We start from the raw sequence: 52,727 nt of genomic DNA on the forward strand, positions 1-52,727 counted from the left end.
GCAAGGGGCGCGCGAACTGGAAATGGAACCGGACGTATGAGCAAGGACATCGCGCACGATCTTGACGGGCAGCTGATCGCGCTGGTGGGCGGCAGCGGGTTCATCGGCACGCACGTGGCGCAGGCGCTGCTGGCGCGCGGCGCGCGGCTTCGCGTCTGCAGCCGCCATCCCGAGCGCGGCTACCGGCTGAAGACCCTTGGCGGGCTGGGCAAGATCCAGCTTGTCGCGGTCGACGTGACCAAGCCGCACACGCTTGAAGTGGCGCTCACCGGCTGTGACGCGGTGGTGAACCTCGTCGGTGCCTTCACGGGAAAGCTCGATGCGGTGCAGGGTTCGGGTGCCGGGCAGCTGGCTGCCATCGCCCGCGCCAAGGGCGCCAAGGCGTTTGTTCATGTTTCCGCTATCGGTGCCGATGCGGGCTCCTCCGTAGCCTATGCCAGCACCAAGGCGGCGGGCGAGGCGGCGGTGCTCGCCGCGTTCCCCGAAGCGGTCGTGCTGCGTCCCTCGGTCGTCTTTGGCGAGGATGACGCGTTCATCAACTTGTTTGCCGGCCTCATCGCCAGCGCGCCGGTCATGCCGGTGTTCGCCGCCGATGCGCTGTTCCAGCCGGTCTTTGTAGACGATGTGGCGGACGCCATCGCCAATGTCGTTGCCGCGCCGGCGGCGTTTGCGTGCAAGACGTTCGAGCTTGGCGGGCCCGAGCAGATCACCATTGGCGATCTCAACCGCCGCATTGCCACGGCCGCAGGCCGCAAGCCACGGTTCCTCGAGCTTCCGGACAGCATCTCGGCCGCTTTCGCGACGCTGACCGGCTGGCTGCCCGGCGCACCGATGAGCCGTGACCAGTGGACCCTGCTGCGCCAGGGCAACGTGGTGAGCGGCACCCGGCCCGGCCTTGCCGACCTTGGCGTGCAGGCGCGGCCGCTGGGCCTGTTCCTCGATCGCTGGATGGTTCGCTTCCGCAAGGCTGGTCGGTTCGGCAGCCGGAGCAAGCCGGCCTGACAGACCGGCCCAATGCAGTAATTCGCGCGGTCTGCGTGTGCGAGCGATCTCACCACGGTGGACCGAAATCCCTTACCGCCGCCACGCAGGTGTGGCAGCTTCTCTACTGGATAGCCCGCGATTTGGCTGGCGATTTCAGGGGGATGGCGGTGGGGCGGATCAGGATGATCGCGGGGCTGGTGATGGCAGGCCTCTTCGCATGGGGCGCGCCGGCTGCAGGCAAGTGCTCGATCGGCATGGTCGCAAAGCTGCCGGTCACGATGGATGGATTGCGCGCCACCGTTCCGGTCGAGGTCAACGGCAAGTCGACGACGTTCTGGCTCGACAGCGGGGCGTTCTTCAGCCTGATGTCGAAAGCGCAGGCTGCCGCGCTGGGCCTCAGCAACACAAGCCTGCCCCCCGGCTTCTACATTACCGGCGTCGGCGGAAATGCGACGGCCGAACTCGCCACGATCAAATCGTTCAAGATCGTCGGGCAGGAGCTCAAGAACCTGCAGTTCCTGGTGGGCGGCAGCGATTTCGGTTCGGCCGTCATCGGCCAGAACATCCTTGCCATCTTCGATACCGAGTATGACCTCGCCAACGGCCATGTAATCCTGGTCAAGACCAAGGACTGCCGCGATGTGAACCTGGCCTATTGGGCGGAAAAGGGGGCCGCAGGCATGGCGGACCTGATCAAGCCCGAGAACGAACTGGCGAAGCACATCTATGCCAAGGGCACCATCAACGGCAAACCGGTCAAGCTGATGTTCGATACCGGTGCGCCAGCCACCACGCTGAGCAGTTCGGCGGCGCGGCGGCTCGGGATCGATCTTGCTGCCCCCGGCGTGGTCGAATCCGAGCGCACATCGGGCATCGGCACTAAGTTCCGGCGGACCTGGATCGTGACCCTCAAAAGCTTCGAGGTGGGCGGTGAGGAGATCCGCAACACGCCCATCCGCGTGCTGGAAGACAAGGGTGACGACCGCGAGGAAGACGTGCTGGTCGGGGCCGATTTCTTCCTCTCGCACCACCTGTTCGTTTCTCCGGCCACCGGGCACCTGTTCCTGACCTACAATGGCGGCCCGATCTTCTCGCTCACCACCGATGGCGAGATCGGCGCGCGTACCACCAGGACCGAGGGTGACTGGGCGACCCGCGCGACAGAAGCACCCAAGGATGCGGCAGGATTTGCCCGGCGCGCCAGCGGCTTTGCCGCGCGCCGCGACTGGAAGGCGGCGGTGGCCGATTATAACGAGGCGCTCAAGCTGGAGACCGGCAAGCCGGAGTACTGGCTCGGCCGGGCCGACGCGCGGCAGCGCAGCGGTGATGCGGCGGGGGCGCGCGCCGATTTCGACAAGGCGATCGCGCTGACGCCGAACAATCCCGATCTTGTCATCCGGCGCGGGTTCCTGCGCTTGCAGGAAGGCGACCAGAAGGGTGCGCTGGCCGATGCCGAAGCGGCGCTGGCCGGTTATCACGAAGGCTCGCTCGAGCGGCTCAGCGTGGTTGCGCTGTTTGACCGGCTCCGCCGCGCGGACCGGGTGCTGGCGCTGATCGACCCGATCATTGCGCTGCACAAGAACGACAACGAGCTTGGCAGCCTGCTCAACACGCGCTGCTTTTCGCGGGCGCTGGCCAACATCGAGCTCGTCAAGGCGCTGGCCGATTGCAACGGCGCGATCAAGCGGCTCGGGCCGATTGCCCCGGTGGTCGACAGCCGGGCTATGGTGAAGGTGCGGATGGGCGATCTTGCCGGCGCGCTCGCGGACTATGACGATGCGCTGGCCAAGGCGCCGAAGCAGGCCGCCTCGCTTTACATGCGCGGCTGGACCCGGCGCGCGATGGCCAAGAACGACGCAGCGCAATTGAAGCTGGCGGAGGCGGATTTTGCGGCGGCGAAGGCGGTGGACGCGGATGTTGCCGACAGATTCACGCCCTATGGATTTGCGCCCTGAGCGCAGATTTCCCTTTCAGCGTGCCGGGCAGGGGAAGCGCCTGCGGAACAAATCTCCCACTGCGTCCGAAACCCGGATGCGAGACCGCGCGGCAACGGGATAACCCTGCATGTGCGTGAGGAGTTCATCGCTGGTCAGCGCGGCGCGTTTGGGCGGGCAGGCGCTGGGCTTGCCGCTGGCGGCTTCTACCTTGAGTTGGCGGCGGAAAGCCTGGGCAGAGCCTGTGACTTCGGCCTTGAGCAGGCCTATATCGGACGAGAACGCCGCCAACATGCCCTTGGCCTTGAGCGCCTCCGCCTTGGCCAGGAAGGTTGCCACGCTCATCGATCCGGGCGGCACGGCCGTCTCTGCGCTGACCGTGGCGGGGAGCCCGGAGAGGGCGAGGGCGGCAAGGACAAGACCGATTGCAGGAAATTTCATGACAACGCGGCCTTTCGCGAGGGGGCAACAAGGGGCCTTCAAGTCAATCTGAAGACCTGAATCAGCCGGCCGTTGGCCTTGGGGCCGAAGTCGGGCACGGGAATTTCGGGCGGGACAGGGTAGACCAGTGTGGCGACGAAGGAGGATTCGCGCAGCCACGCGTATTTCTTGCCCGGCACATTGAAGGTCGGCAGCAAGCGGAATTTGTCGTCGGTGTAGCGCGGTCCCTTGTTGTGGATGATGATCTGCACGCCGTCGTCGGTCCTGAGGCGGTAGAGCGCGTCGATGATCTGGACGCCGTCCGGCCGCGTGACGGGAAAATCGCCGCCGCCGGGCACGACAGTGCCCTTGATGCCGCGGCCATAGAATGTGCCGCCGACGATCGGCCAGAGCACATCGCGGTCGCCATCGGCCGAGGTCTGGTCAGAGGGATCGCCCATCTTTTCCGGTTCGGTGCAAAAGGGCAGAATGTTCATCACCCATTCGAGGCCGACAGGATCATAGATCTTCGGTGCCGGCCCTGCGGATGCGGGTGGCAGAGTTTCGGCATCGGCGCGGGTGGCGGCGGCGAGCGGGAGTGCAGCTCCGATCAGGCCGATGGCGCTGCGGCGGGAAAGAGTCATGACGGCGGGCCTTTCCGGATGAGATTGCGCAGGCCGCGTTACGCGTTGACGTCCGCGTAGTGGGACGGCGGCTGGATCACGTCCATCCGTTCGGTAAGAAGGGGGCGAAAGCTGGGCCTGCTCTTGAACACGGAGTACCAGCTGGCAGCCTGTTCGTGGAGTGACCAGTCGATGCCGCCGAGGTAATCGGCGACCGATATCTGCGCAGCGGCGGTGAGATCGGCAAGGCTCATGGTGGAGCCGGCCAGCCAGGGGCGGTTATCGATCAGGTAATCGATGTAATAGAGGTGATCGTTGGCGAGGCGCATCGCATCGCGCAGCACGCGGCTGTCTGGGGACTGGCGATACACTAGGCGCTTCTTCATGCGTTCTTCCAGCAAGGGCTGGGTGACGGCGGCAAAGAAGTTCTCATCGAACATCGCGACAAGGCGGCGGATTTCGGCGCGGCCGGCGGCGGTCCCGTTTATCATCGGCGCCTTGTCGACCGTTTCCTCAAAGTATTCGCAGATCGCGCGGCTGTCGGCGAGGGTGATCTGCTTCTCGGGGTTGTGCAGCACGGGGGTGCGCCCGGCGTGGTTCAGCATCTGGAACGCCTCGCGGTGCTCCCACGGGTTCTCGCGGATGAGTTCGTAGGGCACACCCTTTTCAGCAAGGAGCAGGCGCACTTTGCGGCTGAACGGGCACAGCGGGAATTGATAGATCTGCCACATGGTCCACCTGCATGTACGCCGGGGCGAGGCGAAGTCCAGTACGGGCACACGCGCGGGGCCACAAAATTCGGAGGATTGTTGGCGGGTTCCGCATCGGGCCTGCGCCTGCTAGGGGCGCGCGCATGCTGACAATTCAGGGCCTCACCGTGCGGCTGGGCGGGCGCACCATTCTCGACCGCGCCAGTGCGACAATCCAGCCGGGCTCCAAGGTGGGGCTGATCGGCCGCAATGGCGCGGGCAAATCCACGCTGATGAAAGCGATCATCGGCGAACTCGAACCCGACGAGGGCGGGATCGAGATGCCGAAGCGCATGCGGCTTGGCTATATCGCGCAGTCAGCACCTGCCGGCTCGGCGACGCCATTCGAGACGGTGCTGGCCGCCGATACCGAGCGCGCGGCGCTGATGGCAGAAGCCGAGACCTGTGAGGACCCGGACCGGCTGGGGGCGCTCTATGACCGGCTGATCGCGATCGATGCCTATACGGCGGACGCGCGGGCGGCGCGTATCCTGATCGGGCTGGGCTTCGACGAGGCGATGCAGGCAATGCCGCTCGACAGCTTCTCGGGCGGGTGGAAGATGCGCGTGGCGCTTGCCTCGCTGCTGTTTTCGGCGCCCGACCTTCTGCTGCTCGACGAACCTTCGAACCACCTCGATCTGGAAGCGACGCTGTGGCTGGAGAGCTTTCTGCAGAGCTATCCCGGCACCATCGTGGTGATCAGCCACGAGCGCGATCTGCTCAACAACGTGGTCGACACAATCCTCCACCTGCAGGGCGGCAAGATCGCGCTCTATGCCGGCGGCTATGACGCATTCGAGCGGCAGCGGGCCGAGCGAGCGGCGCAGATTGCCGCGGCGAGGGCCGCGCAGGATGCGCAGCGCAAGAAGCTGGCGGACTATGTGGCGCGCAATTCGGCGCGCGCCTCCACAGCCAAGCAGGCGCAGTCGCGCGCCAAGATGCTGGCGAAGATGCAACCCGTCACGGCGATGCTCGAAGACCCGTCGCTCAGCTTCGACTTCCCCGATCCGGAGGAGCTGCGTCCGCCGCTGATCACGCTCGATCTCGCGGCAACGGGCTATGTGGCGGAGAAGCCGATCCTCAGGCGGCTCAACCTGCGCATCGATCCCGACGATCGGATCGCGATGCTGGGGCGCAACGGCAACGGCAAGACGACGCTGGCGCGGCTGCTGGCGGGGCAGCTGGCGGCGAGCGAGGGGGGGATGACCGCCTCGGGCAAGCTCAAGATCGGCTATTTCACGCAGTATCAGGTGGAGGAACTCCCGGCGGATTCGAGCCCGCTGGAGCTGATGACTCGTGCCATGCCGGGCAAGACCCCGGCAGCGGTGCGTGCACAGCTGGGGCGCTTCGGGTTTTCAGGACCGCGCGCCGAATCGCAGACAGCGACGCTTTCGGGCGGGGAAAGGGCGCGGCTGGCGTTGGCACTGGTGACGCGCGATGCGCCGCACCTCCTGATCCTCGACGAACCGACCAACCACTTGGATGTCGATGCGCGCGAGGCGCTGGTGCAGGCACTCAACGATTATGCCGGCGCGGTTATCCTGATCAGCCACGATCGGCATATGGTGGAACTGACAGCTGACCGGCTGGTGCTCGTCGATGGCGGGACGGCGAAGGACTATCCGGGGAGCATCGAGGACTACATCGACTTTGTGCTTGGGCGGAACCAGCCCAAGGGCGATGCGGGCAAGGGTGGCTCCGGCGGCTCAAAGCCGAAGGGCGGCGCGAAGAACCGCGAGGAGATGAAGGCGCTGCAGAAGGCGGTGAGCGAGGCCGAAAGCGCAGTGGGCAAGGCCGAGGCGCGGCTGGCGGCGATCGATGCGGCGCTGGCGGGTTCAGGCAAGCCGGCGGCGGATCTGGCGGGGCTGAACATGGCCGAACTCGGGCGCCAACGGCGCGAGGTGGCGGATCAGCTGGCGGTGGCGGAAGCGCGCTGGATCGAAGCAGGAGAGGCGCTCGACGCCTTCATGAACTGAGAGAGGCCTGCATCGCAAGCTTGGCCTCGATGCCGTCCCACAGGCGCTGGAGGCGGGCGTTGACGTCGGTTGAGGCGGCGAAGGTACCGATGGGCGCGCGGCGGGCGGCGGTCTGCTCGATCTGGCTGCTCATCGGGATTACTGGCCAGCCCGCAGCAAAGCCGGTGTGGACCTCGCGGTGCAACTTGCGGCGGGGATCATACATCGAGAGCACCGGCAGGATCGGCGGGTGGCGCGGATGGTGCGTCAGGATCTCGGCCTGGATCATCGGCAGTGCGCGTGCCGAAAGCGGCGAGGGCGGCAGCGGCACGATGAGAAGATCGGCGGCGGCAAAGACCTGCTCGCTGATCTCGTTCAGCACTGGCGGGCAATCGACAATGATCCGCGCGTAATCCTCCGAAAGCAGCGTGGCAGTGCGGGCCATGCGCTTGCGCTTGCCGATGCGGGCGAGCGTGGCCGGGAGGCTGCGCATGCTCTCGTCCGCTTGCAGCACGGCAAGGCCGGGATAGCGGCTGGGCACGATGAGCTCGGCGGGTTTGCTGTCCTTGCGAAAGACCCCGGCGGCATTGCTTTCGCTACGGTCGGGAAGGCCGAGCAGCCAGCCGGCACCGCCCTGCGGATCAAGGTCCCACAGCAGCGTCGAATGGCCGGACTTCATGGCCGAGCGCCAGGCCATGTCGACCGCAAGGGTGGTTTTGCCGACCCCGCCCTTCACGCTGTAAACTGCGATGACCGCCATTGGTGCTTGTCGCCTCGTGCTTGCCTGAAGATCGCACCCAGTTTCCGGGATCGGCAAGCGAATGGCAACCCGCGGTTTGCGCCGGGTCCCGCAGCGGGACGCCGGGCCCGGCTACCGCAGCAGGCGCATTCTTTCGCGCAGGATATCGAGACCGATGCGTTCGACTTCGGTCTCGAGGCAATCGGCGTGGAGCAGCTTGGCAAGGCTGCGCTGTTTCTGCGCGATCAGATCGATTGCTTGCAGGCTGTCCATGTGCCGCATGGCCACGTCCATGTCGCCACAGAGCGAGGCGCCGAGCGTCTCGACTTCCTGCGCAAGTTCCTCGAGCACCAGCGCGATCTGGCGATGCGAGGCGGTGTTGGCGGGGGCCATTGGCACGGGTTCCTTGAGCAGCGGCGCGAAGGGAGGAGGGGTGGTCTGCGCGGGTCAGGCGGCAGCGGCGAGGTGGGCCCCGTCGCTGAGCGCGAAGAGGTTGAGCACCATGACCATCTTGTCCTCGATTGCGGCAAGACCCTCGAGGAACGGCACCACGCTGTCGTTGCCGACGCCAGGCGGCGGGGCCTGCAGCGTCTGATCGGGCACGGTGACGATGTCGCTGACCGAATCGACGATCCAGCCGCCGACCTGCTGGCCCAGCTGCGTCACGATGATCGCATGGCGCGGGGTCGGCTCCGTTGCGCGCCAGCCGAGGCGGGCAGCGAGATCGACCACCGGCAGCACGGTGCCGCGCAGGTTGACGACGCCCGCGACATAATGCGGCACGCGCGGCAGGCGGGTCGTCGGCGTCCAGGCGCGGATTTCGCGGATCGACATGATGTCGAGTCCGAAAACCTGGCCCTCGACCTCGAAAGTGATGAGTTCGCGGATCATCGTTGGGGTTCCTTGGGGGCTGTGAAGGTCAGTGCACCACCCGGCGCACGCATTGGGATCAGTGCGCCACCCGGCGCACGGCGGCGACGAGCTTGGCGGCATCGAAGGGCTTGACGATCCAGCCGGTCGCCCCAGCTTCACGGGCGCGGGCCTTCTTCTCGTCGGAGCTTTCGGTTGTGAGCACGAGGATCGGGCGGTCGCGGTGGCGGGTGCCCTCGCGCAGACGCTCGATCAGGCCGAAGCCATCGAGGCGCGGCATGTTGATATCGGTGATGACGACATCGACCTCGTTGAGCGCGAGCCAATCGAGCGCGGCAAGGCCGTCTTCGGCTTGCGCCACCTCGAAACCTTGCGTCGAGAGGGCATGATTCAGGAGAGCCCGCATGCTCGGGCTGTCGTCTACAGTCAGGATTCGGGTGGCTTGGGTCATGCTGGGGCTCGCTTGTTGGAATCAGAACAGTTCGACATCGCCGGACGCGCGTTCCGGACGAGTGGTGGGATTGACCGGCGGGGCGAGGCGATCCTCGACCGTGCGGCAGCGGATCTGGCCCGAGGCCGGGCGGAAATCGACGCGGCGGGCATTGGTGCCGCCAAGGTCCTCACGCATCAGCACGATCCCTTCGCGGCGGAGGAAGCCCTGCGCGAATTCGGCATTTGCCGTGCCGATCCGCATCATGTTGCGGTTGACGTTGGCCCCGCCATAGAGATGCGCGCGCAGCCGCGATTTGCGTGCGCCCATGCCAAGCATCTGGTTGACGAGCAGTTCCATGAGATAGACGCCGTAGTGCTCGTCGACCGCGTTGGTGCCGGCAAGACCGGCGGGAGGTTCGGCAAGCAGGAAGTGGTTCATGCCGCCGACACGCGCCTCGGGATCATAAAGGCACGAGGCGACGCAGCTGCCAAGCACGGTCGAGAACTCGATCTGCGGATCGCTGCTCACGAGCGCTTGTCCCTGCATGACGGTCACGCGTTCGATCGGGCGTTCAAGGGATCCGAGGATTCGGCGTTCGAACATCGGATCAGGCTGCCTTGCTGAAAGCGTGGCGGGCAATCGTGCCGATCGGCGCGACGACACCGGCAGCGCCGAGCGCGATGGCGGCGCGCGGCATGCCGAAGACAGTGCAGGTCGCCTCGTCCTGTGCGATGGTGCGCGCGCCGGACTGGGCGAGCGCGAGCAGCCCTTCCGCGCCATCAGTGCCCATGCCGGTGAGGAGGATGCCGACCGCACCCGCGCCGACCACTTCGGCGGCCGAGTGGAACAGCACGTCGACGCTGGGCAGATGGCCGGAAACGGGCTCGCCGCGGCGCAGACGCTGATAGAGATGACCGCTGCGGCCGCCGACCGAGAGGTGGCGATCATCGCCGGGCGCGATGTAGACATGGCCGTCAAGCAGCGGGAGATCTGGCTCTGCGATCACGATCCTTGGCGGGCAGGATTGATCGAGCGTGCGCGCGACCGCAGGAGCGAAACGCGCCGAGATGTGCTGGACGACCACCGTGGGCGGACAATCGGTGGGGAATCCGCCGAGCAGAACCTGCAATGCTTCCACGCCGCCAGTGGAGGAGCCGACGGCGATGAGGCGAGGGCGCTCGATCAGCGCCGGGCTGCGGGGCGCAGTGGACGTGCGCGGCGGCGTGGGGGTCGGCGGGGCCGGGCGGGTGACGAAGCGGACCTTGGAGGCATCGCGGACAAGATCGGCGAGCCTGCCTTCATCATCGAACGAATAGCCGTTCGCCCCTTCACCCTTGGCGTAGCAGCCGACTGCGCCGATCGCGAGCGCGCGTGCGGTGGTCTCTGCGCCTTCGTGGGTCGAGCCCGAGACAACGATGACCGGCGTGGGGCGCAGCGCCATGATCTTCTCGAGGAAGTCGAGCCCGTTCATGCCCGGCATCTCGACATCAAGCGTGACGACATCGGGATCGAGCTCGCGGATCATCTGGCGGCCTTCCGCCGCATTGGCAGCGGCGCCGACGACGACGATATCGTCCTCGCGCTCGAAGCGGTTCTGCAGAATGGCGCGCATCGTCGGTGAATCCTCGACGATCACGACGCGGATGGGCTTGCTCGTTCGGCTCATGCCTCGCTCCGACGGTAGATGGTGGGACCCGCGGTGGCGAGCAGCTGTAGGGCGGGGCCGGTCACGCGTTCGCTGTGGCCGACATAGAGCCAGCCGCCGGGCACAAGCGCCTCGGCAAAGCGCGCGACGAGCCGCTCCTTGGTGGGGTTGTCGAAATAGATCATCACGTTGCGGCAGAAGATCACATCGAACTTGCCCTGCATCGGCCAGGGGCCGTGGAGGTTGAGCGTGCGGAAGCGGGCGAGCGCGCGCACGCTGGGTGCGATCTCGGTTTCCTCGCCCGCGGGCACCGTCCAGGCGCGGGTGAGTGCATCGGGCACGGCCTTCAATTCCTCGGTGCGGTAGCGCGCAGCCTCTGCCTTGCGCAGTGCGTGGGCGGCGATGTCGCTGCCAAGCAGGCGCACGTCGGCGCGCGCGATGCGCTCGCCGGCCACGCGATCGGGACCGAGCAGGGTCATCAGCAGCGACCAGGTCTCCTCGCCGCTCGAACTGCCGGCCGACCACAGCCGCACCTTGCCGCCGCGCGCGAGCGTATCGACGAGGCCGGGGCGGACGTGGCTGGCGAAATGCTCGAAGTGATGCGCCTCGCGGTAGAAGAAAGTGTGGTTGGTGGTAAGCGCCATGATCGCGCGATTGCGCTCGGCGGCATCCTCGCGGATGCGCAGAATGTAGGAGCCGAAGGTGGCGCAGCCCGAATCGCGCACCAGCGGTGCAAGGCGCGAGTAGACCAGCATGGCCTTGCCTTCTGCCAGCACGATCCCCGCCTCACGGTGCGCGATCTCGCTCACCGCAGCGAAGTCAGCCGCGCTGTAGACGCCGGGGCTGATCCCGGGCAGTGTTTCGACATGGGCGAGCGCAGCGCTCATGCAGCCTCGGCGATCATCGGGCCGGCCAGTGCGCTGGGGCCCTGGCCGGAAAGGCTGCGCGCGACAAGGCTGTCGACATCGACGATAAGCGCGACCATGCCATCGCCGAGGATGGTAGCGCCTGAGACGCCTTCGACCGAGCGGTAGTGGGTATCGAGGCTCTTGATCACGACCTGGCGCTGATCGCAGATCGCATCGACAAGCAGCGCGGCGCGGCCGGCGCCTTCGGTCTCGACCACGATGAGCACGCCTTCGTGCGCCTGTTCGATCGCGCCCTGCGCGCCGACTGCGGCGTGGAGCGGCAGGACCGGAATGAACTTGCCGCGCACGTTGATCATCGCACGGTGCGCGCCGAGGCCCTGCACTTCGGCCTTGGTCGGGCGCAGGCTTTCGACGACATTGGCTAGCGGCACGACGAGCGTCTGATCACCCACGTTGACGACCATGCCGTCCGAAATGGCGAGGGTGAGCGGCAGGGTCAGCGTGAAGGTGGTGCCGCTGCCGGGCTCGCTGTCGATGGTGATCCGTCCGCCGAGTTCTTTCACGTTCTGGCGCACGACATCCATGCCGACGCCGCGGCCCGAGATGTTCGAGACCTGCTGCGCGGTGGAGAAGCCGGGCGCGAAGATGAGGTGGTCGATCTCTTCCTTCGAGAGCTGGGCGTCGGGGGCGATGAGGCCCTTTTCGACCGCTTTCGCAAAGACGCGCTCGCGGTTGATGCCCGCGCCATCGTCGGCGATGCGGATGAGAATGCGGCCCGAGCGGTGCTCGGCGGAGAGGGTCAGCGTGCCTTCTGCGGGCTTGCCGGCGGCGATGCGCGCCTCGGCGCTTTCGATGCCGTGGTCCACCGCGTTGCGGATAAGGTGGGTGAGCGGCTCGCCGAGGCGCTCGATAACGGTCTTGTCGAGCTCGGTGCTTTCACCCGAGACTTCGAGGCGGACATGCTTGCCGGTGGTGGCGGTGAGTTCGCGCAGGATGCGCGGCACACGGCTGAACACCGAGCCGATCGGCTGGGCGCGGATCGACATCGCCGATTCCTGGATGTCGCGGGTGAGCCCTTCGAGGATGGTGAGCTCTTCCTTTACCGCGAGGCCATCGCCCGCAAGGCGCTGCGCCATCATCGCCTGAGCGATGACGAGTTCGCCGACCGCATCGATCAGCTTGTCGAGCTTGCCGAGTTCGATGCGGATCGACTGGCCGAGCGCGGGGGGCGCGGGCGGGGCGGCGGCAGGTGCAGGCGCGGCGCCAGGCTGCACGGCGGCAACGGCTGGGGCGGGTGCAGCAGGCGCGGCACTCGCGCTGGGGGGCGCCGGCGGCGGGGCATGGCGCACCGCCGGCATCGGCGAGTCGGTGCCCGTGGCGAGGCCGCAATCATCGCCGACGAATTCGAAGATTTCCCGCGCGGCGCTTTCGCTGACATCGGCATCGAGCGCGAAAGTCCAGCCGAGATAGCCGGTGCCGGGATCGAGCGTATCGAGCGGGGGGACGGCGCCGCAATCGCATTCGATGCAACGCGCGCCGAGCGCGGCAAGCTCACGCAGGAGGAGCAAGGGTTCACCGCCGTTGCGCATGGCTCCGGCGTGGGGGCGGACCTTGAGCAGCCAGGCAGGGGCGGGAGCCGGTGCAGGGGGGGCTGCGGGGGCTTCCATCGCGCCGGTGATGTCGTCGAGCATAGCGTCGAGATCGAAGGGATCTTCACGATCTTCACTCGTATCGACACTGGAAGAAGTGACGGATGGTGTTGAAATAAAAGAGGAAACTTCGGATACTGGCGCAGCGGCCGCATTGGCCGCCTGGGCGGCCGTCAGTTCGGCGAGGAGGCCAACGTCATCGGGCACATCGCAGAGGCCGCGCGCGGCGCCGACGTGGTCGCTCAGCGTATCGAGCGCACGCAGGAGCAAGTCGACGAGGGGTTCGGTAACCGGCACCGCGCCTTCGCGCACGTCGGAGAGCAGGGTCTCGAACGTGTGGGTAAAGGCCTGCAGCGCGACATAGCCGAAAGCACCCGCGCCCCCCTTGATCGAGTGGACCGCGCGGAACACCGCGTTGACGGTATCGCTGTCCTGTGTGCCGGCCTTGCAGGCGGCGAGGCCGCTTTCCGCCGCCGCCAGCGATTCCTCGCACTCGGCGAAGAAGATGGCCTGGATTTCCTCGGCGTTCATGCAGCGCCTCCGCCATGAACTGCACCGTCGAAGAGTTCCGCCTCGAGGCCAAGCTGGCGGGCGGTTTCGCGCAAGTGGTCGGACGGCTCGATAACGGCACCATCGCTGGTGCGGCGTGCGCTGACGAGGAGCTGGAGCATGGCCTGCCCGATCTGGGTGCAATCGCGCGCGTTGATATGGAGCGCGCCCGAACCGAGCCCGGCCACCATTTCAGGCAGCAGGGCCTCGGCTGCGGCGCGGTCGCACCGGGGGGGCAGGGTGATCGTCGGCATGGATGCGGCTTCCCTCGCTGGCCTCGCAGATGGAGGCACGCTTTCCCCGCTGGCTTAGGGGGGAAGCGGCAAAGGTCGCCTTGCCTCGGGCTTACGGTGAGATACTTAACGGCGTGAGGAGGAATTGCAGGGAGGCGGGCGCGTATCACGCGCTCTACAGCGCCCGACATGCGGCGCGCCAACAGGAAGGTAAGCCTCCCCATGCACGAAGCCCGGGTCCTCGTGGTCGATGATTCCGCCGCGATGCGCGCGCTGTTTTCCGATATTCTCGACGAGGCGAAGAACGTCCGCGTCGTCGGTGTTGCGGCCAATGCCGGCGCCGCGCGCGAACAGATCGCCGAATTGAAGCCCAACGTCATCACGCTCGACGTGGAGATGCCGGGCATGAGCGGGATCGAGTTCCTCGCCGAGATCATGGAAACCAATCCGCTGCCGGTGGTCATGCTCTCCAGCCTCACGCAGGCGGGGACCGAAACCTCCTTGAAGGCCTATGAACTGGGCGCGGTGGAGTGCTTCCCCAAGCCGCTCAAGGCAACGCCCGAGCAGTTCAGCAAGACGGTGGGCAAGCTCGGCAAGATCGTGCTCGCCGCCGCGAACAGCAACGTGCACGACCGCAAGGCGCGCAGCGACGCCAAGAATACCGCCGACGTGCCCTTTGCGTGGAATGGCCATATTGCGGCGTTCAGCGCCTCGATGGGCGGGATCGACGCGCTGACTTCGATCCTTTCGCAGTTTCCCGCCAATTGCCCGCCGACTGTTGTGTGCCTGCAGGCCGAGCCGATGGTGGTCGAGACCTTCATCAAACGGCTCGATACCGATCTCAAGTGCAACGTGCGCGCGGCCAAGGACGGCGCGAACCTGGCGCAGGGGACGATCCACATCGCCGCTGATCCCGATCGCCACGTGGTGGTGGAGCCGGGCCAGCCGGCGCGCATCCGCCTGATGGAGCGCGATCCGGTGGACGGCGCGCGGCCTTCGGCCAACCTCCTGTTCGGCTCGATCGCGCGCGGTGCGGTTCCCGCTGTGGGCGCGGTGCTGACCGGCATGGGCACCGACGGTGCGCGCGGCCTCAGGCTGATGCGCGATGCCGGGCAGGATACCCTTGTGCAGGACCGCGCGACGGCGATGGTCGCCGAAGCCCCTACCGCCGCCATCGAAGCCGGCGCCGCTGCGCGCGAAGTGGGCCTGAGCGAGCTTGGCGCTGCCGTGCTCAAGGCCTGCGCCATCGGCTGAACCTGGTGATTGCCAGAGATTACCCCTGAGGCGTTGCCCCCCGAAACGCCCGCTCCTTGCCCGGAACCGCAGCCTTGCGGTTCCGGGCTTTCTTTTGGCGCGGCCGGGCTAGAGCACTTTCCCACCAATCGCGGTGAGCCAGCCTGGTCGGAAAGTGCTCTTGGACAAAAGTCTGCCGAAGGGTCTCTGCGCTGTGCGCCTGGTAAACCGGATTTCTTGCCGGCCCACCGTGTTGAGCTTTACCGGTAACCCGATCTTAACGGCTTTGGCAGCGATCTGGGCATCAGGAGAATGCCCCGACCATGCCGATCCCTGCCCATTTTGAAGACCTGCCGATCGATCCGCTGCGCCCCCGCGCGGCGCGGCGCCAGTTGCGCCTGGAATCCGCAGGGGCCACCGCTTCGGGCGAGACCGCGCGGGTACTGATCCACAACATTTCCGCGACCGGACTGCTCATCGAAAGCCCCGCTGTGCTGGCGCAGGATGAACGAATCGAGCTGGCCTTGCCCGAGGTCGGCACGGTCTCGGCACTTGTCGTATGGATGAGCGAGAGCTTCTACGGATGCCGGTTCGAGACCCCGCTTCCGACAAGTGCCCTGAGCACGCTCGAACTCTATGCAAGAGTGATCGCCCCATCCGCGCCGGCGCCCGCCGAGGCGGCCGATACCCTGCCGGTCCGCATCGCGCGGCTGCGCAAGGAACAGGGGCTGACGCTCGAGGCGCTGGCTGCGCTGGTGAACGTGAGCAAGCCGACTGTCTGGGCGTGGGAGCAGGGCAAAAGCCGTCCGACGCCTGAGCGAGTCGCTGCGCTTGCCCGGCTCCTCGGGGTGGCCGAGGACGAACTCCTGACCGGGCGCGACGGCACGGCGCTGGCGCAAGCGCTGGGCCAGGCGCGCGCGGTTGTGGCCGAGGCGTTCGGTGTCGATCCAGCGCGGGTGAAAGTGTCGATCGAGCTCTAGAACACTTTCCGACCAATTACGGTGAGCCAGATTGATCGGAAAGTGCTCCAGTCCAAAAAGGTAGGCCGCGACTCGCTTTAGCCCGAATTAACCACTTTTCATCGTGCCGATTCGCCGTTATCTATTTGAATTAACGGCCAAAAATTAGTCTTGTTAGCTAACTTGCCTAACTTTGGCCGCCCGGCTCGCGAGGGGGCAGGGCATGGTAAATGGCGATCGTTTCGTCCGGGTGCGGCAAGCATAGGTTGGCGGCATTTCCGGGCGTGCGATCCTGACGGGGCAAGGGACGCATGCGGGCCGAATTCACAACACGCGAACGACTTGCAGCGTATGGTCTGCTCGCCGATCATTCCACCGACATCATCCTCAAGACCGACCGCCGCGGCTTCGTGCTGGCTGCCTCGCCGGCGCTCAAGCAGCTGGGCCTAGCCCTTCCAGCAATGCTGATCGGGCCGCATTTGCGCGATATTGCGCACCCCGATTACCGCGATCTGATCGAGAGCAAACACCGCTGCGCGGTGGCCGGCCAGAGCAGTGACGACTGGCTCGATCTGCGCACCGCCCAAGAGGGGCGCCAGGGACAGTGGTTCGAGTTTCAGGTCCGGCCGATGGCCGACCATGGCGGCCGGATCGACGGCGCGCTGGTGGTGATGCGCTGCATCGCGCGGCGCAAATCGCTGGAGGAGCGCCTGTTTGCCGCCGAGTTCACCGATCCGCTTACGCGGTTGACCAACCGCATCGCCTTCGTGGCCATGCTCGACCATCTCGTCACCAGATCGCATCCGGCCGCGCTCGCGCTGTTCGATATCGATCACTTCATGCGGCTCAACATGCGCTTTGGGCAGAATGCCGGGGATGACCTGCTGATCGCCTTTGCCGGGCTGCTGCGCGCGATGACCCGCAGCGCCGACATCATCTCGCGCGTGGGCGGAGAGCGTTTTGCGGTGATCATGCCTGCGGTTGCGCCTGAGGTCGCCGCGGCGGCCTGCGCACCGGTCGTCGAGACCTTTGCCGAAGCCGGGCGAGCGGCGCTGGGCGGCAACTTCGCCGTTTCGACAAGCGTCGGCGTGGCCGAGATCACCCTCTCGGCCGACCACACCGTCAGGCAGGCCGAGCTGGCGCTGTTTCTGGCCAAGGCCAAGGGGCGCTCGCGGATCGAGACGGCGCGCTAGGTAATCAGCAAACCGCGTTCAGATCGAGCCGAGGATGCCGTCCGCCGTGCCGACGTGCCGCCCGGTCTCGACCCGTTCTGAATAGCGATCGACCAGCTGTTCGGCATGGGGGCGCAGCAGGACGGTGAACCGCACCAGTTCCTCAATCACGTCGACGATGCGGTCGTAGTAGGCCGAAGGCTTCATGCGGCCTGTTGCGTCGAACTCCTCGTAGGCTTTGGCCACGCTCGACTGGTTGGGGATGGTGAACATGCGCATCCACCTGCCGAGTATGCGCAAGGTGTTGACCGAATTGAACGACTGCGAACCCGCGCAGACCTGCATCACCGCCAGCGTGCGGCCCTGGGTGGGGCGCAGGCCTTTGTAGGCAAGGGGCAGGTGGTCGATCTGGGCTTTCATGATCCCGGTGATCTGGCCGTGCCGTTCGGGGCTGCACCAGACCTGTCCCTCCGACCACAGCGAATGCTCGCGCAGTTCGTGGACGGCAGGGTGATCATCGCCCGCGACCTGATCGGGCAGCGGGAGGTCCGATGGGTCGAAGATCCGCGTCTCACAACCGAAAAGCTGGAGCAGCCGGGCCGCCTCTTCGACCGAATGGCGCGAGAACGAGCGTTCGCGCAGCGAGCCGTAGAGCAGCAGGATTCGCGGTGGCGGATCGAACGCGCCGAGGCCGAGGGCGGGCTGGCGATGCAGGTATTCCGGCTTCAGCGCGGGGAAATGGTGCGGATCGGTGAGCGTCCGCAGCCGCGTGTGCGGGCCGCCGCTCATGCCTCCGCCCCGTCTGCCGCGAACACGACCTGCCCGGCCAGCAGCGCCGCAAGCGCGCCGACGAGCTGCGCGGCAATGAAGGCGGGCACATCGGCCGGGGCGATGCCGGCAAAGGTATCGGTCAGCGCGCGGGCGAGGGTGATGGCGGGATTGGCGAAGCTGGTCGAGGAGGTAAACCAGTAGGCCGCGACGATATAGAGCGCGACCGCTGCCGGCACGCCGTGTGGCCGGTGGCGCAGCGTGCCGAGGATCACGAAGACGAGGCCGAAGGTGGCGATGAACTCGCCAGCCCACTGGCCGGGGCCAGTGCGCACCTTGGTCGAAAGTTCGAGAATGGGGCGCGCGAACATCAGATGCGCGGCCCAGACGCCGGGAAGGCCGCCGGCGAACTGGCCGGCGATCAGCCGCAGTGCAGTGCCTGAGGTGAGATCGCCGCGCAGGCGGAACACCAGTGTCACCGCCGGGTTGAAGTGCGCGCCCGATAGCGGACCGAGCATGCCGATCAGCACGTAGAGCATCGCGCCGGTCGCGATCGTGTTGCCGAACAGCGCCACGGCGACATTCCCGCCGGCGAGCTGTTCGGCCATGATGCCGGAGCCGATCACCGTGCAGAACAGGAAGAAGCTGCCGATCGCCTCGGCCCAGAAATCGCGGTTCATGCCGCGCCGTCCATGCGGCCGATTTCGGAGAGCAGGTCCTGCAGGGCAGCCGGCGGCATCCTCTCGAACGGCGCGGCCAGCAGCGCCCGCACCCTGAGGACGAGCGCCTGCCAGGTCGCCTCGAAAGCGGCATCGACGGCTTCGTCCCCTCCCTCGACATCGGCAGGATCGGGCAGGCCCCAATGGCCCTTGACCGGCGCGCCGATAAACACCGGGCAGGCTTCCTGCGCCGCATTGCCGCAAACAGTGATCGCGATATCGATGCGCGGTGCGCCCGCGGCGGTAAACTCGTTCCAGCTCTTCGACCGGAAGGGCGTGGTATCGATCCCACGGCGCCCCAGCAGCCGGAGTGCGCCCGGATGTGGCACGCCCTTGGGCTTGCTCCCCGCGCTGTAGGCGCGGAGGCGACCTTCGCCGAGTTTCGCCAGAATGGCTTCGCCCAGGATCGAGCGCGCCGAATTGCCAGTGCACAGCACCAGCACGCCCGGCAGTGTATCGGTCATACAATTTCCCCCTGTTTGCAATCAGTTGTCGGCACAATCGCATGCCAGTGCGATGGCCTTGAGCGGCGCGCAGATTTCCGACGATCCCGCGCAGCAGTCTTCCATCAGGAACTGCAACAGCGCAGTCATCTGCCCGTAGCGCACTGAGTAGATCACCGATTTGCCCGCCCGCCTGCTCTCGATCAGCCCGGCATGGCTGAGGATGGCAAGATTGGTGGAGAGCGTGTTGGGCGGTACGTCGAGCTGCCGCGCGAGCTCGCCTGCGGCCATGCCGTGCGACCCCGCGCGCACCAGGAGACGAAAGGCCTTGAGGCGTCCTTCATGGGCAAGCGACGAGAGACCGGCGACGGCAAGCTTCATTTCCATAGTTCTGCGATATTCGAAATGAGCAGGCGGGTAAAGCTCTGCGATGCCGGTTCTGGCCCTGCCCGACGCCGGGAGAGCGGCGCATCCGCATTATTTATCATTGCCACCACCTCTGCCCTATCGCGCCGTCCCGCAGAAATCCGTGGCCTTCGGTCCGGCGGCATAAAGGGCAGAGGATACTCGGGGAAACAGCGCTCGACAGGGTGGGTCCGATGTGGTGTCTTTGTTTCAGCGACTCGTAAGCGGTTGTGTGCGTTGGGGGAATTTCGTCATGGGACGGGCGGCGAGGGTTGCGATGCCGGCAATTGACCGGCGGGGATTAGAGCGGCTGGAGACGCATTTCGTCTCGCCCGAAGTTTATCGCCGCGACGATGTGGCCGTGCGGCAGGCGCGGCTTGCCGCAGTCGTGGCTCAGCAGATCATCCCGCAGCTGCTGCGACTTCACAGTGAAGTTCTACCCGAGGCTCCGCCGGTGGAGCTGGTGGTCGAGGCGCTGGCGCCGAGCAGCTCCGATATCTCGGGCCTTGCGCATATTGTGCTGGGGAGCGACCTCGAGGCGGCGGTGTCCTACGTGCTGGTGCTGCGTGATCGCGGGCTTTCGATGGAGACGCTGTTCGTCGAACTGCTCGAGCCGGCGGCGCGCTATCTGGGCCAGCTGTGGGACCGCGACGAGTGCGATTTCATCGACGTGACCTTGGGCGTGGCGCGGCTGCAGAAGCTGCTGGCGACATTCAACGGATCGCATCTGCTGCCCGAGCTCGACAGTCGGCGTCAGGTGCTGATGGCGATGACACCGGGGGACCAGCACTCGTTCGGCGCGAGCATGGTACGGCGTTTTCTGGAAGGCGCGGGCTGGGAAGTCGAATCCGCCTTTGATCGCAGTGCTACGGAGATCGCCAAGGCAGCAAGCGCACAGTGGTATGCCGTGGCGGGGCTGACAGTCGGTTCGGAGCGCTCGCTCCCCGCGCTGGAAGAGACGATCCGGCTGATCCGGCGCGAATCGCGCAACCAGATGATCGGCGTGATGGTTGGCGGCCCGGTGTTTACTGCCAATCCGGCGCTCGCGCTGGAAGTGGGCGCGGACGGCACCGCAGCCAATGCGCCAACGGCCGTGCTGATGGCGCAGAAGCTGTTTGACGAAATGGTGCTCAAGACAGCGAACTGACCGCGCCAGCCTGCGAGCGCACTTGATGCACACGCCGTAAGCGCCTGCTTATTCCCCTGCTCCTAAGCGCCGCGCCAATGGCGTGCCGGTGGCTGCCGGCCCACCTCGAGGTCTCCAACCACGCGTAGGAGACTATCATGATCACGAAGGCATTTGTTCTGGGTTCAGCTCTGGCGGCAGGGCTTGCCGTGCCTTTGGCCGCGGCGCCGGTCCGCACGGAGGCGCCCGAGCGGGCCGATCACACGCGGCATCCGCACGTCAAGCGCGGCACGCCGCCTTGCAAGGAGCACGACAGCGAGGCGCGCGAGATGTCGGGCAAGCGCGGCAAGCCGCACGGGGACAGCCGTGAAGCAGGAGAGGAGCGCAGCGATGACTGACGCACCCATTCGTCGCCGCTGGGATCCGCTGGTCAAGCTAACCCACTGGTCCGTCGCGTTCGCCCTGCTCGCCAATGCGCTGTTCACCGAAGGCGGCTCGTCGGCGCATGTCTGGATCGGCTATGCGCTGGCCGGCATTCTGGCGCTGCGCCTGCTGTGGGGGCTGGTCGGCCCTGAAGAGGCACGGTTTCGTGCGTTCCCGCCCAGCCCAGCACGCGCCGTCGCTCATGTGCGGGAGATCGCAGCCGGGAAAACGACTGCGCATCGCTCGCACAATCCGCTGGGTGCGCTGATGGTCTATGCCATCTGGGGCACGATGCTGGTGATCATCGGCACTGGCATAGGCATGGCGGGTCTGCCTTCAGGCTATGGGGCTGATGAGCGTCCGGCCATCGCCGCAGGCATGCAGGCGGGCGAGGAAAGCGGTGAGGCGGCAGATGGCGAGCGCGAGGAAGGCCCTCTCACGGAAGTACACGAAGCGGCGGCCAATCTGCTTTATGCACTGATCCTGCTCCATATCGGCGGGGTCGTGTTCGAGAGCCGCAGACAGCGCCGCAACCTTGCGCTGGCCATGCTTCCGGGTGGCCGTTAGGCTCCGGCCATGGTTTCGGAACGCAAGGAGCGACTGCATCGCAAGGCCGCCATGATGGCCATCGTGGTGGCCTTGCAGGCGCTGGCGGCGGGCCTGTTTCTGATCGACTTCATGGCCGATGTGGCCAGCGAAGGCTGGACCGGGCATTTGATCGCCGAAGGCGCCGCCGCCACTGCGCTGGTGGTGGCGGTAATCGTCGGTGCGGTGCAAGTGCGCGACCTAATCGAGCAGGCCCGGCAGGACAATCTGGCCGTTGCCCTGGCGCGGCGGGTGGTTGCCGACCTCATCCGGCTGCGGTTTGCCGAATGGCGTCTCACCGCAGCCGAGGCCGATGTCGCGCTTTTCGCGATCAAGGGCGCAGACGTCGCCGAGATCGCCCGCCTGCGCGGCGCAGCCGAAGGCACGGTGCGCGCGCAGCTTACCCGGATCTATGCCAAGGCGGGAGTAAGCAGCCATTCCGCGCTGGTCGCGCAGTTTCTCGAAGATCTGATCGATCCTGATCTGGCGGTGGCCGGCGCCGCCGTTTCGGCGGGCCCAGCCTGAATCAGCCGGCTGCCGTACCGAGCATCGCCTCGCGGATATCGAGAAGGTCGGTGCGGATCGTTTCCAGCTGGGGCGCATCGAACCGCAGCGCGTTATCGAGGATGGTGCGCCGCGCGGCCTGGTAGAGCTGGAGCAGCGGCTGGCTGACCGGGTTTGCGGTATCGACCCCGAGTTCAAGCGCGGTGATCGCGGCGACAGCGCGGGTGAGCGCGGCGCTCTTCGCCGAATTATCCCCGTGCGCCTGTGCGTAGATCGCGCGCCCGAGCGAGCCGGCAGCCTGTTCGAGGCAGAGCGCGACAAGCTGGAGCGAGCTGGCGCCCTTGACGCGCGCATCGAAATCGACGCGGCGGTAGGTCTCTCCGGGATCCTTGCGCAAAAGCATCAGTTGTTCTTCCCGTTCCAGGCGTCGATCTGGGCCTGCAGGAAGGACAGCGTCGATTTCGAGCCGGTGATGTTAGTATCGAGCTTTGCGAAGCGCGAGACGAGGCGCTGGCGCAGATCTTCCTGCTTGGTTTCCATTGTGGTCTTCTGCGTGCCGAGCGTGGTCTGCAGCTTGGTAAGCCGCGCGATCGTGCCGCCGAGCGAGGAGGGATCGCTGCTCGAACCGACGGTGCGGGCGAGCTTGTCGAAAGTTGCGTAGACGCCGTAGAGCCCGGTGGTGAACATTGCACCCGTCCCGATGGGATCACGCTTCAAGGTGGCGGCGAGGCGCGTGGTATCGAGCGTGAAGGTGCCATCACGATTGGTCTTGAGACCAAGATCGGCAAGCGTGGTCGGGGCGCCGGTGGCATTGGCCGGCATGACCTGCGCGCTGGCCAGCGTGGTCAGCTGGCGGCGCAGCATGCGCGCACCGGGATCGTTGCTGAGTGCGCCGGTGGTGGGATCGGTATCCTTGTTGAGCTCAGCGACCATCTCGTTGAGCGCGGACGTCAGGTCCTGCATCGCACTGGTAATGGCGCTGCCCGGATCGCTGTAGCTGATCGTGGTCGGATTGCCGGGATTGGTGCCGGTGAGCTTCAGCGAAAGGCCGGGGGCGGCATCGGTGACGGTGTTGGTTGCCGACGTACGCGCGACGCCATCGAGCAGGAACGCGGCATCGGTTGCGGGCGTCTTGAGGCGGCTGGCATCGCCCGACGGGGCCCAGGCGAGTGCGGCGAGACCGGGTTCGGTCGGGCTTTCGGTGGCTTCAAGGACGAAGCCGTTCGCCGCGCCATCCTGCCCCTTCAGCACAAGCTGCGCACCGCTGGTGCCGGTGGCGACATAGGCGGTGATGCCCGCGCCGCTGCCGTTGATCGCGGCGGCCACGGTATCGAGCGTGGCGCCGGTCGGGATGGTGATATCGACTGCGGCGCGCGCTGCATCTGCGGTGAAAGTGCCGCCGCTGACGGTGCCGAAGCGCAGGGTGAGCGTTCCGGCGCCAACCGGCGTCGTGCTGGAAGCGACGGGGGGCGTGACGAGGGTTTGCGCCTTGGCGAGCGAGGTCACTTCAAGCGTGGTGGTGCCGCGCCCGGTGGCCGCACCCTTGCTGACCTGCGCGACGGCGCTGTTCGCGATCTGCGGCGTGGCAGCAAGATCGCCGGTGCGCACCCGGTCCCCCAGCGAGGAGGCGAGGCTTGTGATCATGCCCCTGAGCGTCGAGGCCGAGGAGATCTGTGAGGTGATCTTGTCGGTCTTCGCGGTGATCTGATCGAGCCGCGCGGCATATTGCGCGGCTGCCAGCTGCTCGGCCAGCTGCGACATGTTGATTCCGCTGCCCGCGCCGAGCGTGGACACCAGATTGGCGGTGGCCGAAGTCGAGGAGGTGGCGGAGGTGGTAGCCATGCTTTCCAGAACGGCGGATTCTCAGCGGGGTTAAGCCGCTGGCGTGCGGGATTCCGGGCGGCCTTCGGGGTCGAAGCGCAGCTCGAGCGGGACATCGACGTGGGGCTGCGGTGGGGCATCGCCGCGCTTCAGCGCGAGGACGAATGCAAGCACCGCGGCGACGGCGGCGTAGAGCTCCTCGCGGATCATCTGGTTCTCGCGCGTGGTGAAGTAGACCGAGCGGGCGAGGGCCGGAGAAGACAGCGTAGGGACGGCCATTTCGGCGGCCATCTCGCGCATCGCGAGCGCCTTTTCGCCGCGGCCCTTGGCAAGCACGACAGGGGCGGGGGCCTTCTCCGGATCGTAGGCGAGTGCGACGCTGAAGTGCGTGGGGTTGGTGATGACGAACTGGGCTTCCTTCATCGCCTTGGCGAGGCCGCCCATGGCGATCTGGCGCTGGCGCTGGCGGATCGCGGCCTTGCGTTCGGGCGAGCCTTCGCTCTCCTTGTTCTCGTCCTTGAGGTCCTGGAGGGACATCCTGAGGCGCATCATGCGGCGCAGCCACTGGACGGGATAATCGGCGAGCGCGATCACGACGAGGCCGCCGCCGAGCGCGTAGAGCAGGGCGAGGAGCGCGTCCCAGCCATAGGCGAGCTGGCCGCGCAGCTCCCCGCCACCGAGGCCGACGATCGCGGGAAGGCGGCCCTTGATCCAGACATAAGCGATGGCGCCGAGGAGCGCGAGCTTGGCGAGTCCCTTGGCGAGTTCGATCCAGCCTTGCGGGCCGAACATGCGTTTGAGGCCAGAAAGCGGATTGAGGCGCGAGGCCTTGGGCGCAAGGTTGCCGCCGACCCAGCGGCCTTCGCCGAGGCCCAATTGCGAGACGAGCGCGGCGAGCATGAGGAGTGCGCCGAGGCTGAGCACAGGGGGCAGCGCGGCGAGCAGCGCGGCGCGGATCGGGGCGGCTGGATCGAACTGTTCGATTGCGGTGCGGTCCCACACGAGGCCGCTGCGCGCGGTGCGGCCGAGGCTGTCGAGCAGCCAGGGCCCCGCGAACTGCAGCCACGCCGCCCCGCCGAGGACGCTCACGGCGATGCCGAGTTCGCGCGGGCGCAGGACGTCGCCGTTCTTGGCGGCGTCGGTGCGGCGCTTCTCGGTGGGAGCGAAGGTCTTCTCGCCCGGAGTCTCTTCAGCCATGGGTTGTCTCTTCAGCCATGGGGTGTCTCTTCAGCCATGTTTCGGGCTGATCAGTTGTGCGGCCTGGGCGATGGCCGTGAGCGAGAGGTCGCCGAGTTTGTCGGTCAGCAGGGGCGCGGTGAGGATCAGCGCAGCGATCCCGGCGAGGACACCGGCGGGCAGGCCCAGCGCGAAGAGATTGAGGCTGGGCGCGGAGCGGCTGATCACGCCGGTCATCACCTGCACGAGCAGCAGGAGGAGCGTGACGGGGAGCGCGATGGCGATTGCGGCGGTCAGCATCTGCGCGCCGAAGCCGGCGACCAGCATCATGCGTTCGGGCGTGAACCACGCGGCACCCGGCGGGAACGTCTCGTAGCTCTGCACGATCAGTGCGAACCACGTGAGGTGCGCGCCGAGGCCAAGGAACAGCACGGTGAGCAGCACCGAGAAGTACTGGCCCAGCACAGGCGAATGCGCGCCGCTGACGGGATCGGCCGTGGAGGCGATGCTCATCCCCATCGAGCCGCCGATGACTTCGGCCGCAATCAGCGGGGCGGAGAAGCTCCATTGCAGCACGAAGCCCAGCGAGAGGCCAATGAGGATTTCCTGCGCGGTGATGAGGAGGCCCGAGAGCGTGAACAGCGCAGGGGGGGCGGCGACAGGCGTCCAGGCGCAAACGAGGACCGCGACGGCGCCGGCAAGGCTGACGCGCAGCTGCATCGGCACGGAGTTCGCGCCGAACAGCGGGGCCGCGAGCAATGCGGCGCCGATGCGGGTCATGACGAAGATCATGCGCCAGAATTCCGCTTCCAGCGCGCCGAAGCCGAAGTGGAGCGCGATCATGCTCCTGCGCTCACTTTCCGGTCTGCGCGATCTGGGCGAAGATCTCGACGAGGAAATCGCCGATCAGGCCCATCATCGCGCCGCCCAGCAGCACCAGCACGAGCGCGATGGCGGCAAGCTTGGGGACGAACGTGAGCGTCTGTTCGTTGATCGAGGTGGCGGCCTGGACCACGCCGACGACGAGGCCGACGGCAAGGCTGGCGAGCAGCACTGGCGCGGCGACCAGCGCGGTGACCCAGAGCATGCGGTCAGCCAGAGCGAGGAGGGCAGCGGTGTCGTTCATTGCGCGCTACCCGAAGCTTGCCGCAAGGCTGCCCATGAGGAGGGCCCAGCCATCGACGAGGACGAAGAGCAGGAGCTTGAACGGCAGGGACACGATGGTGGGGGACATCATCATCATGCCGAGGCTCATGAGCACCGAGGAGACGACGAGATCGATCACGAGAAACGGCAGGAACAGCATGAAGCCGATCTGGAATGCGGTCTTGAGTTCGCTCGTCACGAAAGCGGGGAGGAGGATCGAGAAGGGGACGTCCGCCGTCCGCGCGAACTTGGGCGCCTTGGCCATGGTGGCGAACATCTGGAGATCGTGCTCACGCGTCTGGCGGATCATGAAGCCGTGGAATTCGGTGCCGGCGGCGGCGATGGCCTGCTCGGCGTTGATCGTGCCGGCGGAATAGGGCGCGATGGCGTTGGCGTTCACCTTGTCGAGCGTGGGGGCCATGATGAACAGCGAAAGGAACAGCGAAAGGCCGATCAGCACCTGATTGGGCGGCGACTGCTGGAGGCCCAGCGCCTGCCTGAGGATCGCGAGGACGACGAGGATGCGGGTGAAGCTCGTCATCATCAGTACGAGACTGGGAAGGATCGTGAGCAGCCCCATGATAAGGAGCAGCTGGAGCGAAAGCGACAGCGAGCCGTTCGACTGCGCGCCCGCGATCTGGCCGAAGGCGCGGTCGAGCGCGCCGGGGATGGCGGTGCCGGTCGGAGCCGCGACGGGCTGGGCTGCGGCGGCCACATCGGCGGCATGCGCGGGAAGCGCGAGGCCGATCACGAGGACGCTGACGAAGAGGAGGAGATGTTTGATCTTCACCGCATCAATCCCCGTTGCCAGTTACCGCGCCGGTGCGCGCGGGCACTTCGGCGAGGCGGACGAGGCCCTGGCGCGAGGCCGAGACAAGGATCTCGCGGCCCCGGAATTCGAGCACGGCGATGCGCTGGCCCGGGCCGAGCCACTGGGTTTCGATGATCTTCACACTGCGCTGCCCGCCGGTGGGGCTGAAGCGCTGCTCCATGCGGCGCGCGAACTTGAGACTGACCCAGGCGAGCCCGGCGATCAGCGGCAGCACGACCGCGAGCTTGAGCAGATACCAGAGCATCAGGCCTGACCCTCCTGCCCGACCAGCTCGACGATGCGCAGGCCGAAGCGCTCGCCCTGCGCGACGACTTCGCCGCGTGCGATGAGCTTGCCGTTGACCATGACGTCGAGCAGCTCGTCGGTCAGCCGGTCGAGCGTGACGACGCTTTCCTCGGTGAGCGAGAGCACGTCCTTGAGCTTCATTTCGGTGCGGCCGAGCTCGACAGTGAGGCGCACGTCGACGTCCTTGAGGAATTCGAGGCCGCGGGTCTGGAAGGTCATTGGGGCATCCTGCGATGGGCCGCCGGGTCAGGCGAGCTGGGTGAGTTGAAGGGCGACGCGGTCGTCCACCGCGCCGATGGTGCCGTGGCCGACGAGCGCCTCGCCGATGCGCAAGGGAACGTTGCGGGCGACCGGGACAGCAAGGACCTGGCCGACTTCGAGCGCGGAGAGCGTGGCGAGCGGCAGCGCCACGTCGACCAGCACGGCGCGCAAGGTGAGCGGCATGTCGGCGAATGGGGCATCGAGCGGACTGGCGGGCGCGGCGGTTTGCACGGCACGCGGTGCCGGGCGCGCAGCGCCGGTGAGATCGGCAAGCGCGTGCATGGGAAAGCCGAGGCGCAGCGACCAGGGCGGCCGCGCGCCTTCACGGATCGCGAAGGTGAGCACGGCAAGCGGCGTGCTTTCGGGCAGCGCGGCGAGTTCGGCCATGCTGGCGGCGCGGCGCATTGGCTGCACGCCGCCCTCAAGCCCGAGCGTGGCGGCCAGCGGGGCGGCGATCAGCGTCTCGATCCGCTGCACCATGAGTTCGGCGGAGAGCGGGAGCTCGCGCGGGAGCGGGGAGGGTGCCTCGCCGGGACCGCCGAACGCCCGGTCGAGCAGGCGCAGCACGCTCTCGCCCTCGACCACCGCGAGCAGGGGATGCCCTGCCGCGCCGGCGGCAAGCAGGCTGATCGCCACGAGGCCCGGGGGGGCAAAAGTGCCCGCCGTGATGTCGGCCTGCTGGCTGCATTCGACCGCCGCCGCCTCGCCGCCATGGACCGGCGCGAGCGCGAGGCGCAGCTTGCGCGCCAGCTGTTCGCCCGCGCGCGCAAGCAGCGGGAGGAGCTCGGCCGCGGCGGGCGCCGGGCGCAGCAGCGCTGCGCTGTGGCGGGCCAGCGGCCTTTGGGCAACGAGGGGGCGTTCCGGTTTCATTTCAGCGCGTTACTGGACGATGAAGGTCTTGAAGTAGACGGCATCGACCCCGCCGAAGCCTTCGGTATCGTTGAGCACCTTGTTGATCGTGGCGACGAGCCGCTTCTGCAGGCGGGCCTTGCCCTCGGCGGACTGGACTTCCTCGCCCGGGGTGTCCGCAATCGCGGTGAGCAGCGCCGAGCGGATGGCAAGCTCGTGCTTCTGCAGCCAGAGGATCACGCGGTAATCGCGGTGGGTGGAGCAGGCGAGGCTGACCTGCACCAGCATGTCCGAATCCTTGAGATTCGAGGTGAAATCATCGGTGAAGCTGAAATAGGCGGTGCGGTATTCGCTGCCGCCCTCGCCATCGACTTCGTGGCCGCCGCCGCCTTCCTCGCCGTGGCCGCCTTCCTTGGGGGCAGGCGCGTAGGGGTCCTCCTCGCCCTTCTTGATCAGCTTGGGGTTCTTGTCCTCGTGCTCTTCACCATGACCGCCGCCGCCGATGATCCCGGCCGCGACAAGGCCGTAGGCGCCGCCGCCACCGACCGCGAGCAAGGCGCCGGCGGCACCGATCTTGAGCATCATGCCGCCGCCCTTCTTTTTGGGCTTGGCGTCCTTGTCCTTCTTCTCGCTCATCAGGGGTCCTTACGGGTCTCGAAAAATGGGATCAGGCGAAGATGCTGCCGCGGCGTTCGTCAGCGTATGCGGACGGGCGGGCGGGGTTGGCGGCAGGGCGCTGCGCGGTGGGGGTGTTGGCGGTCTGGCGCTGCTGGCCCTGGCCCGGCGTTTGGCCCTGCATCTGGCCCTGCATCTGGCCCTGGGCGAGGCTCTGGCCCGGTGTTTCGGCGCGGGGGTCGGCGCGGGGCTCGCCAGCTGCCGGTCGGGCCGGTTCGGCGGTGATGGCGGCGGCATGGGCCGCGGCGACGGCGGGGGCGAAGGTGGGATCGGGGCTCGTCAGTGCGACCGAGAGGCCGGCGGCGTCGCCCTCGATGCGCAGCGCAATGCGGCCGAATTCGGCATGGTGCATGGCGACGGAGACCGGGCCGGCGGGTTCGAGCCCATCACGCGCGCGGGCGATCGATTCGACCAGCTGATCGAAACTGATCGGCTGCGGAGCAGAAGGCGCGGTGGGTGCGGGCGCGGGTGCGGGCGCGGCGGCGACGGCCGGCAGGGCTTGCGCCAGCGCGCTGGCGGTTTCGGGTACCGGAAGCGTGGCAGAGCGCGGGCCGGGAACGGCTGGATCGAGTTCGGCAGGTGCCTTGCGGGGCGCCGCGCGGGAAGCCGAAGGTGTGCCGGTCAGCGCCGCAAAGGTGGAGGGCTGCGCGCGGGCAACATTCTGCGCGGCAGCTTCGGGCGCGACCGGTGCTGGCGGGGCGGCCTGCGGCGCCGGATCGGCGGTGATTTCGCGTTCGAGCACGAGGCTGGCGACGGCAAAGGCCGCTGGATGCGCGGCCTGCGCATTCGGGACCGGAGGATTGGCGGCGGGTGCGGGGGCCGGGTTCGCTGCTTCTGCGGAGGGTGCGGGGCGCGGCACTGCCGGGACCACGCTATGCGCGGCCAGGTCGGACCCGGCAGGCTTGGCCGATGGGGGCGCGGCGGCTGGAACGATCTGGGCAGGCTTGGCCGATAGCGGTGCGGCGGCTGGAACGATCTGGGCAGGCTTGGCCGATAGCGATGCGGCGGCAGGAACTGGCAGGGGCAGCGCAGGGCTGGCGAGCGCAAGGACGAGCGCGGTTTGAGCAGCCTCGGGCTGGTCGCCATCGGCCTTGACGGGAGGCGTGGCGGGCTCGCCGTTATCCACATCGGCGGCAACCGGCACCTGAGTGATGGCAAGCGCGAGCGCGGCGGGCATGGCGGCAGACTTTTGCCGGGTGGGCGGCAAGACCTTGCCGGGCTCTGCCGGGGCCTCCGCTGCGAGGGAGGGATCGGTGGGCGCTGCGGCAGGCGAGGCGAGGCGCGTGGCGGGGGCGGTGAGCACAGGTGCGGCGGTGAGCAGGGCCGGAGTAAGCGTGGGCACCTCACGCGCAAGAAGAGCCGCAAAGTCAGCCGATTCACCGGGTTGCAAGCCAGATACCGTTGCTGCCGCTGCCGCCCCTTGGATGGCGACCGGCGCTGCTACGCTGGAAATCAGAGTGGGGGCGGGCGCGGTCATGGCGGGGCAGCGGTCCTTGGCAAGCGGCTTGGTTAACGGCTCTTATTCAAGAGGCGTGCCAAGCGGGCTCGACGGAGCTGCAGGCTGAGCATTTTCTGCAGATTTGCGCGCGAGGCGCTGGCGCGCGGCCTCGATCCGCTCGTCCACCGCGGCACGGCGGCGCTCGGCCTCGGCGGCCTCTGCAGCGCGCGCATCGGCGGCCTCACGGGCGCGGACGAGATCGCTGGCGGTCTGGTCGGCAATGCGGGTGAGGCCGGCGACGAAGTGCTGCGTCTGGCGCAGCTCGCTGCCGTCACGCGCGTTGCGGCGCAGGCGATAGGCCTCGATCAGCGCGGCGGTGCGCGCTTCGAGGTTGCTGACCTGGGCGAGCGTGGCTTCGGCCCGCGCGGCTTCGACGAGCGCGGTCTGGCGGGCGATACCGCGCAGGCGCTCAAGCCGGCGCAGGCGCTTCAGCTTGGTGCGGTCCGCGCTGCTCATGCCGCCATCAGCGCGGCGAGTTCAGCCACGCTACGGTCCATCGGCACGACTTCGCGCTGCGGCTGACTGAGGAACTGGGTAAGCGCGCCGTGCATGGCAATGGCGCGATCGAGCTGTGGATCGGCACCGGCACGGTAGGCGCCCATCAGGACGAGATCGCGGTTTGCCTCGTAATTTGCGATCAGCGCACGGAAAGCGCGGGCATCGGCCTGGTGCAACGGGTCGACGATATCGTTCATCACGCGGCTTAATGAGGCGGCGATGTCGATCGCGGGATACTGGCCGCGCTGGGCGAGATCGCGCGAGAGGACGACGTGGCCATCGAGGATCGCGCGGGCGGTATCGACCACCGGGTCGTCCTGATTGTCGCCGTCCGCTAGCACAGTGTAGAGCCCGGTGACCGAACCGCCGCTCGCCGCCGAATTGCCCGCGCGCTCGACCAGCTTGGTGATCGTGGCGAGCGCGGAAGGCGGGTAGCCGCGCGCGGCGCCGGGTTCGCCGAGCAGCAGCGCGATCTCGCGGCCTGCGTGGGCGACGCGGGTGAGGCTGTCCATGATGAGCAGGACCTGATGCCCGGCGGCGCGGAAGTATTCGGCCATCGAGGTGGCGAGCATGGCGCCGCGGATGCGCAAGTTGGGGGCGTGATCGGCAGGGACGGCGACGACCACGCTGCGCGCACGGCGGGGACCGGACATGTGCTTCTCGACGAAATCGCTGACTTCGCGCGCGCGTTCGCCGATCAGGCCGACGACGACGATCTCAGCCTCGGTGCCGTGGGCGATCATGTCGAGCAGGACGGATTTGCCGACGCCTGAGCCCGCCATGACGCCAATGCGCTGGCCGACGCCGAAGGTTGTGAGCGCATTCAAGGCGCGCACGCCGACATCGAAGGGTTCGCGCACGGGCGCACGGTCGAGCGCACCGGAGCGCACGCCGCCGGAGGGCCATTCCGCGCGGGCGGCGATGGGCGGGCCACCATCGATGGGCAGGCCCTCGCCATCGACAGCGCGGCCGAGGAAGGCTTCGCCGACGGGAAGCATGCCGGGCTTGCCTTCGGGGCGCACGCGCGCGCCGGGGCGCAGCAGCACGGTATCGCCGAGCAGCATCATCAGCATGCGCCCAGCCCGAAAGCCGATCGTTTCTGCGAGCAGGGAGCCGGATCCGTGCGCGATGCGGCACTGGGCGCCAATGGGCAGCGAAAGCCCGCTGACTTCGAGCAACCCGCCATCGCAGGCGGTGACGAGACCGTAGCGGCGCGGGGCGAAATCGGGCTGGGCCTCTTCGCAGCGGGTGAGGAGGGGGATTGCTGTGTTCAGCATGCGGAGAGCGCATCGCTGAGCGCGCGGGCCCAGGTGCCGGGGCCGTCCTCGACACCGCCGGCGCTGCCTTCGATGCGCAGGGCGCCGCGTTCGAGCGCAGGGTCAGGCTCGAAGTGCCAGTCTTCGGGGAGGCGGGCGGCGAGCAGCGCGAGGTCTTCGGGGTGGAGGCGGATGACGCGTTCGTCCGCAGCGCGCGCAAGCATGCCTGCGGCGATCTTGACGCGCGCGGCGAGGGCTTCCTCGTTTGCGGCATATTCGCTGAGCAGCGGGGCACAGAGCGCGAGGACGGTATCGCGCAGGCGGGCTTCGAGTTCGCGCGTAAGATCGGAGTCGAGGCGGCCGAAGGCGAGTTCGATCCTCTCTCGGGCGGCGTCCTGCTGGGCTAGCGCTTCGGTGAAGGCGGCTTCGGCATCGGCGGCGCCTTGCGCATAGCCGGCGGCAAAGGCGCGGGTTTCGGGGTCTTCCTCAGGCCCGGCGGGCAGCACGGTTGCCGGGGGCGCGGCCTCGCGCACGAAGCGGCGGTCCTCGCGGAAACCGCCCGGGACGAGGCCGAGTTCCGCAAGGGAAAGCACGCGCACGCGTTCAGACATAGTCGTCGTCGCCCGCGCCAAACACGATCACGCCTTCGGCAGCGAGGCGGCGAGCGGCGGTGACCACGGCCTTCTGCGCCTCGACCACCTCGGCCATCTTCATGCGGCCGCGCGCATCGATCTCGTCGCGCACGCCTTCGGCGGCTCTGCTCGACATGGCGCGGAAGAAGCATTCGCGGGTTTCGGGCGCGATGCCCTTGAGCGCGGCGATGAGCGTGTCGGAATCGACTTCGCGCAGCAGCGAGCCCATCGATTTCTCGTCGAGCACAAAGAGGTGCTCGAACTTGAACATCTCGTTCTCGATGGCCTTGGCGAGCTGTTTGTCCGCCCGCGCGATCTCGGGCATGACGCGCCTCTCGACCGCGCGGACCGAGGCGTTGATGATATCGGCCGCCTCGCGCGGGCCGCCCATGGTGAGCGCGGCGCTGCCGTGGCATTCGGTGATGCGCTGGGCGAGGAGGTCTTCGAGCATGGCGATGGCTTCGGGCGCGACGGGGCCGAGCGTGGCGATGCGCTGGATCACTTGGGGCTGGAGCGCTTCGGGCAGAGCGTGGAGCACGCCCGCGGCGACATCGGGATCGAGCTGGACGAGCAGCACCGCCAGCGCCTGCGGATGCTCGCCCTGCACCAGCGGCACCAGCGCGTGCGGCGTGAGCCAGCGGGCGAGTTCGAGGCTGGAGCCGGGGCGCGGCGCATCGGGGGCGATGCGCTGCATGAGATTGTCCGCCTTGAAGTCCCCCACCGCGCTGGTCATCAGGTGGCGCACTTGATTGACCCGGTCATTGGCGCCGATGGTGACTTGCGCCGCATTGTCGACGAAGCCCTGCAGGGCCTGCGTAATCGCATCGGCATCGATCTCGCCGATTTCGCACATCTTCGCGCCGAGCAGGCGCAGCTCGGCGGGTTCGAGCTGGGAGAGCAGGGTCGCGGCATGGTCGTCGTCGAGCAGCATCATCATGACGGCGGCGCGGGTGGGGCCGCTGATTTCGCCGGCTGACGGGTTCTGGGCCTCGGTGGTCATTCCATTCCCTCGGGCGCGGGTTCGTTGAGGAGCTGGCGCAAGGCGTTGAGCGCGCTGTCGGGTTGTTCGGCGACGATGCGCTGGGCGACACCGACCTGGCGGCTGAGCGCATCAGGGTCGATCTCGCCGGTTTCGGGATCGACGATCGGCTCGATGCGCTGGATCTTCTTGCGGCGGCGGCGGGCAGGAGCTTCTTCGCCGCCTTCGTCGTCCTCGCTCGATTCTGCGGATTCGCCTTCTGCAGCCTCTTCGCTGTCCTTGACGATGACGGGCGCGGGATCGCGCTTCAGCGCCTTGATCAGGGGGCGCACGCCGAGGAGGAGAGTGAGGAGCACCGCGAGCAAGGCCACGACATTGCGCACGATAATCGCGAACCACGGGGTTTCCCAGAACGCGGGCGGGGTGACAGCAATGGGGCTGAAATTGCGCACCACGACCGCGACCTGATCGCCGCGCGCGGTATCGGCACCGACGGCGGCGGCAACGAGCTGCTTGATCTGGTCGATCTCGGCGGGTTTGGCCTTGGCCATGATCGCGCCGGAAAGCGCGACCGCTACCGAGAGGCGCTTGATCTTGCCGGGGGTCTGGTTGGTGACGGCAACTTCGCGGCCGAGTTCATAGGTGCGCGCGGAGGAGCTTTCGCCGGTGGCCGCTGGCGTGGCCGCTGCGCTGGGGGTGGCGCCCGGAGTGGGCTGGGCACCGGGCGCGCCGGGCTGTGCGGTGGTGGGCGGCGGCGGGGTGTTGGAAAGGACGCCGGGGACGCCTGCCGCAGTGCCTGCGCCCGCACCCTGGCTGGCGGACTGCGTTTCGCTGCGGACCACGCCCTGCTTGTCATAGCTTTCGCGCGCGGAGGTGAGCTGGTCCATATCGAGATCGACCTGGATCTCGCTGGAGAAGTTACCCTCGCCGAGCATGGGGGTGAGGAGCTGCGAGACCTGGCTGCGCAGCTTTTCTTCCATGCGCGACTGCAGATCGAGCCGGTCGGTATCGCCGGGCTTGGCCGAGGAAAGCAGGCGGCCGTGCTGATCGATCACCTTGACCGCATCGACGGAGAGCGAAGGGACCGAGCCGGCGACAAGATTGACGATGGCGCTGACCTGGCTGTCCGCCAGCTGCCGCCCCCGCGCGAGCTTGACCATGACCGAGGCGGTGGGGGCGGCATTGTCGCGCACGAAGACGGACTTTTCCGGTTCGGCGAGGTGGACGCGCACGGCCTCCACGCCGTCGATCTGCATGATCGTGAGTTCGAGTTCGCGCTCGCGTGCGGCGAGGAGGCGTTCGCCTTCCAGGGTGCGGCTGGCGCCCATCGGCAGCTTGTCGAGCATCTGCGCGCCGGTTTCGGGCGTAGCGAGGGCGCCATCGGAAGCGGCAACCATGCGCGCCTTGTAGAGATCGTTCTCGCCCACGGTGACCGCGCCGGTGGCGTTATCGATGGTGTAGGCGATGGATGCCTTGTCGAGCGCGGCGACGACTTGCGCGCGCTCGCTGTCGCTGAGATCGCTGTAGAGAATGCGCTGCGGGGCGGGGGCCATGGCAAGGTAGAGCAGCGCGGTGAGGCCCGCGGCGGAAACGCCGGCGAACCACGGCAGCGCACGGCGCACCGGCGGTTGGCCGAGGAAGGCGCCGGTGCGCGACAGCATCGAGCCGCCGGCCGGATCGGTGAGCGGGGCGAAGAGCGAGAGGCTGGTTGCGGCGGGTTCAGCCATTTATCAGACCCCCATCCTCATGATGTCCTGGTAGGCGGTGAGCAGCTTGTTGCGCACCTGCAGCGTGGCCTCAAAGGCAACGCCGGCTTCCTGACGGGCGAGCATGACCTTGGCGATGTCGGTAACCTCGCCCTTGTCGTAGCCTTCGCTGAGCTTCGCGGCGTTTTCCTGCACCGCGTTCACGTTATCGAGCGCGGATTTGAGCGCCGAGGTGAAACCATTCGCAGGCGCTTCCGGCGCAGGTTCAGCCGCGCCGGCTGCAGGCGTCCGCACCTGCTGGAGGAGCTGCGAGCGATCGATGATCTGCTGGCGCAGCGCCATGATCTGCTGGAGGCCCCCAGCACCGCCAGCGCCGCCAATGCCCCCCGGCCCGCTCATCGCCGGCTACCGGCGACGGCGATGCCGTTCTCGCGGAATTCGGCGAGGCGGTAGCGCAAGGTGCGTTCGGATATGCCGAGCTTGCGCGCAGCAGCGACGCGGCTGCCGCCGCAGCTATCGAGTGCGGCGAGGATGGCGCGGGTTTCGGAAAGCTGGACGATGTTGGACAGCTTGCCGCCCGGCACCGTGGTGATGCCGGGTGCGGGATCGGCGCTGACAGCTTCGCCGGCGGGGCGCACCGGACGGTCGAAGACGACATGCTGCATGCCGATCTCGGGCGCGTCTCCGGCAAGTAGCAGCGCGCGGCGCATGACGTTTTCCAGTTCGCGAACATTGCCGGGCCAGGCGTGGGCTTCGAGCATGGCAAGCGCGGCCTCGCTGATCCATGGCACCGGGCAGCCAGCAGGCACATGGCGCAGCACCATGGCGAAGGCGAGCGGCGCGATATCCGCCGGGCGGTCGCGCAGCGCGGCAAGTTCGAGCGGGAAGACGTTGAGGCGGTAGAACAGGTCGGCGCGGAACCGGCCTTCCTCGACTTCGGCAGGGAGATCGCGGTTGGCGCAGGCGATGATGCGCACGTCGACCTTGACCGGCCTGGTGGCGCCCAAGGGCACAACTTCGCCTTCCTGCAGCACGCGCAGCAGCTTGGCCTGGAGTGCGAGGGGCATCTCGGCGATCTCGTCGAGCAGCAGCGTGCCGCCGTGCGCGGCGCGGAAGAAGCCCTCGGCGGCGGCATTGGCGCCGGTGAAGGCGCCCTTCTGGTGGCCGAACAGCATGGCCTCGAGCATGGTCTCGGGCATGGCGGCGCAGTTGATGGCGATGAAAGGGGCGGCCGCGCGCGGCGAGCGCAAGTGGATATAGCGGGAGAGGACTTCCTTGCCGGTGCCGGTCGGGCCATTGATGAGCACCGGGATTTCGGCCCCGGCAAGACGCTCGGCCAGCGCGAGGATCGAAAGCGTTTCGGGATCAGCGGCAACCGGGCTGCCCGGAGGCGCGGCGCAGGCGACGAGCGCGGCGAGCACGGCGGGATCGGCGCTATCGGCATAGGACAGTTCGTGCCGGCCGCCGTGGCTGCGCGTGATAGCATTGGTGGCGGCGCGCGACAGCAGCACCGTGCGATCATGAAGCCCGGGGGCGGCGGGCGCATCGACGCTGCGCAGAGTGTAAGTGCCCGCCGGGGTAAAACTGCCCAGGACCGACCTTGCCCGGGCGAGCAAGGCGGCGTGTGCTTCCCCCCTTTCACCGGCGGGACGATCTGCGACCACGCGGGTGGTCTGATCCTTGTTCATGATTTCAAGCCCTGTGTTAACCATCGTGCAGGGCCATTTGTCGCGCGAAAACGTCAAGCGGGCCGAAACTTTAAGCTCCGCGCCTGCCCTAAGGGTAACTCCGTAAGTCCGGCAGATCGCTGCCGAAGCCCCCCTTAAACCCGGCAGCTTCTTGCCGGTCTTTGCCGTGGCTGCCGCGTCGATCCCCGACCGGCGTCAACCGGGGAACGACCCCTCTCATACGGAGACAGACCATGGCGGTTATCAATACCAACATCAGCGCGATCAAGGCTGCCAATGCTTCGAACAGCGCGGCCAAGATGGCCGGCACGGCGATGGAACGCCTTTCGACCGGCAAGCGCATCAACGGCGCGAAGGACGACGCAGCCGGCCTCGCGATTGCCACCACGATGACCTCGCAGATCAAGGGCATGAGCCAGGGCGTGCGCAACGCCAACGACGGCATCAGCCTGGCGCAGACCGCGGAAGGCGCGCTGAACGAAGTGACCAACATGCTGCAGCGCGTCCGCGAACTGGCCGTGCAGTCGAAGTCGGGCACCTACCAGCAGTCCGACCGCGACGCGATGCAGTCGGAAGTCGGCAACCTCAACGCCCAGATCTCGGACGTGCTGAACAACACGAAGTTCAACGGCAACGCCGTGTTTGCCGTGGTCGGTGCGGCCCCGGCCGCCAACGGTTCGGACGACGCGACGTTCTCGATCCAGACCGGTGCGAACACCACCGACACGGTCGACATCGTCTCGAAGGCGTTCGATGGCACCAAGTTGTTCGGCGGCACGCTGACGGCCTATGACTCAACCGCTGCGACGCAGGCGCTCGATGTCTCCTCGACGGCCAATGCCTCGACCACGATCGACAACGTCGATGCCGCGCTCGCCAACGTCAACTCGACCCGTGCGACGCTCGGTGCCGGCCAGAACCGTCTTGAATCGGCGGTCAACAACCTCAACGACAACATCACCAACCTGTCCGACGCCCGTTCGCGGATCCAGGACACCGATTACTCGGCCGAAACGACGCAGATGGCCAAGGCCCAGATCCTGAGCCAGGCCTCGACCGCGATGATCGCGCAGGCCAACCAGAGCCAGCAGAACGTGCTCTCGCTGCTGCGCTAAGTCCTGAAGTCCCTGCCAGCCCGCTCTCCACCGGGCTGGCACCATCGCCCGGCGATCCCTCCACGGATCGCCGGGTTTTTGGCGTGTTTTTTCGGCAGACGCGGAAGGCGGCGCCAGCCCGCTTCGGCGATGCCGAAACAGCCATCACCGGAGCTTCAGAACTCTTGGGAGTGTCGCGCCGAGCACGGCGAGCATTTCGGGGGCATAGGCGCTGCTGTTGGCTTCGAACTCGGCCTGGGTGATGCGGTCTGCGCCCTGCGCGCCGAAGAGGACGACTTCATCGCCCAGCTTCACGTCGCGGTGATCGGTGACGTCGACCATGAGCGTGTTCATGGTGACGCGGCCGACAACCGGCGCGCGGCGGCCGCGGATGAGGACTTCGGTGTGGTTCCTGGCCTCGGCGGGGAATTCGGGCCGGTTGGCGTGGCTTAAGCCGCGGCGCACCCCGTCCGAATAGCCGATCGGGATATTCGCCAGCCAGCTTTCGCGCTCGAGCCGGAAGGTGCGGTCGTAGGCGACGGTCTGGCCGGCGGGGTAGTGATTGACCGCCGCGACGCGCGACTTGATCGTGGGGACGGGAATGAACGCGCTGGTCTTGACCGAGCCGGGATCGCCATAGAGCGCCCCGCCGACGCGGACCATGTCGAGCCGGGTATCGGGCTGGGTCAGCGTGGCGAACGTGTTGGCGGTGTGGCGGGTGAGGCCTTCGGCCTTGAGGCCTTCACCTTGCAGCCAGGCGAGATCTTCCTTGTAGCGCGCGAGCTGGCCGAGAATGTCGGGCGCTTCCTCGCTGGGGTAATGCGTCATCATGCCGGCGATGCGCAGGCCTTTGAGGGCGAGCATCGCGCGGGCATCGGCCTTGCCGTAGTCGGTGGAAAGCTCCACCCCGTTGCGCGACATGCCGCCCGCGTTGAGCGCGAGGTGGACGGGGAGCGGGAAGCGCGGGCGGCGCTGGCGCCAGAGCGCTTCGAGCCGGGCGGCGGCTTGCGGGTTACCGATCAGCTCGACAAGGCCGGTGCCCATGGCGTCTTCCATTTCCTCCGGCGCGGCGAGGCGGATACGGTAGAGCCGGCCGCGATAGCCCAACTGGCGCGCGACGCGGGCCTCGTCGTTGGAGGTGATCGCGACATCGGTGATCCCGGCAGCGATGACCGAACGGATCAGGAGCGCGATGCCGTTGCCATAGGCATCGGCCTTCATCACCGCGCAGATCCGCGATTGGCCGATCATGCCGCGCAGCGTGGCGATGTTCTTCTCGAAGGCGGCGGCATCCACTTCGATCCACCCGTTGCGCCGCTGCGCAGCCGCGAGGGTGATGCCGAAGTTGGTGGTGGAGAGGATCGGTGCGGCGGCGGCGCGGGTGGCGGCCATGGCGGTGCCCGCAGCGGCTGCGGCCAGAAATGTGCGCCTGTGGATCATGCCCTTGTACCTCGCCCTGTTGGTGCGCGCAGGCTAGGCAGGATATTGTCACAGGCGCAAGGGGCCGGGCGAAGCTGCCCCTCCCCCACCGCTTACCCGTTCCGGGGAGGTTTCTCAGTTCATCAGCAGGATGCTCATCCGCCGGTTGCGGGGGTCGGTCGGGTCGTTGGCGATGAGGGGTTCCTGATCGGCGACGCCTTCGATGCGGCGGAAGCGTCCTTCGGCGATGCCGCTTTTCATCAGGGCGAGGCGGGTGGCCTCGGCGCGGCCGGCGCTCAGCGACCAGTTGTTGGCGGGATCTCCGGGTTTCCACTGCAAGGCATCGGTGTGGCCGCGCACGGTGAGGCCGCCGTTATCGGGCCCGAGCGCCTGGCCGATCGCGCGCACGAGTTCGGCCGCCTCGGGGGTGAGGATCGTGGTGCCGAGGCGGAACATCGAGAACTTGGCGTCGTCCATGAGATCGAGGCGGATGCCCTCGGGCGTCTGCGTGACGCGCACCTGCCGCGCGAGCTTGCGCAAGGTCTGGCTGGCGGCGAGCTTCTGCTGGAGCCGCTGCTGGAGGCTGGCGGTGCGCTTGGCCTTGGTGCCGCCGTCCTTGGGGCCGCCGGTGGCATCGCGCGGGATCGTCAGTGTCTTGGTGCCGGTCTGGCCGGCGCGGTACTGGTAGCTGTCGGTATCGGTGAGCGAGGAGCCGCCGAGCAGGCCGTAGGAGCCGGCGCTGCCTTCCTTCATCTTGACCAGCGTGGGCGTGAAATAGTCCGCAATGCCCTTGCGCTGCTTCTCGGTGGTGGCGCCGAGCAGCCACATGAGCAGGAAGAACGCCATCATCGCGGTCACGAAGTCGGCATAGGCGACCTTCCACGCGCCGCCGTGGTGGCCGCCTTCGACGACGGTGACTTTCTTGACGATGATCGGGCGGACGGGTTCGTTCTTGCCCTTGGGAGACTTGGCCACGGGTTAGCGTCCGCGCAGCGCGTCGAGCAGTTCGGAAAGGCCCGGGCGGAACGAGTGGCCGAGGCCGGAGCGCGCGCTTTCGACGACGAGGGGCTGCGGCCAGCCGTGGAGGCTCGCGATGATCACCTGCTTGACTGCCTGGAAGATCATCTCGTCCTGATCGAGCACCTGCTTGAGCCGGCCTGCGAGCGGGGCGACGATGCCATAGGCGAGCAGCACGCCCATGAACGTGCCGACGAGCGCGGAACCGATCATCGCGCCCAGGATCGAAGGTGGCTTGTCGATCGAGCCCATGGTCTTCACCACGCCGAGCACGGCGGCGACGATGCCGAGCGCGGGAAGGGCGTCGGCGAGGTTCTGCAGGGCGTGCTGCGGCTCGCTCATCTCGTGGAAGTGCGTCTTCATCGCGTGGTCCATCACGTCCTCGACGGCGTGGACCTCGAGCGTGCCCGAGGACACGACGATGAGGGTGAGCGTATCGCAGATCAGCGCGACGAGCGGCTTGTTGGCGAGGATGCGCGGAAATTCGGCGAAGATCGGCGAATTTGCGGGATCGGTGACGTGGCTTTCCAAAGCGACCGGGCCGTCGCTCCTGAGGATCTTCATGAGGCGCGTGCAGAGCACGATGGCGTCAACATGGTCCTGCTTGTTGTGCTTGGGCCCCTTGAACACCTTGCCCAGTCCGCCGCCGATCGCCTTGATCTCATGCAGTGAATTGCCGGTGACGACGGCGCCCAGAGCCGCGCCGCCGATGATCAGCATTTCGTGCGGAATGGCCTCCATGACCGGGCCGAGCGCGCCGCCCGTGATGGCGAAGCCCCCGAACACCATGACGAGGAGAATGACGATACCGATGGCAGCATACATGGCGGTCTATGGTCCCGGAGTTGCGCGAGCGTCAGCGCAGGAAATCGAACAGCGAGAGATTGGCGAGCTTTGAGAAGCTGGCCTGGCTCGCTTCGAGCACGGTGGAAAGCTGTTGCAGGCGGGCGAGCGTGGAGCCCAGTTCGGGCGTGCCGATATCCTCCTGCTGCGAGGCGCGGGCCTCGCTCATTGCCTGCTGGCGCTCGGTCGAGAGGTCGATCCAGCTCAGCCGCGAGCCGACCACGGTCTGTGCGGTGGTGATCGCATCGAGCCCGTTGGCGAGCGAGCCGAGCGCGGCCTGCGCCGTGGTGGCGGTGCTGGCCGCGCCGCTTGTGAGCGCGTCGGAGAGCGCCTTCACCACCGTCAGCAGGTCGGTCTGGTTGCCGGCTGGGTCCTTGAAGGAGAGGAATTCGGGGCCGGTGAGGCTGCGGCTGACCGTCTGGCCGTCACCCAGCGAAAGCTGCCCGGCGCTGCCGCCGCCGATGTATTGCGCGGCGCCGGTGGCGGGGTCGATCTGATAGGCATCGCCGGGACTGTCACCGCCGAACAGGGCGTGGCCGGCGCTGTCGCGCGCGTTGGCGAGGCCAACGAGGCCCTGGTGGATCTGCGCGAGTTCGGAGGCGATGCTGGCGCGCTGCGCGGGGGGCAGCAGCGCGGAGGCGGCCTGCGTAGCGAGTTCCTGCGCGCGGCTGACATAGGTGGCGAACTGGTTCAGCGCGGTATCGGTGAGATTGAGATCGACGGTGGCGCGGTTGGTTGCGGCGGCATCGATCGTGCCGAGCGATTCCGACCGTGCGAGGGCACGCAGCTGCGAGGCCGCCAGCGGATTGTCCGAGGACTTGGTCAGCTTGCTGTTGGAGCTGATCTGGTTCTGCAACTCCTCCGCCTGCCCGCGCAGCGCCGAAAGGTTCTGCGTCGAGCGTTCGTAGAAAGCGGACGTGTTGGTGGCGAAGATGCTCATGAGGTGCCTACCGGATCTGGAGCAGCGAATCGAACAGCGAAGCCGCGACCTGCATGACCCGGCCCGAGGCCTGGAACGCTTGCTGGTAGCGGACGAGATTGACGCCTTCGGTGTCGAGATCGACGCCGGTCTGGGCCGCGAGCGCGGTTCGCGCCGCGCCCGAGATCGTGGCGAGCGCATCGCGCGTGACAGTGCGGCCCGAGACGGTGGCCGAAATATCGAACAGGATCGCGTCCATCCGGCCGGCGGGATCGGCAACCGATAGCGACGCGCGCATCGCATCGAGATTTCCGGCATCGCGGCTGTTCTTGAGTGCGCCGGCAGGGGCGGTGGCGATCTTCGCGGGATCGCTGGTGGCCAGCGCGATCGTGGCGGCGGTGCTGCCGGTAAGGAGATCGGCGCCGGCGGCGCCATCGCGGTCCGTGCCAAGACCTTGCGCGTCGTTGACCCGGGTGACGATGGTATCGGCGAGATCGTCGAGATCGCCCCTGAGCTGGGCGAGCTTGCCCAGCGCAAGTTGCTGGCCGGCGAGCGAGCCGCCCGCAAGCGTGAGCGCGGCGCCATCAAGCGTATAGGCGAGCGTGCCGTCGGCGGCGGTGGTCATGGCGAGCATGCGCGTGGCGCCCCCGCTGACGAGCGGGTCGTTGGTGGCCGTATTGCCAAGCGTGACGGTGACGCTGCCATCCTGCGCGAGGCTGGTGGTGATATCGCCGTACTGGCTGAGATCGGCGAGGAGCTTGTCGCGCTGGTCGAGCAGCGCGGTCTGGTCGGAGCTTGCATCCGCCGCGCGGGCCAGCCGCATGTTTGTGCGCGCGAGTTCGCCGGCAATGCGGTTGACTTGCGTTACGCCGTCCGATGCTTCGAATTGCAGGCCCTTGCCGACCGCGTCCATTTCCTTGGCGGCGATCTGGAAGGTGGCACCCATCGTGCGCGCGGCCTCGATCACCGAAGCCCGCAGCGAGGTATCGACGGGATCTTCCTTGAGCTTCTGCAGCGCGGCATCAAAGCCGGTGATGGCCGGATAGACGCCGGACTGTTCGAGCGCGGATTCGATGTTGCTGAGGCCGTTCACTTCAGCGTTGGCGCGGGCGGTGTCCGAACCGGTGCGGCGCACTTCGCTCTGGCGGAAGGCATCGGCGTTGCGCACGATCTTTTCCACCCGCACGCCCGAAAGCGAGACGTCGCGCACGTTCTGGTTATAGCCGGTGGAGGCGACTTCGGTGAGGCCGATGGAGCGGCGGACATAGCCTTCGGTCGCCGCATTGGCGATGTTCTGCGCGGTGACATCGAGCCCGATGCGCGCGGCCTTTGCGCCCGAAAGGCCGATGGACAGAAGGTCGGAGGCCATGGCTTATCCTTCCTTCGCGGTCGGCGCTGCAGGGGGCAGCAGCTTCGCAAACTGGGCTTCGAGCTGCCGGGCGAGGCCGAAGGTGCCGGCCTGCGCAGCGATGTCCGCAAAGCGCTCGTCGCGCATCGCGGTGAACGTTTCATTGGCCTGGCCGCCGAAGATCGGATCATCTCCGGCGAGGCTGGTGGCGCGCGCGGCGGCGAGCATCTGGCGCACGAAGATCGCCTCGAAGCCTTGCGCGGCCTTCTTGAGCGCCGCGCGGTCTGCGGCCGACGCGGTGGTTGCAGTGGTTGGCGCGAGCGGGCTCATATGACCTCCATCTCGGCCCGTAGCGCGCCGGCCTGCTTGAGTGCCTCGAGGATCGCGACGAGATCGGAGGGGGTGACGCCGAGCTTGTTGAGCGCATCCACAAGGCTGGAGAGCGAGGCGCCGGGCTTGAACAACGCGACGTGGGCTTGGCCTTCCTCGACATTGATCTGGCTCGACGGGGTGACGGCGGTCTGGCCCCGGCTGAACGCGCCGGGCTGCGAGACCTGCGGCTTCTCGTCGATCTTCACGACAAGCTTGCCGTGGCTGATCGCAGCGGGCGAGAGGCGCACCGCGCTGTTGATCACGACCGTGCCGGTGCGGCTGTTGACGATGACCTTCGCTGCGGTTTCGGCAGGCTGGACCTCGATCATCTCGATCGAGGCCATCATCGTCGCGCGCGTGTCGGTCGCCGCGGGCAAGCGGATGGCAAGGGTGATGCCGTCTTCCACGGTGGCGGCGCCGGGGAAGCGCGCGTTGACCGCATCGCGCACGCGGCTGGCAGTGAGGAAATCGGCATTGAACAGATTCCAGCGCAGCACTTCGCCGCTGTCGAACCCGGTGGCGACTGCGCGTTCGACGCTGGCGCCTTCGGCGATGCGGCCGACGGTGGGGACGTTGACGGTAAGCTGGCTGCCGTCCTTGCCGGTGATGCCGAGGCCGCCGACAGCAAGATTGCCTTGCGCCATGGCGTAGATCTGCCCGTCCGCGCCATAGAGCGGGGCAAGGATCAGCGCACCGCCGCGCAGGCTCTTGGCCTTGCCGATGGTGGAGACGGTGACGTCGATCCGCTGGCCGGGCTTGGCAAAGGCGGGGAGATCGGCGGTGATGAGCACGGCGGCGGCGTTTTTGAGGCCGGGGGAGATGCCCTGCGGCAGCTGCACGCCGAGCCGGCCGGAGACCCCGCGCATCGCCTGCGTAATGTATTCGAGGTTGTCGTCACCCGTGCCGGGCAGGCCGACGACGACGCCGTAGCCGGTGAGCTGGTTGGTGCGCACGCCCTGGAATTCGCCGAGATCGCGCACGCGGTCGGCGTGCGCGGGTGCGGGCGCGAGGGTGATCGCGGCGAGCAGGGCGACGAGGGCCTGGAGGAGGGGAGCGCGGGCCATGATCAGAACGGATTGATCGCGCTGAAGAACTTCGACAGCCAGCCTTCGCGGCTGGCGCGGCCGATCGAGCCGTTGCCGGTGTAGGTGACGCGCGCATCGGCGACTTGCGTGGAACGCACGCGGTTGTCCGCATCGATATCGCCGAGGCGGACGATGCCGGAAAGCTGCACCCATTCCTGGCCCTGGCTCAGCAGCAAGCGCTTTTCCCCTACAACGAGTGCCGTGCCATTGGGGCGGACTTCGGCGATGGTGACGGATACCTCGCCGCCGAGCGTGCTCGTCTGCGTGGCATTCCCCTGTCCGTTGAACGACGATCCGCCCGACGCTTTAAGGGCATTGGGATCGAGGAAGGACAATGGCCCGGCGGTGGGGGGCACCACGTTGAAGGCGCCGTTCTTCTGCGTCTTGGCCGCGGCGCTTTTCGAGGCGTTGAGCTGCTCGGTCAGGATGATCGTCAGGGTATCGCCCACGGCATGGGCACGGCGGCCCTCGACGAGACCGATATATCCGGCCGAAACGTTGAAGATCGCGCCGTCTGCCGGGCGTGGCGCAGGGGCCTGTGGCAGCACCGGCGCGAAGCCTTCGGCCGGGCGCGTGGGGCGGCTATGCGCATGGCTGGCGGGCAGGATGGCGGCGAGCACCACGGCGGGCGGCACCAGCAGGCACACCAGCAGGCGCAGACCGAGTGGCTTGCCATCGGCAGACGCGCGGAAGGCGGCATCGAAGGGAGAATCCATCATCGGGCTGGTGTCCATCACAGTGTCTGGTTGGCGTTCTTGAGCATTTCGTCGACCGCCGAGATCATCTTGGAATTGACCTCGTAGGCGCGCTGGGTCTCGATCATGTCCACCAGCTCCTCGACGACGTTGACGTTCGAGCTTTCGAGGAAGCCCTGCCGGATGCGCCCGCGCCCGACTTCGCCGGCGATGCCGATCTGCGCGGCGCCGCTGGCGGCGGTTTCGGTGAGGAAGTTGTCGCCGCCCGCCGCAAGCCCCGCCGGATTGGCGAAGCTCGCGATGGTGATCTGGCCGAGCTGCGAGGGCTCTGCAGTGCCGGGGAGCGCCGCCGAGACGGTGCCGTCGGGCGCGATGGTGATCGAGGTGGCGCCTTCGGGGATCGTCACCGGCGGCTGCACGACATAGCCCTGTGCGGTGACAAGCTGGCCTTCCGCCGAGCGGCTGAAATTGCCTGCGCGGGTATAGGCGAGTTGGCCGCCGGGCAGCGTGACCTGAAAGTAACCCTCGCCATCGAGCGCGAGATCGAGCGCGTTGTTGGTGGTCTGAAGCGGCCCTTGCGTGGCGATGCGCGTGGTCGACTGGATGCCGACGCCGGTGCCGAGATTGAGCCCGGTGGCATAGGCGGTCTCGCCCGAGGACTGCTGCCCGGCGGTGCGCGCATCCTGATAGGCCATGGTCGCGAAGTTGGCGCGATCGCGCTTGAAGCCGGTGGTACCGACGTTGGCGAGATTGTTGGCGATCACGCGCATCCGCGTGTCCTGTGCCTCAAGACCGGTGCGGGCGACGTGAAGGGCTGAGGAGGGCATGGGGGTCAGGTCCTTGGATTAGCTGGCTATCTGGGAGGGGCTATCAGGTGAGGCGCATGAGGCCGGCGCCGCCTTCATCGAGCTCGCGCGCGGTCGAGATGAGCTTGGTGCGCATGTCGAACAGGCGCTGCGCCTCGACCATCTCGACCAGCACGCGGGTGGGCTCGACATTGGACTGCTCGAGGCTGCCGGGCTGGAGCCGGGCTTCCTCGTCAGCGGGCAGCGCGCCGCCGCCAGGGACGCGGAAGAGGCCGTCGAGCCCCTTCTCGATGCGCGAGCCGGCTGTGCTGACGAGCTTGATCCTGCCGACTTCCTGCGGCGGCTGATCCGGCGCTTCGGGGAGGGCGGCGAGGACGCGGCCATCAGGCGCAACGGTGATCCTGGCGCCCGGCGGCACGGTGACCGGCCCCGCATCGCCGACGACCGGGCGGCCATCGCCATTGGTGAGGAGGCCCGTCGCATCGACCGAAAGATCGCCGCGCCGGGTATAGGCTTCCTCGCCGTCCGCGCCCTGCACCGCCAGCATGGTTCGTCCGGTGAGCGCCACATCGAGCGGGTTGCCGGTCTCGATTAGCGCGCCCTGCTTCATGTTGGCGCCGCGCACTTCGCCGCGCGTCATGGCGCGGGCCTCGATGCTGGGGCCCTTCAGCGTCATTGGATCGGCGTTCAGCATCTCGGCACGAAAGCCGATGGTCTGCGCATTGGCCATGTTGCTGGCGATCACTTGCTGGGTGACCATCGAGCCGGTGAGGCCGGAGTAGGCGGTGTAGATCAGGCGGTCCATGGCGCTAGCTCAGCCTCAGGTGCGCAGGTTGATGATGGTCTGCGAGATCTGCGTGGCGGTATCGATCGCCTTGGCATTGGCCTGGAAATTGCGCTGCGCGGTGATCAGGCCGACCATTTCCTCCGAAAGATCGACGTTCGAGCGCTCGAGCGCGCCCGAGAGGATGCCGCCGTAGAAGCCCGAGTCCGGCGCGCCATAGGTCGCCGCGCCCGAAATGCCGGTGGCGCTCCAGTTGGACGAGCCTTCCTGGCGCAGCCCGCCCGGCGACAGGAAGGTGGCGAGCGCGACCATGCCGACGGGGGTGTTGGTGCCATCGGCATAGGAGGCCGTAATCAGGCCGTTCTTGCCCACCGCGACGCCGGCAAACTGTGCGCCACCGGCGTTGGTGGCCGGGATCTGCACGGATTGCGGCGTGGTGCCGGTGACGACGCCGGCGGCGTCGGTCGGGAAGACCTGCAGGCGATTGCCATTTCCGCGCACGAGATAGCCGTTCTCGTCGATCTCGAACGCGCCGTTGCGGGTGTAGAGCGTATCGCCCGAAACGGCCGACTTGGTGGTGAAGAATCCATCGCCGTTGACGACGAGATCGAGCGCATTGCCGGTCTGCTCGACCGGCCCCTGCTGGAAGTTCTGATTGATAGACTCGACCGTAGCGCCGATGCCCATGATCAGCTTCGGATTGGTGAAGGCGCTGCCCGCGACGATATCGGCGAAAGCGACGGTGCTCTTCTTGAATCCGTTGGTTTCGGCATTGGCAATGTTGTTGCTGATCACGCCGAGATCGGTCTGGGCGTTCTTGAGGCCGTTGAGCGAAGTATAGAACGACATGGGGAAGTCCTTTCGAGAAGCGGTTTCAGATCTTCAGGCCGGTCAGCTTGTCGAGCTTGGCCTCGATCGATTTCAGCGTGTCGGAGGTGCTGTTCGCCGCCGAAAGGCTGGAGAACTGGGCGAGCTGGGCAATCATCTGGCTGTTATCGACCGGCGCGGTCGGGTCTTGGTTCTGCAGCTGCGCTGTGAGCAGCTTGATGAAATCGTTGGCGCCCAAGGAGCCCCACGAGTTCTTGGCGGTGGTCGTGGCGGCCTTGGCGGCGGACGAGGCGGCAGAGGCCGCGGTGTATCGATTGATCGCGGTCATTATTTCATCCTCATCGTTTCAAGCATCAGCTGCTTGGCGGTCTGCATCGCTTCCACCACGTTCTGGTACTGGCGGGCGCTCTCCATCATCTCGACCAGCTCGGCGTTCTCATCGACCGGGGCTTCCCAGACATCGCCATTGGCATCGGCGAGAGGGTGATCGGGATCGTGCATGCGCACCGGTGCAGCATCGCTGCGGTAGACGCCGGCGACGCGCACCGTGGCGAGGCCCGAGGAGCGATCGAGTTCCTCGGCGAAGACGGGGCGCAACGGGCGGTAGGCGGCGTCCTTGCTCGCGGCGACATTGCCGGCATTGGCAAGGTTGGAGGCCGAGGCGTTCATCCGCACCAGCTGCGCCGACATGGCGCGGGCGGTGACGTCGAACAGCGAGAGGGGGTTGCCGGGACCAGCCATCGTCATTCGCCCTTGATCGCGCGGGTGAGCGTCTCGACCCGGCCGCGGATGAACGAGAGCGTGGCGGAATAGCCGACCGCGTTCTCGGCGAAGGCGGTCTGCTCGGTCGCCATCTCGACGGTGTTGCCATCGAGGCTGGGCATGACCGGCATGCGGTAGCGCGTCGCGGCAGACATGGCCTGCGCTTCGCTGGCGCCGCCGGTGCGGGCCTTGAGCGCGGCGGCGAAATCGATGTCCTTCGCCTTGTAGCCGGGAGTGCCCGCATTGGCGAGGTTGGAGGCAAGCAACCCCATGCGCTGCGAGCGGAGTTCGAGCGCCGCGCCGTGGATGCCGAAGAGAGTGTCGCTCATGGGTCTTGGCCTTGAAGACGGTTTTTCCTGTCAGGGGATCAGCAAGGGGCGTGCCAAGCGCGGATTTGCTGGCGGTTCGCGACGGTGGTCGGCCGGCTTGCGGCAAGCGCTTGCCGGATGGCGGCAAAATGGTTCCGCCGCCCCTGAAGCGCGGCCGCGCGCTGCCGTTCTTGGCAAGACGAAGGAATGAGGCAGGCTGCGATGGACTTGGCGCATATGCTCGACCCTGTGGCGGCGAGCATTGTCATCGGAGGAACGCTGGGCGCGACGGCGCTGCGCAGCGGCACGGCGGATTGCCGTGCGGCGATGGCGGCGCTCGGCGCATTGCTGCGCCCGCGCTTTCGCGCCGATGCGGTGCGCGGCGCGCTCGCTCCGGTCGTCGCGCAGGCCGGGCGCGAAGGCCTGCTGCGGACCAGCCCGCGCCCTAGCGGCGATCCTGCCATCGATGCGGCGCTCTCCGCGGTGATCCAGACGCGCAGCCTTGCCGCCTTCGTGAGCAGCGACGATGCCGCGCGCGAAGCCCGCGTGGCGCGCGCGCTGCGCGCGGTGCGTACGCTGGCGCTGGGGGCGGAGCTTTCGCCGGTGTTCGGCCTTGCCGGAACGCTGGTTTCGCTGAGCCAGCTACCGGCAGACGGCCTCGCGCGCGGCGCCTTCATGGGTGCGATCTCGATGGCGGTGCTGACCACGCTGTATGGCCTGCTGCTCGGCAATCTGGTGCTGGCGCCGCTGTCGCGCGCGGTGGAGCGGCGGGTGGAGGACGAGGAAGCGGCGCGGCGCGAGATTGCCGACTGGATGATCGCGAAGCTGGCTCCGGCCTGTCCGCCGGTGCAGGCGGGCGGCAGCGCAGTGCGGCGCGCCTACTTGCGCGAGGCGGGATGAGCGCGCCGCCGCACGGGCTCTACGGCGCGCCGATCGCGATGCCGTGGCAGACGATCCTGGCAGACCTTGCGCTGATCCTGTTCATGATGACGGCGGCGGCGCTTGCCAATGCGCCCGATGGGCCGCTGCTGCCGGGTGCGCCGCCGCCAGTCAGGGCGCCCGCGCCCCCCCCATCCCCTACGGCCCCAGCGCCTTCAGCCCGGGCCGAGCCGGTGGGCGTGTGGCGCGATGAGCCGGGCTCGCCGGGCCTTGCCGAATGGCTGGCGCAACAGGGGGGCGATCCCCGGCTCCGGGTCTCGATCCTTGTGCGCCACCTCGCGGGGCACGAGCAGGCTGCGCTGGCCCGCGTCCAGACGCTGGTGGCCATGGCCGGGGCACGCGGAGCGGGCGCGCGGATCGTGATCGAGCCGGGCCGTGAAGACGCCGCGAGCGTGGTCCTTGCCTATGATGCGGAGTGAGGTGGCACGATGATTGCAGCGCGGCAGGCATTGCCTCCTCTTGCGAAAGCCCTGTGCCATGGCCGCATTCCGTCGTGCTCTTTCCGCCGCGCTGATGCTGGCGCCGCTTCCGGCGCTGGCCGGACCGCTCACCGATCTTGCCGCAATCGACACCGCCGTCGCCGCCTTTACCGGGCAGCAGATCGGTGTGCCGGGCGGCGCCGCCCAGCCGGTCGACCGGCGGCTGCGGCTGGCGGGGTGCAGCGCTCCGCTTGCGCTTTCCTGGTATGGCAATGCGCAGACAAGCGTGCTGGTGCGCTGCCCCGATGCGGGCGGCTGGCGTGTGTTCGTGCCTGTGAGTGCGGCACGGGTCGCCCCGGCGGCCACTCCTGCGGCCATCGCGGTCGCGCGCGGCGAAGGCGTGACGGTGACCGTGGCCGGCGATGGCTTCTCGGTCTCGCAGCCGGGCGAGGCGCTCGATGCGGGCGCAGTGGGTGCGTGGATCCGCGTGCGCACGGCGGCCAAGGCCGATCCGCTGCGCGCCCGGGTGGTGCGGCCGGGGCTGGTCGAATTGCCGGTGGATTGAGCGCTGGCCCGGCGGCGTTCTGCCGTCCGCTGCCGCCTGCGGCAAAATTTTTCCGCCCCCGCTTAAACTCTCCCTGCAACGTCCGTTCTGATTTGCAGGAAACGCGAGGAGCGGACCATGTCATCCTTAGAAATCGGTGCAGCGCGCCCGGTCAGCGCGGTGCAGGTCACTAGTGTTGGAACCGGCAGCAAGCCCGTCCAGACCGAAGCCACGGCTGAAACCCCCAAGGCGCCCGCCCTGGCCGTCGCCACCGCTGCGCCGCAGGTGGAAACCAGCGAAGCCGTGAAAGCAGGAGCGGCCCCGGTCGATCAGGAGCGGGTCCAGACGATCCGCCATGCCATCGAGACCGGAACATACCCCGTGCTGCCGACCAAGATCGCCGATGCCATGATCGCGGCAGGTATGCTGCTGAGGAGCCCCAAGTGAGCCCGAACGCCAATCACGCTGTCGAGACTGTTCAGCCGATCCGCCGTCCCACCCAGCTGCGCGATACACTGCGGCAGATGCTGGCCGTTCTGGAAGACGAGCGGCAGGCGCTTGCCGGGCTCGACGTGGATGCGATCATGGGCTGCGCAGTGGACAAGAATGCCCTTTGCGGCCGCCTCGACACGACTGCACCTGAGGCTATCGACGAGGAATGCCGCGGCCTGCTGGAAGCGGCGCGCCGCGTGAACGAGGCAAACCGCCGCGTGCGCAACCTGATTGCGGCCAATGTTTCGGCGCGCCTTGATGCGCTGACGGGCCAGCCGGCACTCTACCGTGCGCAGGCCGCCCATGCCCGGATCGGGCGCGCGCGCTGATTTGGCACGCTGCTTGCTGAAGCCTCTCCGGCTGCCGTTCGTCGGCAGTCTGGAAAGGGACCTGAGTGAGCGAACCTACCCCCATTGCTGCAACCCCGGCGCCGCGCCCTGCACCAGACGTGCGCCCAAAGGACGTGAGAGGCGCGATTGCGCGTGCGGCGGCGGCGACCGGCACCGACTTCTCCTATCTCATGGCGCAGGCGCGGCTCGAATCCGGGCTCGATCCGAAGGCGCGCGCGGCGACATCGAGCGCGACGGGGCTTTACCAGTTCACCGGGCAGACCTGGCTTGCGATGCTCGACAAGCACGGCGCGGCCTATGGCCTTCCCGGAACGGGGCCAGGCGCAGGCTATGCGTCCTCGCGCGCGCAACTGCTCGCGCTGCGTTCGGACCCGGAGCTTTCCGCGTTGATGGCGGGCGAGCTGGCGAACGA

The 52,727-nt window shown here is 67.6% G+C and carries 65 protein-coding genes (1 of these 65 only partly in view); 17 read left to right on the forward strand and 48 right to left on the reverse strand.

Annotated features, from left to right (window positions below):
* Positions 1–36: 36 nt before the first annotated feature.
* Positions 37–1,002 carry a complex I NDUFA9 subunit family protein gene (locus Q0082_RS13000; protein WP_298193289.1) on the forward strand — a complete coding sequence of 322 codons (966 nt, stop codon included), beginning with the start codon at positions 37–39 and terminating at the stop codon, positions 1,000–1,002.
* A gap of 89 nt (positions 1,003–1,091) precedes the next feature.
* Positions 1,092–2,939, forward strand: coding sequence for an aspartyl protease family protein (locus tag Q0082_RS13005; protein ID WP_298193291.1), 1,848 nt, complete (start codon positions 1,092–1,094; stop codon positions 2,937–2,939).
* Positions 2,940–2,954: 15 nt separating this feature from the next.
* Here Q0082_RS13005 and Q0082_RS13010 read toward each other — a convergent pair whose 3' ends face one another.
* From Q0082_RS13010 to Q0082_RS13020, 3 genes are read right to left on the reverse strand one after another with little or no spacing between them, the layout of a single operon-like run.
* On the reverse strand, positions 2,955–3,359 hold the full coding sequence (locus Q0082_RS13010) for a hypothetical protein (protein WP_298193293.1): 405 nt from the start codon (positions 3,357–3,359) through the stop codon (positions 2,955–2,957).
* Between the two features lie 38 nt (positions 3,360–3,397).
* Positions 3,398–3,982: a DUF3237 domain-containing protein gene (locus Q0082_RS13015; RefSeq protein WP_298193295.1), complete on the reverse strand. Its 585-nt coding sequence runs from the start codon at positions 3,980–3,982 to the stop codon at positions 3,398–3,400.
* A 38-nt stretch (positions 3,983–4,020) separates the two neighbouring features.
* A complete protein-coding gene (locus Q0082_RS13020; RefSeq protein WP_298193297.1) occupies positions 4,021–4,692 on the reverse strand; it encodes a glutathione S-transferase family protein in 672 nt (223 codons plus the stop codon).
* A 122-nt stretch (positions 4,693–4,814) separates the two neighbouring features.
* Between Q0082_RS13020 and Q0082_RS13025 the strand changes: the two genes are divergently transcribed.
* Positions 4,815–6,686: an ABC-F family ATP-binding cassette domain-containing protein gene (locus tag Q0082_RS13025; protein ID WP_298193299.1), complete on the forward strand. Its 1,872-nt coding sequence runs from the start codon at positions 4,815–4,817 to the stop codon at positions 6,684–6,686.
* Here Q0082_RS13025 and Q0082_RS13030 read toward each other — a convergent pair.
* The 9 genes from Q0082_RS13030 to Q0082_RS13070 form a co-directional block, all read right to left on the reverse strand.
* On the reverse strand, positions 6,676–7,425 hold the full coding sequence (locus Q0082_RS13030) for a ParA family protein (RefSeq protein WP_298193302.1): 750 nt from the start codon (positions 7,423–7,425) through the stop codon (positions 6,676–6,678). The genes Q0082_RS13025 and Q0082_RS13030 overlap by 11 nt on opposite strands.
* Positions 7,426–7,536: 111 nt before the next feature.
* Positions 7,537–7,797 (reverse strand): hypothetical protein, encoded by a 261-nt coding sequence (locus Q0082_RS13035; protein ID WP_298193303.1) that lies wholly within the window; start codon positions 7,795–7,797, stop codon positions 7,537–7,539.
* 54 nt (positions 7,798–7,851) lie between these two features.
* Complete coding sequence (locus Q0082_RS13040; protein ID WP_298193306.1) at positions 7,852–8,295, reverse strand: chemotaxis protein CheW; 444 nt, start codon at positions 8,293–8,295, stop codon at positions 7,852–7,854.
* A gap of 58 nt (positions 8,296–8,353) precedes the next feature.
* A complete protein-coding gene (locus Q0082_RS13045; protein WP_082697696.1) occupies positions 8,354–8,725 on the reverse strand; it encodes a response regulator in 372 nt (123 codons plus the stop codon).
* A 21-nt stretch (positions 8,726–8,746) separates the two neighbouring features.
* Entirely contained in the window at positions 8,747–9,310 is a 564-nt protein-coding gene (locus Q0082_RS13050) for a chemotaxis protein CheD (protein ID WP_298193309.1), read from the reverse strand.
* Between the two features lie 4 nt (positions 9,311–9,314).
* Complete coding sequence (gene cheB / locus Q0082_RS13055; RefSeq protein WP_298193311.1) at positions 9,315–10,373, reverse strand: chemotaxis-specific protein-glutamate methyltransferase CheB; 1,059 nt, start codon at positions 10,371–10,373, stop codon at positions 9,315–9,317.
* The gene (locus Q0082_RS13060; protein WP_298193313.1) at positions 10,370–11,239 is read right to left on the reverse strand and encodes a protein-glutamate O-methyltransferase CheR; all 870 of its coding nucleotides are present in this window, start codon (positions 11,237–11,239) and stop codon (positions 10,370–10,372) included. The genes cheB and Q0082_RS13060 overlap by 4 nt, the downstream gene beginning before the upstream one ends.
* On the reverse strand, positions 11,236–13,401 hold the full coding sequence (locus Q0082_RS13065) for a chemotaxis protein CheA (RefSeq protein WP_298193316.1): 2,166 nt from the start codon (positions 13,399–13,401) through the stop codon (positions 11,236–11,238). Before Q0082_RS13065 ends, Q0082_RS13060 begins: the two co-directional genes overlap by 4 nt.
* Positions 13,398–13,673: a chemotaxis protein CheX gene (locus Q0082_RS13070; RefSeq protein ID WP_298193318.1), complete on the reverse strand. Its 276-nt coding sequence runs from the start codon at positions 13,671–13,673 to the stop codon at positions 13,398–13,400. The genes Q0082_RS13065 and Q0082_RS13070 overlap by 4 nt, the downstream gene beginning before the upstream one ends.
* Positions 13,674–13,874: 201 nt before the next feature.
* Between Q0082_RS13070 and Q0082_RS13075 the strand changes: the two genes are divergently transcribed.
* The 3 genes from Q0082_RS13075 to Q0082_RS13085 all read left to right on the forward strand — a co-directional run bounded on the left by Q0082_RS13075 (position 13,875) and on the right by Q0082_RS13085 (position 17,037).
* Positions 13,875–14,906: a chemotaxis protein CheB gene (locus Q0082_RS13075; protein ID WP_298193320.1), complete on the forward strand. Its 1,032-nt coding sequence runs from the start codon at positions 13,875–13,877 to the stop codon at positions 14,904–14,906.
* 302 nt (positions 14,907–15,208) lie between these two features.
* Entirely contained in the window at positions 15,209–15,865 is a 657-nt protein-coding gene (locus tag Q0082_RS13080) for a helix-turn-helix domain-containing protein (protein WP_298193322.1), read from the forward strand.
* A 290-nt stretch (positions 15,866–16,155) separates the two neighbouring features.
* Complete coding sequence (locus tag Q0082_RS13085) at positions 16,156–17,037, forward strand: sensor domain-containing diguanylate cyclase (protein ID WP_298193323.1); 882 nt, start codon at positions 16,156–16,158, stop codon at positions 17,035–17,037.
* An 18-nt stretch (positions 17,038–17,055) separates the two neighbouring features.
* Here Q0082_RS13085 and arsH read toward each other — a convergent pair whose 3' ends face one another.
* From arsH to Q0082_RS13105, 4 genes are read right to left on the reverse strand one after another with little or no spacing between them, the layout of a single operon-like run.
* Entirely contained in the window at positions 17,056–17,805 is a 750-nt protein-coding gene (arsH, locus tag Q0082_RS13090) for an arsenical resistance protein ArsH (RefSeq protein WP_298193325.1), read from the reverse strand.
* The gene (locus Q0082_RS13095) at positions 17,802–18,464 is read right to left on the reverse strand and encodes an MIP/aquaporin family protein (protein WP_298193327.1); all 663 of its coding nucleotides are present in this window, start codon (positions 18,462–18,464) and stop codon (positions 17,802–17,804) included. Before Q0082_RS13095 ends, arsH begins: the two co-directional genes overlap by 4 nt.
* Positions 18,461–18,967: an arsenate reductase ArsC gene (locus Q0082_RS13100; protein WP_298193328.1), complete on the reverse strand. Its 507-nt coding sequence runs from the start codon at positions 18,965–18,967 to the stop codon at positions 18,461–18,463. Before Q0082_RS13100 ends, Q0082_RS13095 begins: the two co-directional genes overlap by 4 nt.
* Positions 18,968–18,988: 21 nt before the next feature.
* Positions 18,989–19,333, reverse strand: a complete 345-nt coding sequence (locus Q0082_RS13105; RefSeq protein ID WP_298193330.1) for a metalloregulator ArsR/SmtB family transcription factor — start codon at positions 19,331–19,333, stop codon at positions 18,989–18,991.
* A 295-nt stretch (positions 19,334–19,628) separates the two neighbouring features.
* Between Q0082_RS13105 and Q0082_RS13110 the strand changes: the two genes are divergently transcribed.
* The 4 genes from Q0082_RS13110 (at position 19,629) to Q0082_RS13125 (ending at position 22,010) form a co-directional block, all read left to right on the forward strand.
* Entirely contained in the window at positions 19,629–20,498 is an 870-nt protein-coding gene (locus tag Q0082_RS13110) for a B12-binding domain-containing protein (protein WP_298193331.1), read from the forward strand.
* 137 nt (positions 20,499–20,635) lie between these two features.
* On the forward strand, positions 20,636–20,875 hold the full coding sequence (locus Q0082_RS13115) for a hypothetical protein (protein ID WP_298193334.1): 240 nt from the start codon (positions 20,636–20,638) through the stop codon (positions 20,873–20,875).
* Complete coding sequence (locus tag Q0082_RS13120) at positions 20,868–21,467, forward strand: cytochrome b/b6 domain-containing protein (RefSeq protein ID WP_298193335.1); 600 nt, start codon at positions 20,868–20,870, stop codon at positions 21,465–21,467. Before Q0082_RS13115 ends, Q0082_RS13120 begins: the two co-directional genes overlap by 8 nt.
* Before the next feature lie 9 nt (positions 21,468–21,476).
* Entirely contained in the window at positions 21,477–22,010 is a 534-nt protein-coding gene (locus tag Q0082_RS13125) for a helix-turn-helix transcriptional regulator (protein WP_298193338.1), read from the forward strand.
* Between the two features lies 1 nt (position 22,011).
* On the opposite strand, the gene Q0082_RS13130 is transcribed toward Q0082_RS13125, so the two are convergent.
* The 18 genes from Q0082_RS13130 to Q0082_RS13215 all read right to left on the reverse strand — a co-directional run bounded on the left by Q0082_RS13130 (position 22,012) and on the right by Q0082_RS13215 (position 37,291).
* A complete protein-coding gene (locus tag Q0082_RS13130) occupies positions 22,012–22,392 on the reverse strand; it encodes a flagellar protein FliS (RefSeq protein WP_298193340.1) in 381 nt (126 codons plus the stop codon).
* Positions 22,392–23,831, reverse strand: coding sequence for a flagellar filament capping protein FliD (fliD, locus tag Q0082_RS13135; RefSeq protein ID WP_298193343.1), 1,440 nt, complete (start codon positions 23,829–23,831; stop codon positions 22,392–22,394). The genes Q0082_RS13130 and fliD overlap by 1 nt, the downstream gene beginning before the upstream one ends.
* Before the next feature lie 30 nt (positions 23,832–23,861).
* Entirely contained in the window at positions 23,862–25,007 is a 1,146-nt protein-coding gene (locus tag Q0082_RS13140; protein WP_298193345.1) for a flagellar type III secretion system protein FlhB, read from the reverse strand.
* 30 nt (positions 25,008–25,037) lie between these two features.
* Positions 25,038–25,829 (reverse strand): flagellar biosynthetic protein FliR, encoded by a 792-nt coding sequence (gene fliR, locus Q0082_RS13145; protein ID WP_298193347.1) that lies wholly within the window; start codon positions 25,827–25,829, stop codon positions 25,038–25,040.
* A gap of 10 nt (positions 25,830–25,839) precedes the next feature.
* Complete coding sequence (gene fliQ / locus Q0082_RS13150) at positions 25,840–26,112, reverse strand: flagellar biosynthesis protein FliQ (RefSeq protein WP_067907138.1); 273 nt, start codon at positions 26,110–26,112, stop codon at positions 25,840–25,842.
* Between the two features lie 6 nt (positions 26,113–26,118).
* Positions 26,119–26,847, reverse strand: coding sequence for a flagellar type III secretion system pore protein FliP (fliP, locus tag Q0082_RS13155; protein ID WP_298193451.1), 729 nt, complete (start codon positions 26,845–26,847; stop codon positions 26,119–26,121).
* A gap of 79 nt (positions 26,848–26,926) precedes the next feature.
* The gene (locus Q0082_RS13160) at positions 26,927–27,208 is read right to left on the reverse strand and encodes a flagellar biosynthetic protein FliO (RefSeq protein WP_298193349.1); all 282 of its coding nucleotides are present in this window, start codon (positions 27,206–27,208) and stop codon (positions 26,927–26,929) included.
* Positions 27,208–27,468, reverse strand: a complete 261-nt coding sequence (gene fliN / locus Q0082_RS13165; protein ID WP_298193351.1) for a flagellar motor switch protein FliN — start codon at positions 27,466–27,468, stop codon at positions 27,208–27,210. The genes Q0082_RS13160 and fliN overlap by 1 nt, the downstream gene beginning before the upstream one ends.
* A gap of 27 nt (positions 27,469–27,495) precedes the next feature.
* Positions 27,496–28,380: a FliM/FliN family flagellar motor switch protein gene (locus tag Q0082_RS13170; protein ID WP_298193352.1), complete on the reverse strand. Its 885-nt coding sequence runs from the start codon at positions 28,378–28,380 to the stop codon at positions 27,496–27,498.
* Between the two features lie 9 nt (positions 28,381–28,389).
* Complete coding sequence (locus Q0082_RS13175; protein WP_298193355.1) at positions 28,390–28,995, reverse strand: flagellar basal body-associated FliL family protein; 606 nt, start codon at positions 28,993–28,995, stop codon at positions 28,390–28,392.
* Between the two features lie 31 nt (positions 28,996–29,026).
* Positions 29,027–30,511, reverse strand: a complete 1,485-nt coding sequence (locus Q0082_RS13180) for a hypothetical protein (RefSeq protein ID WP_298193357.1) — start codon at positions 30,509–30,511, stop codon at positions 29,027–29,029.
* 42 nt (positions 30,512–30,553) lie between these two features.
* On the reverse strand, positions 30,554–30,988 hold the full coding sequence (locus Q0082_RS13185) for a hypothetical protein (RefSeq protein ID WP_298193360.1): 435 nt from the start codon (positions 30,986–30,988) through the stop codon (positions 30,554–30,556).
* Positions 30,985–32,307 (reverse strand): FliI/YscN family ATPase, encoded by a 1,323-nt coding sequence (locus Q0082_RS13190; protein ID WP_298193363.1) that lies wholly within the window; start codon positions 32,305–32,307, stop codon positions 30,985–30,987. Before Q0082_RS13190 ends, Q0082_RS13185 begins: the two co-directional genes overlap by 4 nt.
* Positions 32,301–32,897 (reverse strand): FliH/SctL family protein, encoded by a 597-nt coding sequence (locus Q0082_RS13195; RefSeq protein WP_298193366.1) that lies wholly within the window; start codon positions 32,895–32,897, stop codon positions 32,301–32,303. Before Q0082_RS13195 ends, Q0082_RS13190 begins: the two co-directional genes overlap by 7 nt.
* Positions 32,890–33,918, reverse strand: a complete 1,029-nt coding sequence (locus Q0082_RS13200; RefSeq protein WP_298193369.1) for a flagellar motor switch protein FliG — start codon at positions 33,916–33,918, stop codon at positions 32,890–32,892. Before Q0082_RS13200 ends, Q0082_RS13195 begins: the two co-directional genes overlap by 8 nt.
* Complete coding sequence (gene fliF / locus Q0082_RS13205; RefSeq protein ID WP_298193372.1) at positions 33,915–35,624, reverse strand: flagellar basal-body MS-ring/collar protein FliF; 1,710 nt, start codon at positions 35,622–35,624, stop codon at positions 33,915–33,917. Before fliF ends, Q0082_RS13200 begins: the two co-directional genes overlap by 4 nt.
* 3 nt (positions 35,625–35,627) lie before the next feature.
* On the reverse strand, positions 35,628–36,002 hold the full coding sequence (gene fliE / locus Q0082_RS13210; RefSeq protein WP_298193374.1) for a flagellar hook-basal body complex protein FliE: 375 nt from the start codon (positions 36,000–36,002) through the stop codon (positions 35,628–35,630).
* On the reverse strand, positions 35,999–37,291 hold the full coding sequence (locus Q0082_RS13215; protein ID WP_298193376.1) for a sigma 54-interacting transcriptional regulator: 1,293 nt from the start codon (positions 37,289–37,291) through the stop codon (positions 35,999–36,001). The genes fliE and Q0082_RS13215 overlap by 4 nt, the downstream gene beginning before the upstream one ends.
* A gap of 233 nt (positions 37,292–37,524) precedes the next feature.
* Between Q0082_RS13215 and Q0082_RS13220 the strand changes: the two genes are divergently transcribed.
* Positions 37,525–38,406: a flagellin gene (locus tag Q0082_RS13220; RefSeq protein WP_298193378.1), complete on the forward strand. Its 882-nt coding sequence runs from the start codon at positions 37,525–37,527 to the stop codon at positions 38,404–38,406.
* A gap of 144 nt (positions 38,407–38,550) precedes the next feature.
* Here Q0082_RS13220 and alr read toward each other — a convergent pair whose 3' ends face one another.
* The 14 genes from alr to flgB form a co-directional block, all read right to left on the reverse strand.
* Entirely contained in the window at positions 38,551–39,825 is a 1,275-nt protein-coding gene (alr, locus tag Q0082_RS13225; RefSeq protein WP_298193380.1) for an alanine racemase, read from the reverse strand.
* Between the two features lie 114 nt (positions 39,826–39,939).
* Positions 39,940–40,779 carry a flagellar motor protein MotB gene (locus Q0082_RS13230; RefSeq protein WP_298193382.1) on the reverse strand — a complete coding sequence of 280 codons (840 nt, stop codon included), beginning with the start codon at positions 40,777–40,779 and terminating at the stop codon, positions 39,940–39,942.
* Positions 40,780–40,782: 3 nt separating this feature from the next.
* Entirely contained in the window at positions 40,783–41,646 is an 864-nt protein-coding gene (motA, locus tag Q0082_RS13235) for a flagellar motor stator protein MotA (RefSeq protein WP_298193384.1), read from the reverse strand.
* Between the two features lie 31 nt (positions 41,647–41,677).
* Positions 41,678–42,604 carry a flagellar biosynthesis protein FlgL gene (locus Q0082_RS13240; RefSeq protein WP_298193385.1) on the reverse strand — a complete coding sequence of 309 codons (927 nt, stop codon included), beginning with the start codon at positions 42,602–42,604 and terminating at the stop codon, positions 41,678–41,680.
* 7 nt (positions 42,605–42,611) lie between these two features.
* Positions 42,612–43,952, reverse strand: coding sequence for a flagellar hook-associated protein FlgK (gene flgK, locus Q0082_RS13245; RefSeq protein ID WP_298193387.1), 1,341 nt, complete (start codon positions 43,950–43,952; stop codon positions 42,612–42,614).
* 3 nt (positions 43,953–43,955) lie between these two features.
* The gene (locus Q0082_RS13250) at positions 43,956–44,261 is read right to left on the reverse strand and encodes a rod-binding protein (protein WP_298193390.1); all 306 of its coding nucleotides are present in this window, start codon (positions 44,259–44,261) and stop codon (positions 43,956–43,958) included.
* Positions 44,258–45,367 (reverse strand): flagellar basal body P-ring protein FlgI, encoded by a 1,110-nt coding sequence (locus Q0082_RS13255; protein ID WP_298193393.1) that lies wholly within the window; start codon positions 45,365–45,367, stop codon positions 44,258–44,260. Before Q0082_RS13255 ends, Q0082_RS13250 begins: the two co-directional genes overlap by 4 nt.
* A 2-nt stretch (positions 45,368–45,369) precedes the next feature.
* Positions 45,370–46,107, reverse strand: coding sequence for a flagellar basal body L-ring protein FlgH (locus Q0082_RS13260; protein WP_298193395.1), 738 nt, complete (start codon positions 46,105–46,107; stop codon positions 45,370–45,372).
* Between the two features lie 14 nt (positions 46,108–46,121).
* On the reverse strand, positions 46,122–46,910 hold the full coding sequence (gene flgG / locus Q0082_RS13265; protein ID WP_298193397.1) for a flagellar basal-body rod protein FlgG: 789 nt from the start codon (positions 46,908–46,910) through the stop codon (positions 46,122–46,124).
* 43 nt (positions 46,911–46,953) lie between these two features.
* Positions 46,954–47,694 carry a flagellar basal body rod protein FlgF gene (gene flgF, locus Q0082_RS13270; protein WP_298193399.1) on the reverse strand — a complete coding sequence of 247 codons (741 nt, stop codon included), beginning with the start codon at positions 47,692–47,694 and terminating at the stop codon, positions 46,954–46,956.
* Between the two features lie 15 nt (positions 47,695–47,709).
* Entirely contained in the window at positions 47,710–48,522 is an 813-nt protein-coding gene (locus tag Q0082_RS13275; protein WP_298193402.1) for a flagellar hook-basal body complex protein, read from the reverse strand.
* A 25-nt stretch (positions 48,523–48,547) separates the two neighbouring features.
* The gene (locus tag Q0082_RS13280; RefSeq protein ID WP_298193404.1) at positions 48,548–48,829 is read right to left on the reverse strand and encodes a flagellar hook capping FlgD N-terminal domain-containing protein; all 282 of its coding nucleotides are present in this window, start codon (positions 48,827–48,829) and stop codon (positions 48,548–48,550) included.
* Positions 48,829–49,242: a flagellar basal body rod protein FlgC gene (flgC, locus tag Q0082_RS13285; RefSeq protein ID WP_298193407.1), complete on the reverse strand. Its 414-nt coding sequence runs from the start codon at positions 49,240–49,242 to the stop codon at positions 48,829–48,831. Before flgC ends, Q0082_RS13280 begins: the two co-directional genes overlap by 1 nt.
* A 2-nt stretch (positions 49,243–49,244) precedes the next feature.
* Complete coding sequence (flgB, locus tag Q0082_RS13290; protein WP_298193410.1) at positions 49,245–49,592, reverse strand: flagellar basal body rod protein FlgB; 348 nt, start codon at positions 49,590–49,592, stop codon at positions 49,245–49,247.
* Between the two features lie 201 nt (positions 49,593–49,793).
* Here flgB and Q0082_RS13295 point away from each other — a divergent pair, with 201 nt between their 5' ends.
* The 6 genes from Q0082_RS13295 to Q0082_RS13320 all read left to right on the forward strand — a co-directional run.
* On the forward strand, positions 49,794–50,471 hold the full coding sequence (locus Q0082_RS13295; RefSeq protein WP_298193412.1) for a MotA/TolQ/ExbB proton channel family protein: 678 nt from the start codon (positions 49,794–49,796) through the stop codon (positions 50,469–50,471).
* Positions 50,468–50,929 (forward strand): hypothetical protein, encoded by a 462-nt coding sequence (locus tag Q0082_RS13300; protein ID WP_298193414.1) that lies wholly within the window; start codon positions 50,468–50,470, stop codon positions 50,927–50,929. Before Q0082_RS13295 ends, Q0082_RS13300 begins: the two co-directional genes overlap by 4 nt.
* 58 nt (positions 50,930–50,987) lie before the next feature.
* Entirely contained in the window at positions 50,988–51,494 is a 507-nt protein-coding gene (locus tag Q0082_RS13305; protein ID WP_298193415.1) for a flagella basal body P-ring formation protein FlgA, read from the forward strand.
* 117 nt (positions 51,495–51,611) lie between these two features.
* The gene (gene flgM, locus Q0082_RS13310) at positions 51,612–51,920 is read left to right on the forward strand and encodes a flagellar biosynthesis anti-sigma factor FlgM (protein ID WP_298193418.1); all 309 of its coding nucleotides are present in this window, start codon (positions 51,612–51,614) and stop codon (positions 51,918–51,920) included.
* Positions 51,917–52,294, forward strand: coding sequence for a flagellar protein FlgN (locus Q0082_RS13315; protein ID WP_298193419.1), 378 nt, complete (start codon positions 51,917–51,919; stop codon positions 52,292–52,294). The genes flgM and Q0082_RS13315 overlap by 4 nt, the downstream gene beginning before the upstream one ends.
* Positions 52,295–52,359: 65 nt before the next feature.
* Positions 52,360–52,727: the 5' portion of a lytic transglycosylase domain-containing protein gene (locus Q0082_RS13320; RefSeq protein ID WP_298193421.1), read on the forward strand. The gene runs 469 nt beyond the window's last position; the window shows 368 of its 837 coding nt (coding positions 1–368); the start codon lies at positions 52,360–52,362; its stop codon lies beyond the right edge, outside the window.

The sequence above is a fragment of the Novosphingobium sp. genome (assembly GCF_027489515.1).
Taxonomy (GTDB): Bacteria; Pseudomonadota; Alphaproteobacteria; order Sphingomonadales; family Sphingomonadaceae; genus Novosphingobium.

Bases quoted from the DNA above. Each gene is read 5' to 3' on its own strand.
- Q0082_RS13000 (WP_298193289.1), top strand. From the start codon at position 37: ATGAGCAAGGACATCGCGCACGATCTTGACGGGCAGCTGATCGCGCTG.
- Q0082_RS13010 (WP_298193293.1), bottom strand. From the start codon at position 3,359: ATGAAATTTCCTGCAATCGGTCTTGTCCTTGCCGCCCTCGCCCTCTCC.
- Q0082_RS13015 (WP_298193295.1), bottom strand. From the start codon at position 3,982: ATGACTCTTTCCCGCCGCAGCGCCATCGGCCTGATCGGAGCTGCACTC.
- Q0082_RS13020 (WP_298193297.1), bottom strand. From the start codon at position 4,692: ATGTGGCAGATCTATCAATTCCCGCTGTGCCCGTTCAGCCGCAAAGTG.
- Q0082_RS13025 (WP_298193299.1), top strand. From the start codon at position 4,815: ATGCTGACAATTCAGGGCCTCACCGTGCGGCTGGGCGGGCGCACCATT.
- Q0082_RS13030 (WP_298193302.1), bottom strand. From the start codon at position 7,425: ATGGCGGTCATCGCAGTTTACAGCGTGAAGGGCGGGGTCGGCAAAACC.
- Q0082_RS13035 (WP_298193303.1), bottom strand. From the start codon at position 7,797: ATGGCCCCCGCCAACACCGCCTCGCATCGCCAGATCGCGCTGGTGCTC.
- Q0082_RS13040 (WP_298193306.1), bottom strand. From the start codon at position 8,295: ATGATCCGCGAACTCATCACTTTCGAGGTCGAGGGCCAGGTTTTCGGA.
- Q0082_RS13045 (WP_082697696.1), bottom strand. From the start codon at position 8,725: ATGACCCAAGCCACCCGAATCCTGACTGTAGACGACAGCCCGAGCATG.
- Q0082_RS13050 (WP_298193309.1), bottom strand. From the start codon at position 9,310: ATGTTCGAACGCCGAATCCTCGGATCCCTTGAACGCCCGATCGAACGC.
- cheB (WP_298193311.1), bottom strand. From the start codon at position 10,373: ATGAGCCGAACGAGCAAGCCCATCCGCGTCGTGATCGTCGAGGATTCA.
- Q0082_RS13060 (WP_298193313.1), bottom strand. From the start codon at position 11,239: ATGAGCGCTGCGCTCGCCCATGTCGAAACACTGCCCGGGATCAGCCCC.
- Q0082_RS13065 (WP_298193316.1), bottom strand. From the start codon at position 13,401: ATGAACGCCGAGGAAATCCAGGCCATCTTCTTCGCCGAGTGCGAGGAA.
- Q0082_RS13070 (WP_298193318.1), bottom strand. From the start codon at position 13,673: ATGCCGACGATCACCCTGCCCCCCCGGTGCGACCGCGCCGCAGCCGAG.
- Q0082_RS13075 (WP_298193320.1), top strand. From the start codon at position 13,875: ATGCACGAAGCCCGGGTCCTCGTGGTCGATGATTCCGCCGCGATGCGC.
- Q0082_RS13080 (WP_298193322.1), top strand. From the start codon at position 15,209: ATGCCGATCCCTGCCCATTTTGAAGACCTGCCGATCGATCCGCTGCGC.
- Q0082_RS13085 (WP_298193323.1), top strand. From the start codon at position 16,156: ATGCGGGCCGAATTCACAACACGCGAACGACTTGCAGCGTATGGTCTG.
- arsH (WP_298193325.1), bottom strand. From the start codon at position 17,805: ATGAGCGGCGGCCCGCACACGCGGCTGCGGACGCTCACCGATCCGCAC.
- Q0082_RS13095 (WP_298193327.1), bottom strand. From the start codon at position 18,464: ATGAACCGCGATTTCTGGGCCGAGGCGATCGGCAGCTTCTTCCTGTTC.
- Q0082_RS13100 (WP_298193328.1), bottom strand. From the start codon at position 18,967: ATGACCGATACACTGCCGGGCGTGCTGGTGCTGTGCACTGGCAATTCG.
- Q0082_RS13105 (WP_298193330.1), bottom strand. From the start codon at position 19,333: ATGGAAATGAAGCTTGCCGTCGCCGGTCTCTCGTCGCTTGCCCATGAA.
- Q0082_RS13110 (WP_298193331.1), top strand. From the start codon at position 19,629: ATGCCGGCAATTGACCGGCGGGGATTAGAGCGGCTGGAGACGCATTTC.
- Q0082_RS13115 (WP_298193334.1), top strand. From the start codon at position 20,636: ATGATCACGAAGGCATTTGTTCTGGGTTCAGCTCTGGCGGCAGGGCTT.
- Q0082_RS13120 (WP_298193335.1), top strand. From the start codon at position 20,868: ATGACTGACGCACCCATTCGTCGCCGCTGGGATCCGCTGGTCAAGCTA.
- Q0082_RS13125 (WP_298193338.1), top strand. From the start codon at position 21,477: ATGGTTTCGGAACGCAAGGAGCGACTGCATCGCAAGGCCGCCATGATG.
- Q0082_RS13130 (WP_298193340.1), bottom strand. From the start codon at position 22,392: ATGCTTTTGCGCAAGGATCCCGGAGAGACCTACCGCCGCGTCGATTTC.
- fliD (WP_298193343.1), bottom strand. From the start codon at position 23,831: ATGGCTACCACCTCCGCCACCTCCTCGACTTCGGCCACCGCCAATCTG.
- Q0082_RS13140 (WP_298193345.1), bottom strand. From the start codon at position 25,007: ATGGCTGAAGAGACTCCGGGCGAGAAGACCTTCGCTCCCACCGAGAAG.
- fliR (WP_298193347.1), bottom strand. From the start codon at position 25,829: ATGATCGCGCTCCACTTCGGCTTCGGCGCGCTGGAAGCGGAATTCTGG.
- fliQ (WP_067907138.1), bottom strand. From the start codon at position 26,112: ATGAACGACACCGCTGCCCTCCTCGCTCTGGCTGACCGCATGCTCTGG.
- Q0082_RS13160 (WP_298193349.1), bottom strand. From the start codon at position 27,208: ATGCTCTGGTATCTGCTCAAGCTCGCGGTCGTGCTGCCGCTGATCGCC.
- fliN (WP_298193351.1), bottom strand. From the start codon at position 27,468: ATGACCTTCCAGACCCGCGGCCTCGAATTCCTCAAGGACGTCGACGTG.
- Q0082_RS13170 (WP_298193352.1), bottom strand. From the start codon at position 28,380: ATGAAACCGGAACGCCCCCTCGTTGCCCAAAGGCCGCTGGCCCGCCAC.
- Q0082_RS13175 (WP_298193355.1), bottom strand. From the start codon at position 28,995: ATGAGCGAGAAGAAGGACAAGGACGCCAAGCCCAAAAAGAAGGGCGGC.
- Q0082_RS13180 (WP_298193357.1), bottom strand. From the start codon at position 30,511: ATGACCGCGCCCGCCCCCACTCTGATTTCCAGCGTAGCAGCGCCGGTC.
- Q0082_RS13185 (WP_298193360.1), bottom strand. From the start codon at position 30,988: ATGAGCAGCGCGGACCGCACCAAGCTGAAGCGCCTGCGCCGGCTTGAG.
- Q0082_RS13190 (WP_298193363.1), bottom strand. From the start codon at position 32,307: ATGCTGAACACAGCAATCCCCCTCCTCACCCGCTGCGAAGAGGCCCAG.
- Q0082_RS13195 (WP_298193366.1), bottom strand. From the start codon at position 32,897: ATGTCTGAACGCGTGCGCGTGCTTTCCCTTGCGGAACTCGGCCTCGTC.
- Q0082_RS13200 (WP_298193369.1), bottom strand. From the start codon at position 33,918: ATGACCACCGAGGCCCAGAACCCGTCAGCCGGCGAAATCAGCGGCCCC.
- fliF (WP_298193372.1), bottom strand. From the start codon at position 35,624: ATGGCTGAACCCGCCGCAACCAGCCTCTCGCTCTTCGCCCCGCTCACC.
- fliE (WP_298193374.1), bottom strand. From the start codon at position 36,002: ATGAGCGGGCCGGGGGGCATTGGCGGCGCTGGCGGTGCTGGGGGCCTC.
- Q0082_RS13215 (WP_298193376.1), bottom strand. From the start codon at position 37,291: ATGAACAAGGATCAGACCACCCGCGTGGTCGCAGATCGTCCCGCCGGT.
- Q0082_RS13220 (WP_298193378.1), top strand. From the start codon at position 37,525: ATGGCGGTTATCAATACCAACATCAGCGCGATCAAGGCTGCCAATGCT.
- alr (WP_298193380.1), bottom strand. From the start codon at position 39,825: ATGATCCACAGGCGCACATTTCTGGCCGCAGCCGCTGCGGGCACCGCC.
- motA (WP_298193384.1), bottom strand. From the start codon at position 41,646: ATGTATGCTGCCATCGGTATCGTCATTCTCCTCGTCATGGTGTTCGGG.
- Q0082_RS13240 (WP_298193385.1), bottom strand. From the start codon at position 42,604: ATGAGCATCTTCGCCACCAACACGTCCGCTTTCTACGAACGCTCGACG.
- flgK (WP_298193387.1), bottom strand. From the start codon at position 43,952: ATGGCCTCCGACCTTCTGTCCATCGGCCTTTCGGGCGCAAAGGCCGCG.
- Q0082_RS13250 (WP_298193390.1), bottom strand. From the start codon at position 44,261: ATGAGCCCGCTCGCGCCAACCACTGCAACCACCGCGTCGGCCGCAGAC.
- Q0082_RS13255 (WP_298193393.1), bottom strand. From the start codon at position 45,367: ATGGCCCGCGCTCCCCTCCTCCAGGCCCTCGTCGCCCTGCTCGCCGCG.
- Q0082_RS13260 (WP_298193395.1), bottom strand. From the start codon at position 46,107: ATGATGGATTCTCCCTTCGATGCCGCCTTCCGCGCGTCTGCCGATGGC.
- flgG (WP_298193397.1), bottom strand. From the start codon at position 46,910: ATGCCCTCCTCAGCCCTTCACGTCGCCCGCACCGGTCTTGAGGCACAG.
- flgF (WP_298193399.1), bottom strand. From the start codon at position 47,694: ATGGACCGCCTGATCTACACCGCCTACTCCGGCCTCACCGGCTCGATG.
- Q0082_RS13275 (WP_298193402.1), bottom strand. From the start codon at position 48,522: ATGTCGTTCTATACTTCGCTCAACGGCCTCAAGAACGCCCAGACCGAT.
- Q0082_RS13280 (WP_298193404.1), bottom strand. From the start codon at position 48,829: ATGACCGCGATCAATCGATACACCGCGGCCTCTGCCGCCTCGTCCGCC.
- flgC (WP_298193407.1), bottom strand. From the start codon at position 49,242: ATGGCTGGTCCCGGCAACCCCCTCTCGCTGTTCGACGTCACCGCCCGC.
- flgB (WP_298193410.1), bottom strand. From the start codon at position 49,592: ATGAGCGACACTCTCTTCGGCATCCACGGCGCGGCGCTCGAACTCCGC.
- Q0082_RS13295 (WP_298193412.1), top strand. From the start codon at position 49,794: ATGGACTTGGCGCATATGCTCGACCCTGTGGCGGCGAGCATTGTCATC.
- Q0082_RS13300 (WP_298193414.1), top strand. From the start codon at position 50,468: ATGAGCGCGCCGCCGCACGGGCTCTACGGCGCGCCGATCGCGATGCCG.
- Q0082_RS13305 (WP_298193415.1), top strand. From the start codon at position 50,988: ATGGCCGCATTCCGTCGTGCTCTTTCCGCCGCGCTGATGCTGGCGCCG.
- flgM (WP_298193418.1), top strand. From the start codon at position 51,612: ATGTCATCCTTAGAAATCGGTGCAGCGCGCCCGGTCAGCGCGGTGCAG.